The sequence below is a fragment of the Bradyrhizobium diazoefficiens genome, assembly GCF_016616235.1.
GTDB lineage: Bacteria > Pseudomonadota > Alphaproteobacteria > Rhizobiales > Xanthobacteraceae > Bradyrhizobium > Bradyrhizobium diazoefficiens_H.
This window is the reverse complement of sequence record NZ_CP067100.1, coordinates 57,672-114,488: the sequence shown is the minus strand read 5'-3', so window position 1 is coordinate 114,488 and position 56,817 is coordinate 57,672. Positions and strand designations below refer to the sequence as shown.

At 65.0% G+C, this 56,817-nt stretch carries 52 protein-coding genes, 1 tRNA gene and 1 pseudogene (2 of these 54 running past the window's edge); 22 read left to right on the top strand and 32 right to left on the bottom strand.

Annotated features, from left to right (window positions below; all coding sequences use genetic code 11):
* From rpoN to ptsN, 3 genes are all read left to right on the top strand, one after another.
* On the top strand, positions 1-1,312 hold the 3' portion of the coding sequence (gene rpoN / locus JJB99_RS00500; protein ID WP_200496894.1) for an RNA polymerase factor sigma-54. It extends 353 nt beyond the left edge of the window; the window shows 1,312 of its 1,665 coding nt (coding positions 354-1,665); its start codon lies beyond the left edge, outside the window; the stop codon is at positions 1,310-1,312.
* Positions 1,313-1,486: 174 nt separating this feature from the next.
* Positions 1,487-2,098, top strand: coding sequence for a ribosome hibernation-promoting factor, HPF/YfiA family (gene hpf, locus JJB99_RS00495; protein WP_200496893.1), 612 nt, complete (start codon positions 1,487-1,489; stop codon positions 2,096-2,098).
* 210 nt (positions 2,099-2,308) lie between these two features.
* A complete protein-coding gene (gene ptsN, locus JJB99_RS00490; protein ID WP_014438750.1) occupies positions 2,309-2,770 on the top strand; it encodes a PTS IIA-like nitrogen regulatory protein PtsN in 462 nt (153 codons plus the stop codon).
* Positions 2,771-2,799: 29 nt separating this feature from the next.
* Here the strand turns inward: ptsN and JJB99_RS00485 are convergent, their stop codons facing one another.
* From JJB99_RS00485 to JJB99_RS00445, 9 genes are all read right to left on the bottom strand, one after another.
* On the bottom strand, positions 2,800-3,267 hold the full coding sequence (locus tag JJB99_RS00485; protein ID WP_433995805.1) for a GNAT family N-acetyltransferase: 468 nt from the start codon (positions 3,265-3,267) through the stop codon (positions 2,800-2,802).
* A 137-nt stretch (positions 3,268-3,404) separates the two neighbouring features.
* Entirely contained in the window at positions 3,405-3,677 is a 273-nt protein-coding gene (locus JJB99_RS00480) for a DUF1150 family protein (protein WP_200496891.1), read from the bottom strand.
* 50 nt (positions 3,678-3,727) lie between these two features.
* On the bottom strand, positions 3,728-4,153 hold the full coding sequence (locus JJB99_RS00475) for an Hsp20 family protein (RefSeq protein WP_024338612.1): 426 nt from the start codon (positions 4,151-4,153) through the stop codon (positions 3,728-3,730).
* A 273-nt stretch (positions 4,154-4,426) separates the two neighbouring features.
* Positions 4,427-5,512: a sn-glycerol-3-phosphate import ATP-binding protein UgpC gene (locus JJB99_RS00470; RefSeq protein WP_200496890.1), complete on the bottom strand. Its 1,086-nt coding sequence runs from the start codon at positions 5,510-5,512 to the stop codon at positions 4,427-4,429.
* A gap of 6 nt (positions 5,513-5,518) precedes the next feature.
* Entirely contained in the window at positions 5,519-6,367 is an 849-nt protein-coding gene (gene ugpE, locus JJB99_RS00465) for a sn-glycerol-3-phosphate ABC transporter permease UgpE (protein ID WP_200496889.1), read from the bottom strand.
* Positions 6,367-7,248: a sn-glycerol-3-phosphate ABC transporter permease UgpA gene (ugpA, locus tag JJB99_RS00460; protein WP_200499999.1), complete on the bottom strand. Its 882-nt coding sequence runs from the start codon at positions 7,246-7,248 to the stop codon at positions 6,367-6,369. Before ugpA ends, ugpE begins: the two co-directional genes overlap by 1 nt.
* Before the next feature lie 46 nt (positions 7,249-7,294).
* The gene (gene ugpB, locus JJB99_RS00455) at positions 7,295-8,611 is read right to left on the bottom strand and encodes a sn-glycerol-3-phosphate ABC transporter substrate-binding protein UgpB (RefSeq protein ID WP_200496888.1); all 1,317 of its coding nucleotides are present in this window, start codon (positions 8,609-8,611) and stop codon (positions 7,295-7,297) included.
* A gap of 378 nt (positions 8,612-8,989) precedes the next feature.
* Entirely contained in the window at positions 8,990-10,207 is a 1,218-nt protein-coding gene (locus JJB99_RS00450) for a CaiB/BaiF CoA transferase family protein (RefSeq protein WP_200496887.1), read from the bottom strand.
* A 191-nt stretch (positions 10,208-10,398) separates the two neighbouring features.
* Complete coding sequence (locus tag JJB99_RS00445) at positions 10,399-10,824, bottom strand: organic hydroperoxide resistance protein (RefSeq protein ID WP_200496886.1); 426 nt, start codon at positions 10,822-10,824, stop codon at positions 10,399-10,401.
* 156 nt (positions 10,825-10,980) lie between these two features.
* Between JJB99_RS00445 and JJB99_RS00440 the strand changes: the two genes are divergently transcribed.
* Complete coding sequence (locus tag JJB99_RS00440) at positions 10,981-11,439, top strand: MarR family winged helix-turn-helix transcriptional regulator (RefSeq protein ID WP_200496885.1); 459 nt, start codon at positions 10,981-10,983, stop codon at positions 11,437-11,439.
* Between the two features lie 6 nt (positions 11,440-11,445).
* Here the strand turns inward: JJB99_RS00440 and JJB99_RS00435 are convergent.
* From JJB99_RS00435 to JJB99_RS00425, 3 genes and pseudogenes are all read right to left on the bottom strand, one after another.
* Positions 11,446-11,687: pseudogene (locus tag JJB99_RS00435) on the bottom strand (GIY-YIG nuclease family protein).
* Positions 11,688-11,824: 137 nt separating this feature from the next.
* Positions 11,825-11,900, bottom strand: a tRNA-Ala gene (locus tag JJB99_RS00430).
* A gap of 66 nt (positions 11,901-11,966) precedes the next feature.
* Positions 11,967-12,377 (bottom strand): TIGR02300 family protein, encoded by a 411-nt coding sequence (locus tag JJB99_RS00425; RefSeq protein ID WP_200496884.1) that lies wholly within the window; start codon positions 12,375-12,377, stop codon positions 11,967-11,969.
* Between the two features lie 157 nt (positions 12,378-12,534).
* Between JJB99_RS00425 and aroA the strand changes: the two genes are divergently transcribed.
* The 11 genes from aroA to JJB99_RS00370 all read left to right on the top strand — a co-directional run bounded on the left by aroA (position 12,535) and on the right by JJB99_RS00370 (position 23,928).
* Positions 12,535-13,872, top strand: a complete 1,338-nt coding sequence (aroA, locus tag JJB99_RS00420; protein WP_200496883.1) for a 3-phosphoshikimate 1-carboxyvinyltransferase — start codon at positions 12,535-12,537, stop codon at positions 13,870-13,872.
* A complete protein-coding gene (cmk, locus tag JJB99_RS00415; RefSeq protein ID WP_200496882.1) occupies positions 13,869-14,507 on the top strand; it encodes a (d)CMP kinase in 639 nt (212 codons plus the stop codon). Before aroA ends, cmk begins: the two co-directional genes overlap by 4 nt.
* A gap of 266 nt (positions 14,508-14,773) precedes the next feature.
* Positions 14,774-16,483 carry a 30S ribosomal protein S1 gene (gene rpsA / locus JJB99_RS00410; RefSeq protein ID WP_200496881.1) on the top strand — a complete coding sequence of 570 codons (1,710 nt, stop codon included), beginning with the start codon at positions 14,774-14,776 and terminating at the stop codon, positions 16,481-16,483.
* A gap of 362 nt (positions 16,484-16,845) precedes the next feature.
* Entirely contained in the window at positions 16,846-17,826 is a 981-nt protein-coding gene (sppA, locus tag JJB99_RS00405; RefSeq protein ID WP_200496880.1) for a signal peptide peptidase SppA, read from the top strand.
* A gap of 171 nt (positions 17,827-17,997) precedes the next feature.
* The gene (locus tag JJB99_RS00400) at positions 17,998-18,303 is read left to right on the top strand and encodes an integration host factor subunit beta (protein WP_007598410.1); all 306 of its coding nucleotides are present in this window, start codon (positions 17,998-18,000) and stop codon (positions 18,301-18,303) included.
* A 71-nt stretch (positions 18,304-18,374) separates the two neighbouring features.
* On the top strand, positions 18,375-18,767 hold the full coding sequence (locus JJB99_RS00395) for a lipopolysaccharide assembly protein LapA domain-containing protein (RefSeq protein ID WP_200496879.1): 393 nt from the start codon (positions 18,375-18,377) through the stop codon (positions 18,765-18,767).
* Positions 18,768-18,831: 64 nt separating this feature from the next.
* Positions 18,832-19,491 carry a phosphoribosylanthranilate isomerase gene (locus JJB99_RS00390; protein ID WP_200496878.1) on the top strand — a complete coding sequence of 220 codons (660 nt, stop codon included), beginning with the start codon at positions 18,832-18,834 and terminating at the stop codon, positions 19,489-19,491.
* Positions 19,488-20,705 (top strand): tryptophan synthase subunit beta, encoded by a 1,218-nt coding sequence (gene trpB, locus JJB99_RS00385; RefSeq protein ID WP_200496877.1) that lies wholly within the window; start codon positions 19,488-19,490, stop codon positions 20,703-20,705. The genes JJB99_RS00390 and trpB overlap by 4 nt, the downstream gene beginning before the upstream one ends.
* Entirely contained in the window at positions 20,702-21,538 is an 837-nt protein-coding gene (gene trpA / locus JJB99_RS00380; RefSeq protein ID WP_200496876.1) for a tryptophan synthase subunit alpha, read from the top strand. Before trpB ends, trpA begins: the two co-directional genes overlap by 4 nt.
* Positions 21,539-21,646: 108 nt before the next feature.
* The gene (gene accD, locus JJB99_RS00375) at positions 21,647-22,588 is read left to right on the top strand and encodes an acetyl-CoA carboxylase, carboxyltransferase subunit beta (protein WP_200496875.1); all 942 of its coding nucleotides are present in this window, start codon (positions 21,647-21,649) and stop codon (positions 22,586-22,588) included.
* Positions 22,585-23,928 carry a bifunctional folylpolyglutamate synthase/dihydrofolate synthase gene (locus JJB99_RS00370; protein WP_200496874.1) on the top strand — a complete coding sequence of 448 codons (1,344 nt, stop codon included), beginning with the start codon at positions 22,585-22,587 and terminating at the stop codon, positions 23,926-23,928. The genes accD and JJB99_RS00370 overlap by 4 nt, the downstream gene beginning before the upstream one ends.
* A gap of 131 nt (positions 23,929-24,059) precedes the next feature.
* Here the strand turns inward: JJB99_RS00370 and JJB99_RS00365 are convergent, their stop codons facing one another.
* The 12 genes from JJB99_RS00365 to ubiE form a co-directional block, all read right to left on the bottom strand.
* Positions 24,060-25,067 (bottom strand): ATP-dependent DNA ligase, encoded by a 1,008-nt coding sequence (locus tag JJB99_RS00365; RefSeq protein WP_200499998.1) that lies wholly within the window; start codon positions 25,065-25,067, stop codon positions 24,060-24,062.
* 144 nt (positions 25,068-25,211) lie between these two features.
* A complete protein-coding gene (gene trxA, locus JJB99_RS00360; protein WP_008540017.1) occupies positions 25,212-25,532 on the bottom strand; it encodes a thioredoxin in 321 nt (106 codons plus the stop codon).
* 67 nt (positions 25,533-25,599) lie between these two features.
* Positions 25,600-29,109 carry a double-strand break repair helicase AddA gene (addA, locus tag JJB99_RS00355; RefSeq protein WP_200496873.1) on the bottom strand — a complete coding sequence of 1,170 codons (3,510 nt, stop codon included), beginning with the start codon at positions 29,107-29,109 and terminating at the stop codon, positions 25,600-25,602.
* A complete protein-coding gene (gene addB, locus JJB99_RS00350) occupies positions 29,103-32,249 on the bottom strand; it encodes a double-strand break repair protein AddB (protein ID WP_200496872.1) in 3,147 nt (1,048 codons plus the stop codon). Before addB ends, addA begins: the two co-directional genes overlap by 7 nt.
* Before the next feature lie 244 nt (positions 32,250-32,493).
* A complete protein-coding gene (locus tag JJB99_RS00345) occupies positions 32,494-33,216 on the bottom strand; it encodes a nucleotidyltransferase family protein (RefSeq protein ID WP_200496871.1) in 723 nt (240 codons plus the stop codon).
* 168 nt (positions 33,217-33,384) lie between these two features.
* Entirely contained in the window at positions 33,385-33,702 is a 318-nt protein-coding gene (locus JJB99_RS00340) for a PilZ domain-containing protein (protein WP_200496870.1), read from the bottom strand.
* 88 nt (positions 33,703-33,790) lie between these two features.
* Positions 33,791-35,311: a tRNA (adenosine(37)-N6)-threonylcarbamoyltransferase complex ATPase subunit type 1 TsaE gene (gene tsaE, locus JJB99_RS00335; protein ID WP_200496869.1), complete on the bottom strand. Its 1,521-nt coding sequence runs from the start codon at positions 35,309-35,311 to the stop codon at positions 33,791-33,793.
* Complete coding sequence (locus JJB99_RS00330) at positions 35,308-37,812, bottom strand: sensor histidine kinase (protein ID WP_200496868.1); 2,505 nt, start codon at positions 37,810-37,812, stop codon at positions 35,308-35,310. Before JJB99_RS00330 ends, tsaE begins: the two co-directional genes overlap by 4 nt.
* 366 nt (positions 37,813-38,178) lie before the next feature.
* Positions 38,179-38,637, bottom strand: a complete 459-nt coding sequence (gene dut, locus JJB99_RS00325) for a dUTP diphosphatase (protein WP_200496867.1) — start codon at positions 38,635-38,637, stop codon at positions 38,179-38,181.
* Positions 38,634-40,085 (bottom strand): bifunctional phosphopantothenoylcysteine decarboxylase/phosphopantothenate--cysteine ligase CoaBC, encoded by a 1,452-nt coding sequence (gene coaBC, locus JJB99_RS00320; protein WP_200496866.1) that lies wholly within the window; start codon positions 40,083-40,085, stop codon positions 38,634-38,636. Before coaBC ends, dut begins: the two co-directional genes overlap by 4 nt.
* Before the next feature lie 56 nt (positions 40,086-40,141).
* Complete coding sequence (gene ubiB, locus JJB99_RS00315; protein WP_200496865.1) at positions 40,142-41,716, bottom strand: 2-polyprenylphenol 6-hydroxylase; 1,575 nt, start codon at positions 41,714-41,716, stop codon at positions 40,142-40,144.
* On the bottom strand, positions 41,713-42,474 hold the full coding sequence (ubiE, locus tag JJB99_RS00310; RefSeq protein WP_200496864.1) for a bifunctional demethylmenaquinone methyltransferase/2-methoxy-6-polyprenyl-1,4-benzoquinol methylase UbiE: 762 nt from the start codon (positions 42,472-42,474) through the stop codon (positions 41,713-41,715). Before ubiE ends, ubiB begins: the two co-directional genes overlap by 4 nt.
* Positions 42,475-42,555: 81 nt before the next feature.
* Here ubiE and mutM point away from each other — a divergent pair, with 81 nt between their 5' ends.
* The gene (mutM, locus tag JJB99_RS00305) at positions 42,556-43,455 is read left to right on the top strand and encodes a bifunctional DNA-formamidopyrimidine glycosylase/DNA-(apurinic or apyrimidinic site) lyase (RefSeq protein WP_200496863.1); all 900 of its coding nucleotides are present in this window, start codon (positions 42,556-42,558) and stop codon (positions 43,453-43,455) included.
* Between the two features lie 217 nt (positions 43,456-43,672).
* On the opposite strand, the gene JJB99_RS00300 is transcribed toward mutM, so the two are convergent.
* Complete coding sequence (locus JJB99_RS00300; protein WP_200496862.1) at positions 43,673-44,416, bottom strand: ParA family protein; 744 nt, start codon at positions 44,414-44,416, stop codon at positions 43,673-43,675.
* A gap of 245 nt (positions 44,417-44,661) precedes the next feature.
* Between JJB99_RS00300 and ggt the strand changes: the two genes are divergently transcribed.
* Positions 44,662-46,341 carry a gamma-glutamyltransferase gene (gene ggt, locus JJB99_RS00295; protein ID WP_200496861.1) on the top strand — a complete coding sequence of 560 codons (1,680 nt, stop codon included), beginning with the start codon at positions 44,662-44,664 and terminating at the stop codon, positions 46,339-46,341.
* Between the two features lie 141 nt (positions 46,342-46,482).
* On the opposite strand, the gene JJB99_RS00290 is transcribed toward ggt, so the two are convergent.
* Entirely contained in the window at positions 46,483-47,841 is a 1,359-nt protein-coding gene (locus JJB99_RS00290; RefSeq protein ID WP_200496860.1) for a serine protease, read from the bottom strand.
* A gap of 91 nt (positions 47,842-47,932) precedes the next feature.
* On the opposite strand from JJB99_RS00290, the gene JJB99_RS00285 reads away from it, so the two are divergent.
* Complete coding sequence (locus JJB99_RS00285; protein ID WP_200496859.1) at positions 47,933-48,736, top strand: HesA/MoeB/ThiF family protein; 804 nt, start codon at positions 47,933-47,935, stop codon at positions 48,734-48,736.
* 14 nt (positions 48,737-48,750) lie between these two features.
* On the opposite strand, the gene JJB99_RS00280 is transcribed toward JJB99_RS00285, so the two are convergent.
* Positions 48,751-49,752 (bottom strand): 2-hydroxyacid dehydrogenase, encoded by a 1,002-nt coding sequence (locus tag JJB99_RS00280; RefSeq protein ID WP_200496858.1) that lies wholly within the window; start codon positions 49,750-49,752, stop codon positions 48,751-48,753.
* 318 nt (positions 49,753-50,070) lie between these two features.
* On the opposite strand from JJB99_RS00280, the gene JJB99_RS00275 reads away from it, so the two are divergent.
* Entirely contained in the window at positions 50,071-50,601 is a 531-nt protein-coding gene (locus tag JJB99_RS00275) for an SH3 domain-containing protein (protein WP_200496857.1), read from the top strand.
* 67 nt (positions 50,602-50,668) lie between these two features.
* Here JJB99_RS00275 and irrA read toward each other — a convergent pair whose 3' ends face one another.
* Positions 50,669-51,160, bottom strand: coding sequence for an iron response transcriptional regulator IrrA (gene irrA / locus JJB99_RS00270; RefSeq protein WP_283816012.1), 492 nt, complete (start codon positions 51,158-51,160; stop codon positions 50,669-50,671).
* A gap of 368 nt (positions 51,161-51,528) precedes the next feature.
* Here irrA and fabA point away from each other — a divergent pair, with 368 nt between their 5' ends.
* The 3 genes from fabA (at position 51,529) to fabI (ending at position 54,249) form a co-directional block, all read left to right on the top strand.
* On the top strand, positions 51,529-52,050 hold the full coding sequence (fabA, locus tag JJB99_RS00265) for a 3-hydroxyacyl-[acyl-carrier-protein] dehydratase FabA (protein WP_200496856.1): 522 nt from the start codon (positions 51,529-51,531) through the stop codon (positions 52,048-52,050).
* A 39-nt stretch (positions 52,051-52,089) separates the two neighbouring features.
* Complete coding sequence (gene fabB / locus JJB99_RS00260) at positions 52,090-53,313, top strand: beta-ketoacyl-ACP synthase I (RefSeq protein ID WP_200496855.1); 1,224 nt, start codon at positions 52,090-52,092, stop codon at positions 53,311-53,313.
* A 135-nt stretch (positions 53,314-53,448) separates the two neighbouring features.
* Positions 53,449-54,249: an enoyl-ACP reductase FabI gene (gene fabI, locus JJB99_RS00255; protein ID WP_200496854.1), complete on the top strand. Its 801-nt coding sequence runs from the start codon at positions 53,449-53,451 to the stop codon at positions 54,247-54,249.
* Here fabI and JJB99_RS00250 read toward each other — a convergent pair.
* The 4 genes from JJB99_RS00250 to JJB99_RS00235 form a co-directional block, all read right to left on the bottom strand.
* The gene (locus tag JJB99_RS00250; RefSeq protein WP_200496853.1) at positions 54,246-54,842 is read right to left on the bottom strand and encodes a glutathione S-transferase family protein; all 597 of its coding nucleotides are present in this window, start codon (positions 54,840-54,842) and stop codon (positions 54,246-54,248) included. The genes fabI and JJB99_RS00250 overlap by 4 nt on opposite strands.
* A gap of 9 nt (positions 54,843-54,851) precedes the next feature.
* Positions 54,852-55,664, bottom strand: coding sequence for a hypothetical protein (locus JJB99_RS00245; RefSeq protein ID WP_200496852.1), 813 nt, complete (start codon positions 55,662-55,664; stop codon positions 54,852-54,854).
* Between the two features lie 111 nt (positions 55,665-55,775).
* The gene (locus tag JJB99_RS00240; RefSeq protein ID WP_200496851.1) at positions 55,776-56,240 is read right to left on the bottom strand and encodes a GNAT family N-acetyltransferase; all 465 of its coding nucleotides are present in this window, start codon (positions 56,238-56,240) and stop codon (positions 55,776-55,778) included.
* A gap of 1 nt (position 56,241) precedes the next feature.
* Positions 56,242-56,817, bottom strand: the 3' portion of a protein-coding gene (locus JJB99_RS00235; RefSeq protein ID WP_200496850.1) for a hydrogen peroxide-inducible genes activator. The gene runs 351 nt beyond the window's last position; 576 of the gene's 927 nt are visible here — the last part of the coding sequence; its start codon lies beyond the right edge, outside the window — the gene reads right to left on this strand; the stop codon is at positions 56,242-56,244.

The following is a 56,817-nucleotide window of genomic DNA, read 5'->3' as shown; positions in this document are numbered from 1 at the left end:
CCGCGCCGAGATCGAGCAGACCCTCGACACGGGCCTCGACAACGTCTTCTCCGAGGAGCCGGCCGAGACCGCCGCGCGCAACGCCCAGGACGTCGCGCCGACCACCTACACCGAATGGGGCGGCGGTGCTTCCTCCGACGAGGACTACAATCTCGAGGCTTTCGTCGCCGCGGAGATGACGCTCGGCGATCATCTCGCCGAGCAGCTCTCGGTGGCCTTCACCGGCGCGGCGCAGCGCATGATCGGGCAATACCTGATCGACCTCGTCGACGAAGCCGGCTATCTGCCGCCCGATCTCGGCCAGGCCGCCGAGCGGCTTGGCGCAACGCAAGAGGATGTCGAGGACGTCCTTGCCGTGCTGCAAAAATTCGATCCGCCCGGCGTCTGCGCGCGCAATTTGAGCGAATGCCTGGCGATCCAGCTGCGCGAGCTCGACCGCTACGATCCCGCGATGCAGGCCCTGGTCGAGCATCTCGATCTCCTCGCCAAGCGCGACATCGTGAGCCTGCGCAAGCTCTGCGGCGTCGACGACGAGGACATCGCCGACATGATCGGCGAGATCCGCCGGCTCAATCCCAAGCCCGGCATGAAGTTCGGCTCGGCCCGTTTGCAGACCATGGTGCCCGACGTCTATGTCCGCCCGGGTCCGGACGGCGGCTGGCATGTCGAGCTCAACAGCGACACCTTGCCGCGCGTGCTGGTGAACCAGACCTATTACTCCGAGCTGTCGAAAAAGATCGGCAAGGACGGCGACAAGTCCTATTTCACGGATGCATTGCAGAACGCGACCTGGCTGGTGCGCGCGCTCGACCAGCGCGCCCGCACCATCCTGAAAGTTGCGACCGAGATCGTGCGCCAGCAGGACGGCTTCTTCACCCATGGCGTGGCCCATCTGCGGCCGCTGAATCTGAAGGCGGTTGCCGACGCCATCCAGATGCATGAATCCACGGTGTCGCGCGTCACCGCCAACAAATACATGGCGACAAATCGCGGCACATTCGAGTTGAAATATTTCTTCACGGCGTCGATCGCCTCGGCCGACGGCGGCGAGGCGCACTCCGCCGAAGCCGTGCGTCACCACATCAAGCAGCTGATCGATTCGGAAGAACCCGCGGCGATCCTGTCGGATGATACCATCGTGGAACGCTTGCGCGCCTCGGGAATTGATATTGCCCGCCGCACGGTCGCGAAGTACCGCGAAGCCATGCGCATTCCGTCCTCGGTGCAACGCCGCCGCGACAAGCAGAGCGCTCTTGGTAACGTCCTTTCCACCGCACTGTCCGATCGCTCCCGCAACACCGAGCCGGCCTGATTGCGCTGGTGCGAAATCGCGCTACTCTCACCTCCCCTGTCGCGACCGATCCAAGCACGCGCATGATCCGGAAAAATGTTCGGCGGTTTTCCGGCAAGATCATGCGCAGGGAATGACCTAAGATGCGATGACGCGTCATCGCATCTTGGGCAATCAAACCAAGCGAGGCATCACATGACTCTTCGGATTTCGGGCAAGAGCGTCAGTGTCGGCGAGGCCCTGCGCGGCCGCGTTGCCGACCGGACTGAAGAGGTCCTGCGCAAATATTTCGACGGCAATTATTCCGGCCACATCACGCTGTCCAAGGACGGCTTCGGCTTTCGCACCGACTGTGCGCTGCATCTCGATTCCGGCATTACGCTGGAGGCCGATTCGAACGCGCCGGACGCCTATGCCAGCGCCGACCAGGCGCTCCTGATGATCGAGAAGCGGCTCAAGCGCTACAAGAGCCGGCTCAAGGATCGTTCCGCCCGCAAGGCCCATGTCGCCTCTGCGGCGCTGGCCGCCCTCGATGCCACGGCTTACGTGCTGGAGGCCCCTGGCGAGGGCGAGGACGACGATGAAGTCACCGGCTACAACCCCGTGATCATCGCCGAGGCCACCACCTCGCTGAAGCAGCTTTCGGTCAGCGAAGCCGTCATGGAACTCGACCTCACGGGGGCGCCCTGTCTGGTGTTCCAGCATGGCTCCAGCGGCCGGGTGAACATCATCTACCGCCGCGCCGACGGCAATGTCGGCTGGATCGACCCGCCGAGCGGCAAGGCCGACGGCAAGGCGGGAGGCTAGCCGCGGCCCCGTACAAACCGCGGCCCTTAACAATGACCGGGGCATAGCCGCACGCAGGAGTTGGCACCGGGATTGCGTTGGAGTAGAAGCGCCCCACATCAGGAACGGGCTAAGTGCGCCTCCTGCTTCATGTTATTGACGCCGGCTAGCTTGGTCTATCAAGCTGGCCAATTCGGAACCTGACGGTTTAATTCACCTCGGAAACCTTCCATGCCGATTACCGATCTGGTCGCACCCGAGGCGATTCTCCCGGCATTGAAGGTCAACAGCAAGAAGCAGGCCTTGCAGGAGCTCGCGGCCAGGGCCGCCGAGCTGACCGGGCAGAACGAACGCTCCGTATTCGAGGTGCTGCTCCAGCGCGAGAAGCTCGGCACCACCGCAGTCGGCTATGGCGTCGCCATCCCCCACGGCAAGCTGCCCAAGCTGGAAAAGATCTTCGGCCTGTTCGCACGCCTCGATCGTCCGATCGATTTCGAGGCGATGGACGGCCAGCCGGTCGATCTCGTCTTCCTGCTGCTCGCCCCCGAAGGCGCCGGCGCCGATCACCTCAAGGCGCTCGCCCGCATCGCCCGCCTCCTGCGCGACCAGGACATCGCCAAGAAGCTCCGCGCCTCGCGCGATGCCCAGGCGATCTATTCGGTGCTGGCCCTGCCGCCGGCGACGGCGGCGTAAGCGACCGATCTGCTTTCTCTGAGCGCGTCTTAGAGGGTGCGCGAAAGATAGCGCACCGTCTTGCTGCCATTGTGGATGGTTGCGCTGCCGATTTCAATGAACCCCAGCATCTCGTGAAAAGCGTCCGAGGCCGGGTTCGGCGGCTCCCGATTGACCTCGCAGACAATGCGGTCGTGGCCTGCCTGCGCGGCGCGATCGAGCAGGTCGGAGTAGAGACGTCGAGCGCATCCTCTCCCGCGCGCAGAATGCGCGACGGCAATCCGGTCGATGTAGACGAAGCGGGCATAGCGCGACCGGAACCACAGGAAGTTCGGGCTGTCGTATTGTCCGTCCTGATCGAGCGCGATCAGGAATGCATCGAGATTTCCGATCCTTCTGGCGTAGAAGGCCTGTTCGACGAGATTCCGCAGCCGCTCAAGTTCAAGCCATGAAAGCTCCTGCGCGTGGCTGTTGTTAAGTGCGAGCACAGCTTCCATGAGAGGCTCGCCGCGCGACATGTCTGAGTGGGAAAGCAGGATGGGATCAAGCTTGTTCATCGCGATCGTCTAGCAACGATGAGTTGCGAAAGCAAAACGGGCACGCCTTCACGAAGGCATGCCCGCTTGAATCTCTGTTCGTCGCGCGACGCGCGCGCTTAGTGCACGCTCACCGCTTGCAGCTCGTTGCTCCAGGCGTTGGCGATCGCGGCTTCGCGGCTGTCGGTCAGCATGATCGGCGTGCCGTCGGCAGAGTGGAGCGCGAACAGCTTGAGGCCCGGCGCGATTTTCGGGGCTTCGGGAAACAGGCCCGGCACGTCCTCGGAGCGGATCTGCTTCACATACGCGATGTGACCTTCGCCGAGGGTTGCCAGCGTCTCGGGCGAGACGTTCTTGGCTTCGTATTCGAACGCAACGTGACCTTCACTCATGGTCTCGACTCCTCTCTCGAACTAAGCGGTCGAGTCCGCTACTCGTTCCATTATTCGTGCTCATTGATAGCGATTGTCTTAACGATCCTCTCCGGTTCCGGCCGGGCCAGATCAATCGATAACAACCCGTTTTTCAGATCCGCACCCAGCACCAGCATCCCTTCCGCCAGCACGAAGGTGCGCTGGAAGTGGCGCGCGGCGATGCCGCGATGGATGTATTGCCGGGTCTTGTCGTCCTGCTGCCGCCCGCGAATGACGAGCTGGTTTTCCTCAATGGTTACATCGAGTTGGTCGCGGGTGAATCCGGCGACCGCCAGCGTGATGCGCAACCGCTCGGGCTGGCCATCCGTGCGGTCACACCTCTCGATATTGTAGGGAGGATAACCGTCGGCGCCTTTGACGACGCGATCGAGCACGCGCTCGATCTCATCGAAGCCCAGCAGGAACGGACTGGAAAGGGTGGGAACACGAGACATAGTTTACAAAGTCCTCGCAGAAAGCGACTTTGACATTTCAGGGCCCGAACGGCGCCCCTTGGTCAGCAATATGGTCATATCCCCCTGTCGGTTCAAGGACGTAGCGGGGAGCTGTGGATGGGCCATGCTGGCCCCAGATGCTGCCGGATCGTCGTGGCGGGACAAGTCAGGGCATGCCGAATTGCGGCGTCATTTCTTCAACGAAAACAAGCGCAGTTCTACTGTGCATGGGGTTGTTTTCGGACTTCTTGTCGGTCGGCCCCTCGGAACCGCTCAGGCCTCGATCCGCGCCCGGCCGTCACCACTGAAAAGGTGCAGCTTCGCTCGCACCGCCGCGACCCGGATAGTCTCGCCGATAGCGGGAGCTTCAGTGCCGGGAATCCGCACAATGACCTCGCCGGGCGGCAGCTCGCCCGGCGTGGCGGCGATGCGCTGCTCGTCCTGCGCGCGCGAGCCGTAGACAAAGGTTTCCGCGCCGACGCGCTCTATGGCTTCGACCGTCAGGGGCAGCGCGACGCCGCCGGCCGGCGTCTCGTCGGTGATGACAAAATCTTCCGGGCGGATGCCGAGGATGCCGGCCTCAACAGCGCTGCCGCCGAGCTGCGACTTGATCTCGTCGGGACGTGTCGACATCAGGTTCATCGGCGGAGCGCCGATGAAGGAGGCGACGAAGGTGGTTGCCGGCTTCTCGTAGATCGCAAGCGGATTGCCGACTTGCTCGACCTGGCCGCCATTCATCACGACGAGAATGTCGGCGAGCGTCATTGCTTCCAGCTGGTCGTGGGTGACGTAGATCGAGGTCGTATTGAGCCGGCGCTGCAATTTGCGGATCTCGACCCGCATCGCGATGCGCAGCTTGGCATCCAGGTTCGACAGCGGCTCGTCGAACAGGAACACTTTGGGCTGGCGCACGATGGCGCGGCCCATGGCGACGCGCTGGCGCTGACCGCCCGAGAGCTGGCGCGGCTTGCGCTCCAGCATCGGCGAGAGCTCGAGCACGCGGGCGGCCTCCTCGACGCGGGTCTTGACCTCGGCCTCTTTCATGCCGCGGTTGCGCAGGCCGTAGGCCATGTTGTTGTAGACGCTCATATGTGGATAGAGCGCGTAGTTCTGGAACACCATCGCGATGTCGCGGTCGGCAGGCTCGACCTGGTTGACGACCTTGCCGCCGATGTCGATCTCGCCGCCGGTGACGGTCTCGAGCCCTGCGACCATGCGCAGCAGCGTGGACTTGCCGCAACCGGAGGGGCCGACCAGCACGCAGAACTGGCCGTCGCCGACATCGACGTCGACGCCCTTGATGGCCTCGAAGCCGCCGGTATAGGTCTTGCGGACGTTGCGCAGGGTGACGTTAGCCATAACTCTCTACTTCTCTGTCTCGACCAGGCCGCGCACGAACAATTTCTGCATCGCGACGACGACGAACACCGGCGGCAGCATCGCCAGCACGGCCGTGGCCATCACGATCGGCCATTCGGTCAGCGCATCGGTGGTGGTGATCATCTTGCGGATGCCGACCTGGATGGTCTGCATGTCGTCGCGCGTGGTGATCAGCAGCGGCCAGAGATATTGATTCCAGCCGAGGATGAACAGGATCACGAACAGCGCCGCCATGTTGGTGCGCGACAGCGGCAGCAACGTATCCCAGAAGAAGCGCAAGGGGCCGGCGCCATCGATGCGCGAGGCCTCCAGCAATTCATCCGGCACCGTCATGAAGAACTGGCGGAATAACAGCGTCGCGGTGGCCGACGCGATCAGCGGCAGCGACAGGCCGGCATAGCTGTCGAGCATGTGCAGATCGGCGACGATCTTGTAGGTCGGATAGATGCGCACCTCGACCGGCAGCATCAGCGTGATGAAGATGATCCAGAAGATCGGCATCCGGAATGGAAAGCGGAAATACACGATCGCATAGGCCGAGATGATCGAGATCGCGATCTTGCCGATCGCGATCGCCAGCGCCATCACCAGCGAGTTCAGCATCATGTTGCCGACCGGCTCGCGGGTCGAGCCGCTCGTGCCGACGAAGATGGTCTGGTAGTAGACCTCGAAGAAATGACCGCCCGGCAGCAGCGACATCTGGCCGTTGGCGATCAGCGCGTTGTCCTGGGTCGAGGCGACGATGGCGATGTAGACCGGGAACGCGACGATCGCGATCCCGATCCAGAGGATGGCGTGAGCGATGTAGCGCCTGATACCCTCTTCCTCGACCATCAGTAGGTCACCTTGCGTTCGACGAAGCGGAACTGGATGCCCGTGAGCACGATGACCATGATCATCAGGATCACCGATTGCGCCGCCGAACTGCCGAGATTGCCGCCGAGCAGGCCGTCCGAATAGACCTTGTAGACCAGCGTCACGGTCGATGTGCCGGGCCCGCCGCGGGTCATGGTGTCGATGATGCCGAAGGTGTCGAAGAAGGCGTAGACGATGTTGACCACCAGCAGGAAGAAGATGGTCGGCGACAGCAGCGGGAAGATCACGGTCCAGAACCGCCGCATCGGACGCGCGCCGTCGATCGCGGCGGCCTCGATCACGCTTTTCGGGATGCTCTGGAGGCCGGCGAGGAAGAACAGGAAATTATAGGAGATCTGCTTCCACGCGGCGGCGAGGATGATCAGCGCGGCCGCCTGATTGCCGTCGAGCAGCGGATTCCAGTCGATGCCGAGGCCGCGCAGATAGCGCGAGAGCACGCCGAGCGAGGGATGCAGCATGAAGATCCAGAGCACGCCGACCACCGGCGGCGCGACCGCATAGGGCCAGATCAGCAGTGTGCGGTAAAGCGTCGAGCCGCGCAGCGGCTTGTCCGCCATCACCGCGAGCAGCAGCGCGAAGGACAGCGACGACACGGCGATGGCAAACGAGAAGAAGAAGGTGCGGACGATCGCCTCGAAATAGGCGCGGTCCCTAAGAAGCTCGACGTAATTGTCGAACCAGACGAAGCTGGTTGACAGGCCAAAGGCGTCCTGGAGCAGGAAGGACTGGATCACCGCCTGCAGGGCGGGCCAGTAGAAGAAAATCAAGACGATCGCGAGTTGCGGGGCAACCAGCGCGTAGGGCAACAGCTTTGACCGGAAAATCGCCTGCTTTTGCATGATGAGGCGGCGCCGGCGGATCATGCGACCCGCCGACGCCTTGGCCTTATTTTACGGCGGTCTTTTCGAACTGACGCAGCATTGTGTTGCCGCGCTCGACGGCGGCATCGAGCGCCTGCTTGGCGGTCTTCTTGCCGGCGAGCGCCTGCTCGATCTCTTCCGACCAGACGTCACGCAGCTGAACCATGTTGCCGAGGCGCAGGCCGCGGGAATTCTCGGTCGGCTCCTTGTTGGTCAGCTCGAGCAGCGGGGTCTCGAGATAGGGCTGATCCTTGTAGAAGCCTTCCGCCTTGGCCTTGTCATAGGCTGCCTTGGTGATCGGCAGATAGCCCGAGGCCTTGTGGATGTAGACCTGACGGTCAGTGTCGGAGAGGAAGGTCAGGAATTTCGCGACGCCCTTGTATTCGTCGGCCGACTTGCCGCCCATGACCCAGAGCGAGGCGCCGCCGATGATCGAGTTCTGCGGTGCGCCCTTGACGTCCGGATAGTAGGGCATCGGCACGGCGTTGAAGGCGAACTTGGCCTGCGCCTTGACGTTGCCGAAGAAGGCCGACGAGGTCAGATAGATCGGGCATTCGCCGGAGGTGAAGCGGCCTTCGCCGGTGTTGGTGCGGCCGGCATAGTCGTAGGTCTTGTCCTTTTGGAGCTCGACGAGGTTCTCGAGGTGCTTGACCTGGAGCGGGCCGTTGAACTCGAGCACGGTATCGAAACCGTCGAGGCCGTTGGCCTTGCTGGCGAGCGGCACGTTGTGCCAGGCGGAGAGCTGCTCGAGATTGACCCAGGTCACCCAGGAGCCGGAGAAGCCGCAGGTCGGATGGCCGTTGGCGTGCAGCTTCTTGGCGGCCTCGAACACTTCGGGCCAGGTCTTCGGGATCTCGACATTGGCCTTCTTGAGCTCGTCGAGATTGACCCACATCACCGTCGATGACGAGTTGAACGGGAAGGACAGCATCTCGCCTTTCGAGGTGGAGTAGTAGCCGGTGATCGCGGGCAAATAGGCCTTGGGATCGAACTTCTCGCCGGTCTCGGCCATCAGCTTGTAGACCGGCTTCACGGCGCCGGTCGCAGCCATCATGGTCGCGGTGCCGACTTCGAACACCTGCATGATGTGCGGCGCGTTGCCGGCGCGGAAGGCCGCGATGCCGGCGTTCATGGTGTCGGCGTAGTTACCCTTGTAGGTCGGGATGACCTTGTAGTCGCTCTGCGCGGCGTTGAAGTCGTTGGCGAGCTTGACGATGACGTCGTTGTTGGCGCCGGTCATCGCGTGCCACCACTGGATTTCTGTCACGGCGAGGGCCGGCGAGGCGGTCATGCCAACCGTGACTGCGAGAGCGGCAGCCGCGCCAAAGTGTCGAAGAGCCATCAAGAAACCTCCCTTGGGCCGTCAAAAAGATCGCTTGCGCTAGCAGCGCCATATGACGTTCACGTGACTGTGTAAGCGGGAGATACGAAAGCGGCAAGCGCTGCCGAAAGGAAGCCGTCAAATAGGCGAACGCGCCTCCTCCGTTCGCGCTGCACATGCGCAGGTCGCGCCGCAGTGCGGCATCATTTGTTGTTAGGCTGACGGTCGGGCGGCGAGCTCGAAAACCTCTCCCGCAAGCCTGCGGGAGAGGTCGCGCCGAAGGCGCGGGTGAGGGCTCTCTCCTCTGGGGGATTGTCCCATTGCGGAGACACCCTCTCCCCGGCCCTCCCCGCAAGCGGGGGAGGGAGCGCACCTGCGCTGCCGCTCGATTTGTTCTGACTAACGCTTGCGCTCGGGGCCGCAGACCGTGCCTTTCGCGACCAGCGCGTCGATCTCGGTCTTGGAGTACCCGAACTCGCCCAGCACCTCCTGGGCGTGCTGGCTGAATTTCGGCGGCAGGCGGCGCAGGCTCGGCTTGCTGCGATCGAGCCGGATCGGCGAGGCCACGCCTTTGTACCAGTCCTTCTCGATGACATCGCCGCGCGCGATCGTGTGCGGGTTGGTCAAGGCCTGGTCGATCTTCTGCACGGGGCCCGCAGGGAGCCCAGCCGCGAGCAGGCGATTGCACAGCGGCTCGGCCTCGTGCTGGCTGAACACCGCGGCAAGCTCGGCGCGCAGCGCCTCGCGATTGGCGATGCGGTCCTTGTTGCGGGCAAAGCGCGGGTCGGTGCCGAGCTCGGGCTTGCCGATCTCCTTGGCGAGCTTGCGGAAGGTGCCGTCATTGCCGACACCAATGAAGATGTTGTCGGTTTTCGTCGGGAAGATCGCGTACGGCACGAGGTTCGGATGCTCGTTGCCGGTGAGCGACGGCGGCTTGCCATGCATGAAATAGTTCGCGGTGTGCGGATGCATGATGGCAAGGCCGGTCTCGTACAGCGTCGTCTCCAGGAACTGGCCCTTGCCGGAGCGCTGCCGCTCCGACAGCGCCATCAAAATGCCGATCGCCGCGTAGAGGCCGGTGGTGATGTCCACCAGCGGCACGCCGATCCGCATCGGGCCGCTCTCCGGCGAGCCGGTCGCCGCGATCATGCCGGTCATGGCCTGGATGATGGCGTCATAGCCGGGATTGCCGCCGCGCGGGCCGTCGGCGCCGAAGCCGCAGATCCGGCAATGCACCAGGCGCGGGAATTTCTCGCTGAGAACGTCGTTGCCGATGCCCCATTTCTCCAGCGTGCCCGGCTTGAAATTCTCGATCAGGACGTCGGCCGTCTCCAGCATCTTGAGCAGCACGATTCGGCCGCCCTCAGAGGCGAGGTCGAGGCCGATCGAGCGCTTGTTGCGGTTGATGCCGATGAAATAGGCCGCGTCCTCCTCGTGGAAGGGAGGGCCCCAGTCGCGCACCTCGTCGCCGGCGGGCGGCTCGACCTTGATCACGTCGGCGCCATGGTCGGCGAGGATCTGGGTGCAGTAGGGACCGCCGAGCACGCGCGTGAGATCGATGACGCGCAGCCCGCTCATTGCGCCGGTTGCTGCTCCAGAACTGGCGGTTTCAGTCATGCCTTCGCTTTCCTGTGTCGATGTTTGAACACAGGCCTAGCGAGGTTCGCGGGCGCCAGCAATGGCGCCGAACGTGGGGCCGCATGCACTGGAGCGCGCCAATCCCGGGAGGTGGCAAATCAAGATTTGGCAAATCAGACGGAAGCGGCCGGCCCGAGGAGGATCCCGGGCCAGCCGATCCGTAGCTTCGATCAGACGACCGTCAGGCGAACGTCGACATTGCCGCGCGTGGCATTGGAGTAGGGGCACACCTGGTGCGCCTTCTCGACCAGCGCCTCGGCTTCGGCACGGGCAAGGCCCGGCAGCGAGACGGCGAGGTCGATGTCGAGACCGAAGCCGCCCTCGGAGCGCGGGCCGATGCCGACGGTGGAGGTGACGGAGGCGTCGGCCGGAACCTTCGGCCCGCCCTGCGAAGCCACGAACTTCATCGCGCCGATGAAGCAGGCGGCATAGCCGGCCGCAAACAGCTGCTCGGGATTGTTGCCGGCGCCGCCGCCACCGCCGAGCTCCTTCGGCGTGGTGAGCTTGACGTCGAGCGCGCCGTCGAGGGTGGCAGCATGGCCGTTGCGGCCGCCGGTGGCTTTGGCGCTGGTCTTGTAGAGCACGTTCACGGACATTTTCGTCTCCTCAGGTCTTCGGGTTGGGGTGGAATCTCTATCGCAAACAATTAGATTGTACACAATTGAAATTTGCACGCCTCACATTTAATTGTTCGCGATTGAATGTCCGGCCGCCCGGTCCCACAATGCAGGCAAAATCCCGTGAGATTCGCCATGGCCCGGAAATCATCGACCCTGGATCCGCTTCGTCTCGACAACCAGATCTGCTTCGCGGTCTATTCGGCCGCGCACGCCTTCAATCGCGTCTACAAGCCGCTGCTCGAGCGCCTCAACCTGACCTATCCGCAATATCTGGTCATGCTGGTGCTGTGGGAGCGCGATGATGTCCCGGTCAAGGACATCGGCGAAAGACTGTTCCTGGATTCGGGCACGCTGACGCCGCTGCTGAAGCGGCTAGAGGCCGCCCATCTGGTCCGGCGCACCCGTTCGCGCGAGGACGAACGTCAGGTCCTGATCGCGCTGACGCCGCAGGGTCACGCGCTGAAGGAGAAAGCGCGCAGCGTGCCGCAGTCGATCCTGGCGGCGTCGGATTGCTCGGTGTCGGAACTGGTGGCGATGAAGGATGAGATCGTCGCGCTGCGCGACCGGCTGAATGCGGTGATCGGGGAGTAGGGGAAATTAGCAGAGCCGCTTTTTCGAGAAGGCGCGGCCGGAGTGTGACTTGAGGTATTTCTCGAACGCTAGGCTCTGAGCTTGTCAGGGAAAGCGCAGTACCAGATTAGTTTCCATGGCTTGAACTTGGCGGTGTGGGTGGATTTGCCGGCGTTGTGCTCCGGGAGCCGTCGCTTCAAATCCTCGGTCGCGCCAACGTATTCCTGATCAGGAAACTCGATGCTGCGGATGATGTAGACGTACCACATCGACGGTTCGCACGGAGAGAGGCGAAGGATAGGCGGCGTCCAACAGTCCGTCTTCGCCCTGCGGGCTTCGCCGGACACCACGCTTCGCCCTTCAGGCTCCCCGTGGCTGCGCCACGCGTAGCCCGAAGGGCGAAGCGTGGTGGAGCCAGGCGGGATCGAACCGCCGACCTCTTGCATGCCATGCAAGCGCTCTCCCAGCTGAGCTATGGCCCCTTAACCGACCGACGCACCTTGGGCAGCGCGTCGGGAAAGACCCAGAACCACAGTTCTGGAATTATCTCAAGTCTCTTCATCACCCCCGACATCACCAATGATGTCGGTGACATCCTCATCGCCCTCTTCTTCGTCGGGGATGAAGGTCGAATCATCGTCATCGTCGTCGTCGAGGGTCTCGTCGACCTCGATGTCGTCTTCCGATTCGGGCACCACGGCCTTGACCTTGCCGGTGTTCTCCTCGGCATCGGCCTCCTCGAGGGAGACCAGCTCTTCGGCCTCGGCCGGCTCCGGCGTGGTATCGGCTGCCGCAGCGTGCCGTGCTTCGGCGCCGCGGGGCGCGCGGGCCGGAGCCACGGGCGCGATCGGCACGACTTCGCCGGTATAGGGCGAGATCACCGGATTCTTGTTGAGGTCATAGAACTTCTTGCCCGTGGTCGGGCAAATACGTTTGGTTCCGAGTTCGGACTTGGCCACGGCAACAATCCTGGGAATGTCTGAAAAGCGGTGCTTCACTTGGCTAGTTGGCGGCCCGCTGTCAATAGCGCATTACGGGAGAACGACATGCCCGTGACGGCTGGGAGACCATGTGGTACCTGCCCCCAGCCTCAAGGGCGCATCCAAGGACACAATCTTGACCCATTCCGATAAACCGACGCCGCTTCAGTCGCGCGCCAGTGGTCCCCTGACCGGAAAAGTACGGGTGCCCGGGGACAAGTCGATCTCCCACCGCGCGCTCATTCTGGGCGCGCTCGCGGTCGGCGAGACCAGAGTTTCGGGCCTGCTTGAGGGCGAGGACGTCCTCAACACCGCCAGATCCATGCAGGCGCTCGGCGCCAAGGTCGAGCGCACCGGCGATTTTGCCTGGAAGGTGAACGGCGTCGGCGTCGCCGGCTTTGCCCAGCCCAAGGCGGCGCTGGATTTCGGCAATTCCGGCACCGGCTGCCGGCTGGTCATGGGTGCCGTTGCCGGCTGCCCGATCTCGGCGGTGTTCGACGGCGATGCCTCGCTGCGCAGCCGCCCGATGCGCCGGATCCTCGATCCGCTGGAAAAGATGGGCGCGAGGGTCGTATCCGGCGGCGAGGGCGGCCGTCTGCCGCTGACCGTCCAGGGCGCGCGCGATCCGCTGCCGATCACCTACAAGACCCCGGTCGCCTCCGCCCAGATCAAATCGGCCGTGCTGCTGGCGGGCCTCGCCGCGCCGGGCACCACCACCGTGATCGAGAGCGAGGCCAGCCGCGACCACACCGAGCTGATGCTGAAGCATTTTGGCGCGGAGATCAGCTCGGTGCAGGAAGGCCAGCATGGCCGCCGCATCACGCTCGTAGGCCAGCCCGAGCTGCATGGCGCCACTGTGGTGGTGCCCGCCGATCCCTCCTCGGCGGCGTTCCCCATCGTTGCGGCACTGATCGTCGAAGGCTCCGATGTCATTCTGTCCGACGTCATGACCAATCCGCTGCGCACGGGCCTGTTCACGACGCTGCGCGAAATGGGCGCCTCGATCGAGGAAAGCGAAGTCCGCGGCGATGCCGGCGAGCCGATGGCAGGCCTGCGCGTGCGCGCCTCAAAGCTGCGCGGCGTTGTGGTCCCGCCGCAGCGGGCGCCGTCGATGATCGACGAATATCTGGTGCTCGCGGTCGCGGCCTCCTTCGCCGAGGGCACGACGATCATGCGCGGCCTGCAGGAGCTGCGCGTCAAGGAATCCGACCGTCTCGAGGCCACCGCCGCCATGCTGCGCGTCAACGGCGTCAAGGTGGAGATCTCCGGCGACGATCTCATCGTCGACGGCCGCGGCCATGTCCCCGGCGGCGGCACTGTCGCCACCCATATGGACCACCGCATCGCGATGTCCGCGCTGGTGATGGGCTGCGCCTCCGACCAGCCGGTGACCGTCGACGACACCGCCTTCATCGCCACTAGTTTCCCGGACTTCATTCCGATGATGCGTTCACTTGGGGCCGAGTTTTCATGATCATCGCCATCGACGGTCCCGCCGCCTCGGGCAAGGGGACACTCGGCAAGCGTCTCGCCCATCATTACGGTTACCGTCACCTCGATACCGGCGTAATCTACCGCGCGGTGGCCTACGCCCTGATGCAGTCCGGCCACGAACTGACGGACGAGGCGGCCGCGGTGCAGGCTGCATTGGAACTCGATCCCGAAAAGTTCGGCAATCCCGCCCTGAAGACCCAGGAGGCCGGCGAGGGCGCCTCCATCGTCTCCGCCATCCCCAGGGTTCGCGAAGTCCTGGTCAATTTCCAGCGGCAATTCGCCGCCGATCCGCCCGGCGCCGTGCTCGACGGCCGGGATATTGGAACCGTGATCTGCCCCCACGCCGACGTGAAGATTTTCGTCATCGCCGACCCCAGGGTCCGCGCCCGCCGCCGCACCATGGAGGCGAGGGCGAGGGGCGAGGAGGTAGACGAGGCGGCGGTGCTGGCCGACATCATCCGGCGCGACGAGCGCGACAAGAACCGGCCGATTGCGCCTTTAAAGCCGGCCGCGGATGCTTACTTGCTAGATAACTCCCAACTGGATATAGAAGGCGGCGTCCGGGCCGCCATCGACATTATCGAGGCTGTCCGAGCGGGCCGGTCGCGGGGTTAAGCCGCAGCCGTCATTGGAGGAAGCGCCCGCTCCCGCTCTTTGAGGTCGATACTCTCGGTCCCTGTTTGGGACTGACGCGATCCCGGCTCCGGACATAAGATTTCCACGTATCGAACGCGCGGGCCTCAGCCGGCCCGCTGCCGCTGTTCCGGTCCTTCGGCCGGGGCAACGAGCGGTCGCTCGAAGGTTTTGTGGACCTTCCGACACTGCGCGCCCGATACGCCCATGAACCCAACGGCCGGCATACTTCCGCAACTGGAGAACAAATGGCTTCGACTTCTGCTGATACCTATAGCCCGTCGCGTGACGATTTCGCCGCGATGCTCGACGAGTCCTTCGCAGGTGGCAACCTGCAGGAGAGCTCCGTCGTCAAGGGCAAGGTGGTTGCAATTGAAAAGGACATGGCCGTCATCGACGTCGGCCTGAAGACCGAGGGCCGCGTCGCCCTGCGCGAATTTTCCGGCCCCGGCCGTGACAGCGAGATCAAGGTCGGCGACGAGGTGGAAGTGTTCCTCGATCGCATCGAGAACGCCCTCGGCGAAGCCGTGTTGTCGCGCGACAAGGCGCGCCGCGAAGAGAGCTGGGGCAAGCTCGAGAAGGCCTTCCAGAACAACGAGAAGGTCAACGGCGTCATCTTCAACCAGGTCAAGGGCGGCTTCACCGTCGACCTCGACGGTGCCGTGGCCTTCCTGCCGCGCTCGCAGGTCGACATCCGTCCGATCCGCGACGTTGCGCCGCTGATGAACAACTCGCAGCCGTTCCAGATCCTCAAGATGGACCGCCGCCGCGGCAACATCGTCGTCTCCCGCCGCACGGTGTTGGAAGAGACCCGCGCCGAGCAGCGCCAGGAGCTGGTGCAGAACCTCGAAGAGGGTCAGGTCATCGACGGCGTGGTCAAGAACATCACCGATTACGGTGCGTTCGTTGATCTCGGCGGCATCGACGGCCTGCTGCACGTCACCGACATCGCGTGGCGCCGCGTCAACCACCCGACCGAGGTGCTCTCGATCGGCCAGACCGTGAAGGTCAAGATCATCAAGATCAACCACGAGACGCACCGCATCTCGCTGGGCATGAAGCAGCTGCTGGACGACCCATGGCAGGGCATCGAAGCCAAGTACCCGCTGGGTGCCCGCTTCACCGGCCGCGTCACCAACATCACCGACTACGGCGCGTTCGTCGAGCTCGAGCCGGGCATCGAAGGCCTGATCCACGTCTCCGAGATGTCGTGGACCAAGAAGAACATGCACCCCGGCAAGATCGTGTCGACCTCGCAGGAAGTCGACGTGCAGGTGCTGGAAGTCGATTCCGTCAAGCGCCGCATCTCGCTCGGTCTCAAGCAGACCATGCGCAACCCGTGGGAGGTCTTCGTCGAAGGTCACCCGACCGGTTCGGTGGTCGAGGGCGAGGTCAAGAACAAGACCGAGTTCGGTCTGTTCCTGGGTCTCGAGGGCGACGTCGACGGCATGGTCCATCTCTCCGACCTCGACTGGAAGCTTCCGGGCGAGCAGGTGATCGACAACTACAAGAAGGGCGACATGGTCAAGGCCGTGGTGCTCGATGTGGACGTCGAGAAGGAGCGCATTTCTCTCGGAATCAAACAACTTGAAGGCGACCCCTTCGCCGAGCCGGGCGATGTCAAGAAGGGCGCGGTCGTGACCTGCGAAGTGCTCGAAGTGAAGGAGAGCGGCATCGAGGTGAAGATCGCCGGTACCGACTTCACCACCTTCGTCAAGCGCTCGGAGCTTGCGCGTGACCGCAACGACCAGCGCGCCGAACGGTTCGCCGTCGGCGAGAAGGTCGATGCCCGCGTGATCCAGTTCGACAAGAAGGCCCGCAAGGTTCAGGTGTCGATCAAGGCGCTCGAAGTCGCCGAAGAGAAGGAAGCCATCGCGCAGTACGGCTCCTCCGATTCGGGGGCGACGCTCGGCGACATCCTCGGCACCGCGCTCAAGAACCGCGGCGAGAACAAGTAAGCGAAGCTTTCGTTTCGCGAACATCAAAGCCCCGGCGCGAGCCGGGGCTTTTTTGTTGCGGCTCAAGCACCGCCGTCGTCCCAGACAAGCGCGCCTTAAGCGCGCGCAGATCAGGACCCATAACCACAGGAACCCGGTTTGGCAAAGACTCGGAGTTACCAGTCTCGCGCCGCAACTGCACCCTGTGGTTATGGGTCCCCGCCTTCGCGGGGACGACACCCTGAGTGCTTGGCGACCCCCTGCCCTAAGCAGCAGGCGGCCTTGTTTTCTTCTAATTGCGCCGCAATTGATGTATCCAGATAAGCCAATGGTCACGCTGTGACGGCACAACGCGTCTGGACTTTGTATTTGGAGATATTCCGATGTCGCTCGATTCGGACATCATCGTCGATCGCCGCAGGATTCGCCGCAAGCTGACGTTCTGGCGTGTGATGGCCGCGCTGATCGCGATCGCCGCGATTGCGGGCTTTGCCCTGGTCGCGACGCCCGGTGCGCGCGGCACCTTCGCCGCCGCCGGCTCGATCGCGCGGGTGCAGATCGAGGGCCTGATCCGCAGCGATTCCGAACGCACGCAGGCGCTGGAACGGCTGGAGAATTCGCAGGCCGCGGCCGTCATCGTTCACATCAACTCGCCGGGCGGCACCACCGCCGGCTCCGAGCAGCTTTACGATTCGCTTGCACGGCTGAAGGCAAAAAAGCCGCTCGTCGTCGTGGTCGAAGGGCTCGCCGCTTCCGGCGGTTACATCACGGCGATTGCCAGCGACCACATCATCGCGCAGCAGAGTTCGCTGGTGGGTTCGATCGGCGTGCTGTTCCAGTTTCCCAACGTCTCGGAGCTGCTGAAGACGGTCGGCGTCAAAGTCGAGGAGATCAAATCCTCGCCGCTGAAGGCCGCGCCCAACGGCTACGAGCCGACCAGCCCCGAAGCGCGCGCAGCGCTGGACGCACTGGTCAAGGATTCCTATGCCTGGTTCAAGGAACTGGTGAAGCAGCGGCGTGGCATGGATGACACGCAGCTCGAAAAAGTCGCCGATGGCCGCGTCTTCACCGGACGCCAGGCGATCGATCTCAAGCTGATCGATCAGCTCGGTGACGAGAAGGACGCCGTGACCTGGCTGGTCGAACAGAAGGGCGTCAAGAAGGGCCTTTCGGTGCGCGACTACAAGCTTGAGCCCCGCTTCGGCGATCTGCCGTTCCTCAAGACGGCGGCTGCCGTGACGCTGGAAGCGCTGGGTTTGGGCTCGATCGCGCATCAGATCGCGCAAACCGGCGTCGTGCAGGCCGTCGATCGGCTCGGAATGGATGGAATGCTGGCTCTGTGGCAGCCGGCTGCGTCGAACTGACGGAACCGCGCGAGCGCTGCAGGTTTTTCCCGTCTGACGGGTGGCAGGGCAGCTCGCTTTTTCGGCATTTGTCACGTATTTTCACGACGCTCAACCTTGATTTAGCGTCTTGACAGATCACGGTATTTTCACGGAAATGGTCATCCGCACGCTCCCGGGTCCTATCTCTCGATGATCAAATCCGAACTTGTTCAGCGTATCGCCGAGCACAACCCGCATCTGTACCAGCGGGATGTCGAGAACATTGTGAATGCGATTCTCGAAGAGATCGTAGCGGCCCTCGCGCGCGGTGACCGCGTCGAGCTGCGCGGCTTCGGTGCCTTCTCGGTCAAGCATCGCCCTGCACGCGCCGGGCGCAATCCGCGCACCGGAGCCCATGTGCCGGTCGATCAGAAGAGCGTTCCGTTCTTCAAGACCGGCAAGGAAATGCGCGAACGGCTGAACCGCGACCATCCGGATCCCGGCGCGCCAGATTAAGTCTGTCGTCCGGGCTTTACCGAACGGCCGCATGGTGCGGCAGCAAGCTTGATTCAAGACGGGCGATCGCGATGCGAAAGTTCCTGACCGCGCTGATCGTGATTCCAGTGTTCCTGCTGCTGGTGGCTTTCGCTGTCGCCAACCGGCATTTCGTGACGGTCTCGCTCGATCCCTTCATTTCGGACGATCCGTCGTTCGCGGTGACGCTGCCGCTGTTCCTGCTGCTGATCCTGGTGGCCGCCCTCGGGGTTCTCGCGGGCGGTCTGGCCGTCTGGTTTGGCCAGCGGCAGTGGCGGCGCGCGGCGCGGCGGAACGATGCGGATGCGCGGGCTGCGAGGAGCGAACTGGCCAATCTGCGGGCCCAAATGGCCGCGGCAAAGCCCGAATCCCAGCGCCTTCCCGTCCCATCCGGGACAGGCCTTTACGGGCCCGTCGGGCGAGACAAGCAGCGCGCGACGTTGTAGAAGCGGCCCCGACCGAAAACCCGTTTTCCGGCCGCCGCTTGCGGCCGCTACCCGCTTTGAGGCCATGTCCCTGCTCGTCAAAATCTGCGGCCTGTCCACGCCCGAGACACTTGACGTCGCGCTCGATGCCGGCGCCGACATGGTCGGGTTCGTGTTCTTTCCGCCGTCGCCGCGGCATCTGTCGCTGGAGACGGGGCGCGACCTCGACCGCCAGGTGAAGCGGCGCGCGCTTAAAGTGGCGCTCACCGTCGATGCCGACGATGCGACGCTCGACAACATCATGGACGCGCTGTCGCCGGATATCTTCCAGCTCCACGGCAATGAGAGCGTGGCGCGGCTGCGCGATATCAAGCAGAAATTCGGCCGCCCCGTGATGAAGGCCGTTCCGGTCGCAACCGCGGCCGATCTTGCCGTGTTGCCGGGCTATGCCGCAGTCGCCGATCGCATCCTGTTCGATGCGCGCGCGCCAAAGGACGCGACCCGCCCCGGCGGGCTGGGTGCGCCGTTCGATTGGCACCTGCTCGAAAATCTCGATCTGAACGTGCCCTACATGGTCTCGGGCGGGCTGCATGCCGACAATGTCGCCGAAGCGCTTCGCCTCACCCGCGCCGGCGGCGTCGACGTGTCCTCCGGTGTCGAGAGCGCCCCCGGCGTCAAGGATCCCGAGATGATCGAGGCCTTCATTCGCGCCGCGCGCGCCACTCAAGAGTTGAGCGTTCGATGACCATCGCCAAACCAAACTCATACCGCAGCGGCCCCGACGAGCGCGGCCATTTCGGCATTTTCGGCGGACGTTTCGTCGCCGAGACTCTGATGCCGCTGATCCTCGACCTGGAGCAGGCCTATACCGCGGCCAAGGCCGATCCGGCCTTCCAAGCCGAGATGAACGGTTATCTCAAGAACTACGTCGGCCGGCCCTCGCCGCTCTATTTCGCCGAGCGCCTCACTGAACATCTCGGCGGCGCGAAAATCTATCTGAAGCGCGAGGAGCTCAACCATACCGGCTCGCACAAGGTGAACAATGTGCTCGGCCAGATCATGCTGGCGCGGCGCATGGGCAAGAAGCGCATCATCGCCGAGACCGGCGCCGGCCAGCACGGCGTTGCCACCGCGACGCTGTGCGCGCGCTTTGGCCTGGAATGCGTGGTCTATATGGGCGCCGTCGACGTCGAGCGGCAGCAGCCCAACGTCATCCGCATGGAGATGCTGGGCGCCAAGGTGGTCCCGGTGCAGTCGGGCACGCGCACCCTGAAGGACGCCATGAACGAGGCGCTGCGCGACTGGGTCACCAACGTGCACAACACCTTCTACTGCATCGGCACGGTGGCAGGCCCGCATCCGTATCCGACGCTGGTGCGCGACTTCCAGTCGATCATCGGCAACGAGACCAAGGCGCAGATGCAGGAGGTCGAGGGCCGCCTGCCGGATTCGCTGGTCGCCTGCATCGGCGGCGGCTCCAACGCGATGGGCCTGTTTCATCCCTTCCTCGACGATCCCACCGTCGAAATCTTCGGTGTCGAAGCCGCGGGGCACGGGCTCACGCAATTGCATGCGGCGTCGATCGCGGGCGGCCGCCCCGGCGTGCTGCACGGCAACCGCACTTATCTGCTGATGGATGCCGACGGCCAGATCCAGGACGCGCATTCGATCTCGGCCGGCCTCGACTATCCGGGCATCGGCCCCGAGCATTCCTGGCTGCACGAGATCGGCCGCGTGAACTACCTCTCCGCGACCGATGACGAGGCGCTCGCCGCGTTCCAGCTGCTCTCCAAGCTCGAAGGTATCATCCCCGCGCTCGAACCCGCGCATGCCATTGCCAAGGTGATGGAGCTCGCGCCGAAGCGCTCAAAAGATCACCTGATGGTCGTCAATCTCTCCGGCCGCGGCGACAAGGACGTCCCGCAGGTCGGCGACATCCTGAGGGGCAACAGCAAGTGACCACGCGTATCGACACCCGTTTCGCCGAGCTGAAGAAGCAAGGCCGCTCGGCCTTTGTCACCTATGTGATGGCCGGCGATCCCGATCTCAGGACGTCGCTCGATATCGTCAAGGCGCTGCCCAAGGCAGGCGCCGACGTCATCGAACTCGGCATTCCCTTCACCGATCCGATGGCGGATGGTCCCTCGATTCAGGCTGCAGGTCTGCGCGCGCTCAAGGGCGGCATGACCTTGAAGAAGACGCTGGAACTCGTGCGCGCCTTCCGCAAGGACGACGACGTCACGCCGCTGGTGCTGATGGGCTATTACAATCCGATCTACATTTACGGCGTCGACAAGTTCTTGGCTGATGCCAAGACGGCCGGGGTCGACGGCCTGATCATCGTCGATTTGCCGCCGGAAGAAGACGACGAACTCTGCATTCCCGCGCTGAAGGCGGGCTTGAACTTCATTCGTCTCGCGACCCCGACCACCGACGACAAGCGCCTGCCTGCGGTGCTCGCGAACACATCAGGCTTTGTCTATTACGTCTCCATCGCCGGCATCACCGGTGCAGCAGCGGCGGACGCCAATGCCGTCGGTGAAGCTGTCGCGCGCATCAAGCGGCATACCAGTTTGCCGATCTGCGTTGGTTTTGGCATTCGCACACCGGAGGCGGCGCGCGCCATTGCGCAGAAGGCCGATGGTTCGGTGGTCGGCACCGCGCTGGTCGATGCGCTCAAGAACAGCCTCGATGCCGAGGGGCGGGCGACCGCCAAAACCGTTAACGCCGTGGCTGAGCTGACGGCGGCCTTGGCCCAGGGCGTCAAGGGCGCGAAACAGGCAGCCGAATAGGCCACAATTCCGCTGCCAAGGCGGACGACACGGCGGCTTGCCGCGCGCGGGCCCGGCAGCCATATATCCTTCAGGCGATCCCCAGGGGCTCGCACATCGGAGCAAACCATGAACTGGCTTACCAATGTGGTCCGGCCGAAGATCCGCAACATGCTGCGGCGGGAGACGCCGGAGAATCTGTGGATTAAGTGCCCGGATTCTGGACAGCTCGTGTTCTACAAGGACGTCGAAGCCAACCAGTTCGTCATTCCCGGCTCGAACTACCACATGCGCATGAACGCGGTGGCGCGCCTGAAGTCGATCTTCGACAACGAGACCTGGTATGACGTCGCGCTGCCTGACGTGATGCCCGACCCGCTCAAGTTCCGCGACGAGAAGAAATACGCCGACCGCATCAAGGATGCCCGCGCGCGGACCAATCTGAACGACGCGATCAAGGTCGGCTACGGCAAGCTCGAAGGCGCGGCCGTCGTCGTTGCCGTGCAGGATTTCGATTTCATGGGCGGCTCGCTCGGCATGGCCGCGGGCGAGGCGATTGTGCGCGGCATGGAGCTTGCGGTCGAGAAGAAGTCGCCGTTCATCGTGTTCGCCGCCTCGGGCGGCGCGCGCATGCAGGAAGGCATCTTGTCACTGATGCAGATGCCGCGCACCACCGTCGCGGTCCAGATGCTGCGCGAAGCAAAGTTGCCTTACATCGTCGTGCTGACCAACCCGACCACCGGCGGCGTCACCGCCTCCTATGCGATGCTGGGCGACGTACAGATCGCCGAGCCTGGTGCGTTGATCGGCTTTGCCGGCGCGCGCGTGATCGAGCAGACCATCCGCGAGAAGTTGCCCGAGGGATTCCAGCGCGCCGAATATCTCAAAGAGCACGGCATGGTCGACATGGTCGTGCATCGCCACGAGCTGCGTCCGACCCTGGCGCGGCTCTGCCGTCTGCTGACCAAGGCGCCGGCGCAGGATGGTGCATCGAAAACGGTGCAGCCGGTCGTCAGCCCGGCGCAGATCGTATCGGCCGCTGAGACGGCGCCGGCCGCGCCGCACGCGTGAGCGCCTCCGCCGATAGCGCAAAGTCCTCGCTCGATGCGTTGATCGGGCGGCTGTCGGCCCTGCATCAGAAGCGCATCGATCTCGGGCTGGAGCGGATGCACCGTCTGCTGGAGCGGCTCGGTCATCCCGAAAACAAGCTGCCGCCGGTGATCCACATCGCCGGCACCAACGGCAAGGGCTCGACCCTCGCTTATCTGCGCGCGACGCTCGAAGCCGCCGGCCTGCGTGTCCACGCCTACACCTCGCCCTATCTGGTCCGCATCAACGAATGTTTCCGGCTCGGCCGCATCGGCGGCGGCGTGCTGGTCGGCGACGACGAATTGCGCGCGGCACTGGAAGAGGTCGAGCGCGTCAATGCCGGCGAGGCCGCGACAGTTTTCGAGTTGAAGACCGCGGCCGCGTTTCATCTATTCGCGAAGCACCCGGCCGATGTGGTGCTGCTCGAAGTCGGCCTCGGCGGCCGACTGGATTCGACCAATGTGGTCGATACGCCGGCGGCCTGCGTGATCACGCCGATCAGCATGGACCACATGGATTTCCTTGGCGACACCCTAACGTCGATCGCCGGCGAGAAGGCCGCGATCATCAAGCGCGGCGTGCCCGTGATCTGTGCCGAGCAGGCGGGCGAGGCGATGGCCGTGATCGAGGCGCAGGCGGGGCGCATGCGCGCGCCGCTGTTTGCCGCGAACGAGGCTTGGCACGTCAATGTCGAGCATGGACGTCTGGTCTATTCCGACGATCGCGGCCTGATGGATCTCACAGCGCCGCGCCTGTTCGGCCGCCATCAGTTCGACAATGCAGGTCTTGCGATCGCGACGCTGCGCGCGATCCCGAACTTCAAGATCAACCACGCCGCATTCGAGGCCGGCATCCTCAGTGCGGACTGGCTGGCGCGGATGCAGCGCATCACGGCGGGCGAGTTGCTGTCCTGGGGACCGCAGGGCTCGGAGATCTGGCTCGACGGCGGCCACAATGCCGAAGGCGGGCGCGTCGCGGCAGCAGCCCTCGGCGATCTCGAAGAGCGGGTGTCGCGGCCGCTGGTCGTGATCGCGGGCATGATGGCCAACAAGGACGCAGCTGGCTTTCTCGCCAATTTCGCCGGCCTCACCCGCCACATCATCGCGGTGCCGATTCCCGACACCGAGAATGCGATGCCGGTCGACCGCCTTGCTGACGCCGCGCGGAGCCTCGGCATGCGCGTCGAGCCCGCCCCCGGCATCGAGGCCGCGCTGCGCGCCCTGGCGAAGCTCGCCTACGAGGTGCCGCCGCGCATCCTGATCACCGGCTCACTCTATCTCGCCGGCCATGTGCTGGCGATCAACGGCACGCCGCCCGCGTAAGCCGGTCTCGTGTCCCGGACGCGGTGCAGCGTGCAATGCTGCTCCGCAGAGCCGGGACCCAGATGCCGCGCTATGGGCCCCGGCTCAGCAGCGCATCAGTGCGTGCTGCGCTGCGGCCGGGGCACGAGAACTCACTTCAGCAGCTTCATCGGATCGGCCGTCTTCTGCTTCAACTGCTCGAAGCTGCATTGCCGCGGCGCCTTGTCGGGGCGCCAGCGCAGGATCGAGGTGCCGTGGCGAAAGCGCTCGCCGCTGAAATGGTCGTAGCAGACCTCGATCACGAGCTTCGGCTTGAGCGGGCACCACTTCGCCGAGCGCTCGGTGGACCAGCGGCTCGGCCCACCGGGCGCGTTACCGGTGAAGCCAGGCTCACCGATCAGAGCTTCCAGCCGGTCGGTGAGATCAGGCTTGTCCTCCGCCTTGATCGCCGAGGTGAAGCCGACATGGTGCAGCAGGCCTTTGTCGTCGTAAAGTCCGAGCAGCAGTGAGCCAACCACCTTGCGGCCAGCGATCCTGTTGGTCGCATAGCGGAAGCCACCGACCACGCAATCGGCGCTGCGAAATTTCTTGATCTTCTGCATGCCCTCGCGGTTTCCCGCCTGGTAGGGCAGGTCGACGCGTTTGGCGATCACGCCGTCCGAGCCGCCGCCCGATTGCGCCAGCCATTTTTTCGCGGTGGCGTAACTTGTCGTCGCCGGCGACACGCGGAACGTGCTGCCTCTCAGATTCGTTTTCGCAAACGCTTCCAGTGCCGGCCGTCTCTGGCTCAGCGGCTCCCCGGCAAGTTGCTTGTCCCGGGCCGTCGCGAGCAGGTCGAAGACGAGATAGAGCGCCGGCGTCTCCTCCGAGAGCTTCGTCACGCGGCTTGCGGCGGGATGGATCCGCTGCAGCAGCGCGTCGAAGGAAAAACCCTTGCCATGCGGCACGACGATCTCGCCGTCGAGGGCGAAACGATCCGCCTTCAGCTTCAGAGCCGCCGCGACGATTTCAGGGAAATAGCGCGCGAGGTCTTCGCCGGATTTCGAACGCAGGTCAACGCGACTGCCGTCACGCGAGAGCAGGCAGCGAAAGCCATCCCATTTCGGCTCGTACTGCCACTCCTTGCCGCGCGGGATCGCGTCGACCGACTTCGCCTCCATCGCGACGAGGGAGGTGGATTTTCGCGCAGTTTTTTTGGATGGGGCACGCAAGGATGGGACTCGTCAAACGCAGGACATGTCCCATCAACGCAAACGGCCGGCATTTCGCCGGCCGTTGTCGAAAATAATCGTAGGCGAGGTGGATCAGACCGCCGAGGTGATCCACTGCTGCAGCTTCGCCTTCGGCGCGGCGCCGACCTGGCGGGAGGCCATCTCGCCGCCCTTGAAGATCATCAGGGTCGGGATCGACATCACGCCGTACTTGGACGCGGTCTTCGGGCTCTCATCGACGTTGAGCTTGACGATCTTGACCTTGTCGCCCATCGCGCCGGCAATCTCGTCGAGGGCGGGCGCGATCATACGGCAAGGGCCGCACCATTCCGCCCAGAAATCGACGACCACGGGGCCGTTCGCCTTGAGCACTTCGGCTTCGAAATCGGCGTCGGAAACCTTGCTAACGGCCATTGGAGTACCTCACTCGGTTGAACGAATCGGCGCGGATGGGAATCGCGCCCGGGATCATGCCGTCAACCTATGAACGGCCCCTTGCCGGGTCAAGGACGCTCACACCGAGATGAAGGGATGCCAGCGCCGCGTCCAGCGCGGGGGCTGAAATCTCCATATATTCAAGGGCCTCGGTCCAGAGCAGGACGGCTCGAACAGGCTTTTGGGGATAAAGCCGCGCCAGCACCGCCCGGTACAGCGCGAGCTGCCGGACATAGGCCGCGGGCGCCTCGGCCGCGCTCTTGGGCGCCATCTGGTTGGTCTTGAAATCGACGATCAAAACCTCATCCGGACGCACGACCAGCCGGTCGATCTGGCCTGACACCAGCGCCGGGGCGCGGCCCGGCCGGTCGAGCTTGCCGACGATCGCGACCTCCGCCCGGCTGCCGGCGGCAAAGACGGCTGCGAAGCGCGGCTCGGCGATCAAAGCGAGCACCTTGTCGGCGAGCGCAGTGCGGTCGGCCTCGGTCCAGTCCGCGGCGTTGCGCGCCATGAAGCCGAGCGCGGCCTCGCGCCGGCGCTCGGTGGCGATCTCGGGCAGCGATTGCAGCAACCGGTGCACCAGCGTGCCGCGTTGCAGCGCAAGCGCGCGGGATTGCACTGATTCGCCAGTCCGCACAGCGCGGCCTTCCTCGGCAGACTGGCCCGAGGGACGCACCGGATCGTCCTCGATGGTCTCGCGCGGTGCCGGCGTCCGCAGCCAGTCCGGCAGCGCGATTGTCTGGTTTGTGACTGTCGCCGGGGTGCCCAGCGCCGCCATATCCTCCGGCCGCGCAAACCGGGTCACCTTGCCGAGCGGGGTGTCGATTGTCTCTTTGTCGAGCCCCGAGCCGGCGAGCCCGGTGTCGACGAGGTCGTACCAGCTCAGCTTGCGGACCGTCTTCATGTTGCCGGGCATGCAGCCGCCGACGATCAGCCGGTCGGCCGCACGCGTCATCGCGACGTAGAGCAGGCGACGATATTCGTCCTCGGTCTCCTCGAGCATCGCCTTGCGCGCGTCTGCGACGAGCTTGGGATCGTCGGCCTTGCGGCCGGCCCAGACCACCACCTCACCGCCATTGCCGCGCGGCACGTGGATCAGCCGCAGCCGCTGCGAATCCGCGGGCGACGAGGTGGTGTCGACCATGAACACCACGGAAGCCTCGAGGCCCTTGGCGCCGTGCACGGTCATGACTCGTACCTCGTCGCGCGAGATCTCCATGTCGCGCTTCACCTCGGTGTCCGCCGAGCGCAGCCACGCCATGAAGCCCTGCAGCGAAGCCGGGGCCTTGCGCTCGTAGTTCAGCGCCAGCTCCAGAAATTCGTCGAGCGCGTCATTGGCCTCATGGCCGAGCCGGCGCAGGATGCGCGCGCGGCCGCCGTCGCCCCCTAACAGCCAGGCGTAGAAGGCGAACGGCGTCTCCTCGCGTGCGCGAACCTCGCAGGCTTCCAGACGCCGCAGCACGGATGCGAACTTTTCGCTTCCTGCCGCATGCTCGCCGAGCGCGCGCCGCAGCGATCCCTTGCGGTCATGGGCAAGCGTGAACAGGTCGTCGTCATCGAGCCCGAACAGCGGGCTCTTCAGCGCCACCGCAAGCGCGAGGTCGTCCTGCGGCAGCAGCAGCGCGTCCGCAAGGTTCATCAGGTCGATGATGGCGATGTGCTCGGTGAGCTTGAGCCGGTCGGCGCCGGCGACGGGCACGCCAGCGTGTTTCAGCGCCTGGATCACCGCGTCGAACGCGTTGCCGCGCCGTCGCACCAGGATCAGCATGTCACCATAGCGCAGCGGCCGCCGCTCGCCCTCGTGCCCGGTCAGCGTGCCGCTCTCGACCAGCCGCTTGATCTCGGTCTGGATGCGGCGGGCGAGCTTGACCTCGGGGCTGGTTGAAGCAACGCCGTCGAACGGCGCGCGCCAGCCTTCGATCTCCTGCCGGTCGTCAGCCTCGGCCAGGTCCCACAACTCGATCACGCTGGGGCCGGCATCGGCGAGCGCATTGTGCAGGGGGTGGCCGGTCTCGATCGAATGGATGCTCTTGTAGATCGTGGGATCACGGAAGACGTGATCGACCGAGTGCAGGATCGCGGCGCCCGAGCGGAACGAATAGGTGAAGGCGACCGGATCGAATTTCAGTCCGGCAGCTCTGAACTTGCGGTCTAACTCCCGCTTGCGCTTGTCGAACTCGTGCGGGTCGGCACCCTGGAACGAGAAGATCGACTGCTTCTCGTCGCCGACCGCGAAGACAGTGCGGTTCAGCCCCTCGCGCGCGCCTTCGCCGGCCGTGAACTCGGAGATGATGTGCGCGACGATGTCCCATTGCCGCGGGCTGGTGTCCTGGGCCTCGTCGATCAGGACATGATCGACGCCGCGGTCGAGCTTGTAATGCACCCAGCCCGAGGCGATGCGGTCGAGCATCGCCAGAGTCTTGTCGATCAGGTCGTCGTAATCGAGCAAGCCGCGCTCCTGCTTCTCGCGGCGGTAGTTCGCAGCGGCCGCAGTCGCGATATGCAGCAGCGCCGCGGTGCGGTCGCGCATGGTCACGGCGCGGCGCTTCTCGATCAGTCCACCGAGGCGCTGCGCCTCGTTCTCGAACAGCCGCGCGACCGACGGATTGTGCTCGCCAAACTTCTTGGTCAGCACCGCCTTGCGCGGCAGCTTCTCGTCGGTGAGGAAGACGCAGAGATAGGCATCGACCTGTGCTGCGCCGGAGAACACTTTTGCCTCGCGAAGGCGGCTCGCCTGCTCGTTGTCGGACTTGCTGCCGTCCTCCAGCGCAAAGGCGATGTCGTCCCAGCGCGCGCGCGGCAGGAACGGCCCGTCGAGAATCTCCGTCTCGACGTCTTCGATCCGGTCGGTGGCCCCAACGCCCAGCACGGCCCCCATCTGCGCGACGGCAGCTTCCGCGTTGCCGGCCTCATCTGTCCAGGCCATGAAATGGTCGCGGCTCAGGCAAGCCTCGCGCACCACCTCCTTGAAGGTGACATCGGCGGCGCTTGCCATCGCCGTCAGCAGCGCGCGGCCGGTGACGCTCTCGGGGTCGCGCGCGGCCTCGAGCAGCACCTTCAGATTGGCGCGCTCCATCATGTCGGTCTGGTCGCGCTCGTCGATCACGGCAAAGCGCGCCGGCACGTTGGCCTCGAACGGAAATTGCTGGAGCAGACGCGTGCACAGCGCGTGGATGGTCTGCACCTTCAGCCCGCCCGGCGTCTCCAGCGCGCAGGCGAACAACTTCCGTGCCTTGCGCCGTAATTCGCGATCAGGATGGAGAATGCCAACCGACTTGATCGCTCCGTTGAGCGCCTCATCGTCAAGCGTCACCCAATGTCCGAGCGTGGTGAACACGCGCTCGGCCATATTGGCGGCCGCCGCCTTGGTGAAGGTGATGCAGAGGATCTTTTCCGGCGGCACGCCCGCGAGCAGCAGACGGATCACGCGCTGCACCAGCACATGCGTCTTGCCCGAGCCGGCATTGGCCGACACGAACGCCGACGCGGTCGGATCGGATGCGCGCGCTTGCCTTGCGCGCACTTCGTCGGGAATGGGGCGGGGTAGCTTCACCATTCCTCGATCCCCAGGCCGCCGGCCGCGGACCATTCCTTGATCCGAGCGAGATCGTCATACGTGCCGTAGCGGTTGGTCCACATCGGCAGGTTCAGTGAGGTGTAGGCCTGGTTCTCGTCCTCGAAGGCGCGGATCAGTGCCTCCAGCTTGGCCCGCGCCTCGGCGGCCGCAATATCCGGCGGCTGCGGCTCGTCGCCCTGCTTGTATTTGAGCTCGAGGATGCGCTCTTCGCCCGGCGGATTGTTGCCGCTCAGGCGGACATAGACGAGCTGGCTGACGGACGAACCGGCGTCGATGGCAGGGAAACCGCCCTCGCGCAGGATCGCGGCCTCCAGCGTGAGCTGCGGCGACAGGCCCATGCGAACCTGCTTGCCGGTCGGCGGCTGGCCGGTCTTGTAGTCGAGGATGGCGTAGCCGCCGCCCTGGCGCCGCTCGATGCGGTCGGCACGTGCGGAGAGGCGGAAGCTCCGACCGTGGTCGAGCGGGATCGAGATCTCGCCGCGCGTCTCCGCGGTGATGGCCTCGATCGCGTCGCGCCGCGCCGTCTCCCATTCGCCGAACCAGCGCGCAATGCGCTGGAAGCGCGGCCACCAGAGCGCCCGCGCTTCGGGCCGCTCCATCAAGGGCGCAAAATGCTTTTCGCCGATCGCGCGCAGCACGCGGGCGGGATCGTCGGGCAGATGCGCAGCATAGGTCTCGGTGAACTCGCCGAGTGCCTCATGGATCGCCGAGCCGCGGTCGGCGGCCGAGAGCGGCATGTCGACGGGATCGAGCGCATCCAGCCGCAGGACGTATTTTGCGTAGATCGTGTAGGGGTCGCGTAGCCAGTCTTCGATCGCGGTGACCGAGATGCTCAGCGGCCGCGTTGCGCGCGGCGGCCGCGGCTCGGGTTGCTTGACCGGCTTGACTTCGGCGGGCTGGTCCAGCGCACCCGCAAACTGCACGTATTTTTCGCCCGCGCGAACGGCCGCCTTCCAGAGCTCGTCGCCCGCGACGGCCTCCAAGCGGTGCAGGAAGCGCGAGGCGACCGTCGGCGCGCCGCCGGCCTTGGCGGAATGGGTGAGGATCACCTCATCGCCGCCGAGCAGCTGCGCGAAGTCATGCGCGGAAAGGCCGATGCGGCGTTCTGGCAGATCGAGACCGAGTTCGTGGCGCATCGGCCGGCTCAGCCAGGGGTCGATGCGCGGCGCCGGGGGCCAGACGCCCTCGATCAGCCCGCCGATGATGATACGGTCGGCCTGCATCAGGCGCGATTCCAGCGGGCCGTAAATCTGAAGCCGCGCGCCCGGCTTGTCACGCCGCCGCACGGCGCGATCGCTGAACGCGGTCTGGAAGACGTCGGCGTAGTCGGGCAGCGTCACCATCAACCCACTGATCCTGCCGCCGCGCAGGAGATCGTCGAAGGCGCTCGCAAGCGCAAGGCCTTCGCGTTCCTCGAAAGCCAGCGGGATGCCCTGCTCGTCGCGCGACAGCTCGATCATGATCTCCCGATGGCGGTGCGCGAGCTCGGCGAAATCGAATGGCTGCGATGACGCGAGGCTCTCGATCGGCGCCAGGGCCTTCTGCAAGGCATCGATCAGCGCCTGGATGCGATCGAGATCCTCGGCCTTGAGACGCGCGCGCCGCTCAGCCTTGTGAAGCGCGGAGACCTCGCTGCGCCACAGCTTGGTCAGCTCCTCTCGGAAGCGGTTGAACTCGCGCAACAGGCCGCCGGTGCCCGCGGGCGGACGCGTGCCGCGCAACACCGCGAGCTCGAGGGCCTCGATTGCAGCTTTCCAGGCGCCCGCCGTGCGGCCGAGCCGGCACAGCGGATGTTTTAGCATCGTCAGCAGCGTCGGCGGCTCCAGGCCCCTGGTTGCCGCCTCGGCGGTAAGCCGCGCGAAAACGCCGGCTGAGGTTTCCATCAGCACGTCGCCGCCGGAATCGTCGAAGGCGAGATCCCAGCGGGTGAGCGCAGCCATCACCCGCCGCGCCAATGCGCGGTCCGGCGTCACCAGCGCTGCGGACTTGTCGAGATGCCGCGCCTCGCGCATCGCAATGGCGATCGCAAGTGCTTCCATTTCAGGGTTGGGCGCTTCGACCACCGCGAGATTTTTCAGGCCGCCGGCGATCTTCGCTGCGACATCCGGCTGCTTCAGCCGGTCGTGCCAGACTTCCGTCTTGGCCGATGGCCGCATCGATTCCGAGGCGAGCAGATCGCGGCCGCCTTCAGTAGGCGGCTGCAGAATCTCGACGTCGCTGCGCTTGATGCCGAAGCGATCCAGCAGCGCGTGCATGGCATATTGCGGATGGTTCGAGGCCGGATGCTCCGCGAGTTTGCCGAGCGAGTCGCGCACCCCGCCGATGCTGCGCCAGGCATCGTCGTCGAGATCGGTGTCGAGGCCCGGCAGCACGACGGCGCCGTGCGGCAGCGAGGCGACTGCATGGAGGAATTTGGCGGTCGCCGGCATCGAGCCGGTCGAGCCTGCCGCGATCACGGGACCATTGGGATGCGCGGTCAGGCGCCTCGCTTCCGCGGCGATCAGCAGATCGCGCCGTGCCGCCGGCTCGATCCGGTTGATCTCGGCGAGATGACCGGGCCAGGCGATGCGGGCGATACGCAGGAATTCGAGGGAGTGCTGCCAGTAGCGGTCGAGCTGATCAGGCACGAGGCCGTCGAGCGCGCTCCAGTCGACGCCCCGCGTCACCATGTCGTCGATCAGGCGCGCGAGATCGGAAGCCAATGCAAGGGTCGAGGCGGGGCCGCCGACCACCAGCGGCGACAACACCGGGCCCTTGGCCCAGGCCGCGACGAGCTGCGCCAGCGTCAGCCGCCGTTCGAGCTCGCCGAGCCGCGGCGGAATGTCGAGCGGTGTTGCGCCGGAAAACTGTTCGCCTTCGTCGGCGAAAGCGAGCTCGTCCTCGTCGATGTCGCCGAGCGCGACGATGCGCGGCAACACCACGGCATCGGCCTTCATCTCGTCGAGAAAAATCTCGCGGACGACGCGCATGGCGCGTCTCGTTGGCAGGTACAGCGTGGCGTCGGCCAGCCGCGCCGGTTCCTTGCGCGCCGCGAATCCATCGACCAGCCGGCCGTCGAGCAGGCTCGATACGACCGTGCGCAGGAACGGAACTGAGAGGGGAACGCTGAAAACGCGCATGGGCTGCCTGATTCGGATCAGGCGCCAATATAGGGAGGTGGACTCAAATGAATATGGGCCAAGGCGAAATCGTCCCCGCTGTTCGCTTTACGCCGCTCTCGTGCCCCGGACGCAGCGCAGCACGTAGGGATGCGATGCTGAGCCGGGGCCCAGGTTGCTTCGTTCCACGAGTGACGATGGAGTGGGTCCCGGTTCTGCGGAGCGGCACTTCGCGCCGCACCGCGTCCGGGACAAGAGAGCAGCCCTACGCCACGCTCTCCAGAAACGCCTCTTCCGCGGCGTGCACCGCGTCGGGCGTGCCGACATGCATCCAGACGCCGTCGAGGCGGAGGCCGAACAGCCGCTCCTGCTCGTTGGCGCGGTCGAACATTTTTGTCAGCGAGAACTCGCCCTGCGGCGCATGGGCGAAGATCGCTGGCGACAGGATCGCGGCGCCGGCATAGACGAACGGAACGATCTCTTTTTCCTTGCGCTTGCGCAAGCTCCCGTCGGGCGTCATGCCGTAATCGCCGCGGCCGCTATAGCCGATGCTGGTCGCGGTCGGCGCCATCAGCAGCAGGATGTCCATCCGCGCGGGATCGAAGTTTTCGGCAAGCCGCGCCAGGTTCGAACGCACGCCGTCGATCCACAGCGTGTCCGAATTGACGTGGAAGAACGGCGCGTCACCGAGCAGCGGCAACGCCTTGACCACGGCGCCGCCGGTGCCGAGAACCTGGTCGCGCTCGTCCGAGATGGTCACGCGCGGATGCTGGCGGGTGGCGACGTGATCGATGATCTGGTCGGGCAGATAGTGCACGTTGACCACGGCTTCGCTCACGCCGGCATGGCCGAGCTTATCGAGCACATGGTCGAGCAGCGGCTGGCCGGCCACCCGCACCAGGGGTTTCGGCATCTTGTCCGTCAACGGACGCATGCGCAGGCCGAACCCCGCGGCGAGCACCATGGCTTTGGTCGGTTTGACGGACATCGTTTGCTTTCTTGTACCTGTCTTTCTCGGAATCTTGAATCCAGACTCCTGGACTCGGAACTTCAGGATTTCGCGTTCGCAACAATCCTAGCACGAACCGCAATCAGCCGCACCGCATCCTAACCGCCTTAACCACCCGCCGTGACGGTTGTGCGACGAATGTTGCCGTCACGCCCCGACGGGTGTGGAACGCGCCTTTTTCTTCTTCTCGCCAAGCTTGAGGAAATTGACACCGATCTGGTCGCCATTGACCCAAGCCAGCTCGCAGCGCCGGTACGCAAGGCCGGTGGACGACAGCAGCAGGAAGAATTCCTTTAGGTGGAGCCCTTCGACCGAACCGTCGATGGTCAGCTTGGCGCCACTCTCGGAGACATCCTCCATGGTGCAGTCGCGCCGCCAGGTGCCGTCGATGCCCATCATCTGGGCCGCAATTCCGCGTTCGAAAACAACCCGGCTGTTGCCGCGCTGGTCCGTCTTCACCGCCATATGACCTTGCTCCAGCCCGTATTTTGTCCGGCTGCCTGCGGCCGATGATACCGATGGGATGGCTAACAGGCGGTAAATCGGTTCCGGATCAGGTTTGGGGCGGCGGCACGTTGGCGAGATACCACTCGCGCAAAGAGCTGAGCGCTGGATGCGCGAGGGAGCGCTGGAGATAGGTCCAGATCCGCGGCTGATGGCGAAGGTAATGCGGCTTACCGTCGCGGCGGTTGAGCCGGGCGAAGGTGCCGAGCAGGCGCGTGTTCCGCTGCGCCGACATGATGGCGTAGAGCTCGGCGAAGCCGGCCGCCTCGAAGCTCGCATCGTCCGCGCGGCGCGCCTTGATGTAGCGCGACAGCAGCGCCAACTCGATGTTCTCGGGCACGTCGATGCGCGCATCCTGGAGCAGCGAAACGACGTCATAGGATTGCGGGCCCAGCACCGCATCCTGGAAATCGATCACGCCGACGCGCGCGATGCCGCTGCGGTCACCGAGCCAGATCAGATTGGGCGAGTGGTAGTCGCGGATGATCCAGGTTCTCGGCGCGGCCAGCGGCTTCTTCAGCAACTCGCGCCACATCGCGAAAAACTCCGCGCGTGCCGCCGCGCTCAGTGCGGCGTTGCGGTCCGGCAGATACCATTCCGGCATCAAGCCGATCTCGATCAGCAGCGCCTCGGTGTCGAAGACGGGAATGGCATAGGTCTGGTCCGCCAGCGGCAACGTCTCCGGCAGCGTCCTGCCGTGCAGCATGGCGAGCGCGTCGATCGCGGCCTCGTAGCGCTCGGCAATCGGTCGCGGCGGATCGCCTTCGATCATGCCTTCGCTGCCGAAATCCTCCGTGATCAGGAAGCCATGGTCCAGATCGGCATGATGGATCACGGGTGCCGAAAGGCCCTGTGCGCGCAGGCCTTCGTCGATGGCGACGAACGGCCTGACGTTCTCGGCGAGATGCACGGCGGCGCTGTAGGACTTTCCGTTGTAGAGCGCCGCGCCGTCAGGCCGCTGCGGAAAGTTCATGAGAATGACGATCTCCTCGCCGCGCACGAGCCGTGCATAGGAGCGGGTCGAGGCGTCGCCCGGCATGCGCTTACGCGTTGCATCCGTGTAACCTGATACGTCGAGGAATTCCCGCAGCGCCTTCAGCCGCGCAATAGTCGCGGCGGCCTTGCCGTAACCGGTGATGTCGGCCGCGCGCGCGTTTGATCCCAGTGCGGGCCGATGCGTCAGCGCGATGTCGATGCGGTCTTCGGGCATGGCCGACGGTGCGCGCTCGGGCCATTCGATCACGACGAGCGTCGCATCGGGGAGCGGCGACAGTCCGATCTCCTCGAGCTCGCTCGCGTCCTCGATGCGATAGAGATCGGCATGCATCACCGGAAAGGGTGGCAGCTCGTAGCCCTGCACCAGCGTGAAGGTCGGGCTCGGTACTTCCAGCTCGTCGTCGCCGGCGAGGTAGCGGATCAGGCTGCGCGCGGCCGCGGTCTTGCCGGCGCCGAGATCGCCGGTGAGCGTGATGACGTCGCCGGCGCCGACCAGCAGCGCGAGGTCGGCCATCAATTGCGCGGTGGCCGTCTCGTTGTGCAGCGCGACGGAGAATGTGGTGGGCGCGATCATTCGGCGGCGTCGCGATGCGCCGCCTGGTCGGTCGGGAAGTCGCAGATCACGACCGTGCCGCGGCCGACGCTCGAATCCACCCGCACCTTGCCGCCATGCAGCTCGACGAAGGAGCGCACCAGCGACAGGCCGAGCCCGGCGCCGCGGTGACGCGAGCCCTGCGAGCGGCTTTCGAACCAGTTGAACACCTTGTCCTTCATGTCGGCGGGTATTCCGGGCCCGGAATCTGTCACGGTGAAGACCACGCTGCGCTCGGTGCGGCGCGCGCTGATGCCGACGGTGGAATCCTGTGGAGAAAACCCGACCGCGTTGGCGAGGAGGTTATAGAGCACCTGCACCACGCGCTTCTCGTCGCCGACGAAGCTGCCGACATCGGGCGCGATCTCGACCTTGAGGCGGATGCGGTCGGTGGCGAGCCGGTCCTGGATGCCCTCGGCGGCGAGCTCGATGGCCTTGCTGACGTCGACCGGGCCGAGTTCCAGCTTCATCGCGCCGGCGTCGATGGTGGCGAGATCGAGGATGTTGTTGGTCAGCGCGAGCAGCGCGTTGGTCGATTTGGTGACGTAGTCGAGATATTCGGCCTGCTTCGGCGTCAGCGGCCCGGTCGAGGGATCGCTGAGGAAATGCGCGAAGCCGATGATGGTGGTGAGCGGCGAACGCAGCTCGTAGGAGACGTGGTGGACGAAGTCCACCTTCATCTGGTCGGCGGCCTCCAGCGCCTCATTGCGCTCGCGCAGCGCGCGCTCGACATTCTCGGTGTCGGTGATGTCCTGGAACGTCAGCATGGTGGCGCCATCGTGCAGCGGGCGGATCATGCCGTCGAGCACGCTGCCGTCCTTGCGCTCCAGCTTGAGCGGCACGTCGCCGCGGTTCTCGATCGAGGTGATGGCCTCGCGGATCTGCCGCCACACCGCGGGATCGTCGAACAGCTGATGGCACCAGCCTTCGACGGTCTGGATGTGCGGCTCGTCGCGCATGGCGTCGCTGGAGAGCTTCCACATCCGGACAAAGGCCGGGTTGAACAGCTGGGCCTTGCCATTGCTGCCGAACACCGCGACGCCTTCGGCGAGGCTGTCCAGCGTCTCGCGCTGGACCCGGATCAGGCCGTCAAAGCGGCGGGCGAGGTCGAGACTCTCGGTGACGTCGTCGAACAGATAGGTGACGCCGCCTTCCGGATTCGGCGTGGTGACGACCGAGAGCGCGCGGCCATCGGGCAGGTACCAGGTGTCTTTCGCAGTCTCGACCGCGCGATAGGCCTCGTGCAATTTTGCCTTCCAGGCACGGAAATCCGGCTGCTCCGGCAATTTGCGCGCGGCGCGGAGCTGGTCGAGCACGCTGGAATCATCGGGATTGGCGTCGAGGAAGGCCCGGTCGAGATCCCACAGCCGGCGGTAGGAATCATTGTAGAAGGCGAGCCGGCGCTGGCCGTCGAACACGGCGACGCCGGAGGAGAGCTGGTCGAGCGTGCGCCGATGTGCCTCAGCCATCCGCACCAGCGCCGAGCTCAGCGCATCGGCTTCGCTGGCATCGATGGCGACGCCGACATTGCCGCTGCCGACATTGACGGCGCGCACGTCATAGATGCGCCGCTCGCCGCCGACCACGATCGGCAGCCGCGAGGCGAAATTGTCGGCGTCCTTCAGGCCCCGCTCCATCGCGGTGCGGTCGGCACTGTCGAGCAGCTCGAGCTTGCGCTCCTGCGCATCAAAGACGCTGTTTGCCTCGGTCGCGCGGACATAGGCCGGATTGGCATAAGTCAGCGCACCGTTCTCGGCCTTGGCCCAGATCGGCCAGGGCGCGGCGGCGGCAAAGCCGCGCAACATCTCGGTCTCGTCGGAGAGCGCCTTGTAGCGCAGATGGGTCTCGGCCAGATCGCGCCGCAGGCCCGAAAGTTCGCGAATCCTGACAATGGCCTGGCCGCCGATGGCGCGGCCGATAGCCTCCAGCGTGTGACCGTTGGCGGTGGTCAGCGTCAGCTGGAATCCGTCGCCACGGTCGCGCAACGCATCGACCGCGTGGTCCATCTGGAGCGCGGGTTCCGGCGGCAGCCAGGTTCCGAACGCTAGCACCCGCTGTGGCGAGGAGTCGCGCGGCAGCACCATCGAGATGTCGCCAGCAATCTGGGCGCGGTTGTCGCCGGCGGGCCAGGAGATCATGATCTGCGGCTCGGCAAACAGCAGCGCGCCGTAGCGGTCGGCCTGGAGCTGGAGTTCCCCGATCCGCGCGCGCAGCCGCGCCTCGCTCTTTGCCGTGCGCACGCGCGTGCGCATCAACAGGATCGCGGCCATGACCGAGAAGCCGAGCAGAGCCAGCGCGGTGGCGAGCACCGCGAGTTCCTGCCGGTTGAAGTCCAGCATGATGGAGAGAGTGTCGACGAGGTCGGCGGCCTCAGCCGGCGCAGCCGGCAGCAACGCTGCGAGAGCGCCTGCCAACAAGCTGTTGCGCGCCAACGATGTGCACGACAACAGCGTCCGACGCATCGACACGATCACGCCTGACATAGTTGCCCCAAGACCGCACGAATTTGCGCGCGGCGACCCCCGCCGCACGCGAATCAAACGACAATACCCTCACCGCGACTCCACCGGTAAGAGTCCAGATCGTGAACGCAAAGCCGGCCCCACAAAAATGCCGGGCGCGGAGTTCCCGCCTCACGTAGTTCTGCGGGTGATCCGGTTGGGATTCTCGCGTGTTAGCGGGTGGTGCGTGTGGCTTGCCACATGATGGTGCGCTCCCTCCCCCGCTTGCGGGGGATGGTTGGGGAGAGGGTGCCTCCGCAACGGGACACTCGCCCGGAGGAAAGAACCCTCACCCGCCGCGCTCTGCGAGCGCGACGGCCTCTCCCGCAAGCGGGAGAGGCAAGAAAACTACCGCCCCGTCGATCCAAAACCGCCGGCGCCGCGATCGGTCTCCGACAACGTCGCGACCGGAACCAGCGCGGCCTGCACCACGGGGGCGATCACCATCTGCGCGATGCGCTCGCCGCGCTTGATCACAAACGGCGCCGCACCGTGGTTGATCAGGATCACCTTGATCTCGCCGCGATAGTCCGCGTCGATCGTTCCCGGCGCGTTCAGCACGGTGACGCCGTGCTTGGCCGCAAGGCCCGAGCGCGGCCGCACCTGGGCCTCAAAGCCCGGTGGCAGGGCGATCGCAAGTCCGGTCGGCACCAACGCATATTGGCCTGGTGCGAGCGTCAGCGGCTCGCTGTCCGGCACCGCCGCCATCAAATCGAGGCCAGCGGCTTCTGCGGTCTGATAGCCCGGCAGTGGCAGGCCTTCGGCGTGGGGCAGGCGTTGCAGTTCGACCGTGATTGTCGTGCTCAAGATGCGGACTCCAGGGATTTGCCGGTCACGCTTTTGGCGACATGCGCGACCAGCTCGATGGCGACCTGTTCCTTGGTCATCACCGGCCAGGAATCAACTGCAATCTCGCCGTCCTTCGCACCCGTCTTGCGGCTGATCAGATGGACCGTGTTGCGATCGCCGCCCATCACGCCGGTGGCGGGTGAGACGTCGTTGGCGACGATCCAGTCGCAGCCCTTGCGGGCGAGTTTTGCCTTGGCGTTGTCGATCAGATGCTCGGTCTCGGCGGCAAAGCCGATCACCAGCGGCGGGCGCTTCTCGGTCAGCTTCGAAATCGTGGCGAGGATGTCGGGGTTTTCGACCAAGTGAAGCGGCGGCATGCCGGCCGCGGTCTTCTTCAGCTTCTGCTCGCCCTCAGTGGCGACGCGCCAGTCCGCGACAGCGGCGGCGAAGATGGCGATGTCGGCGGGGAGCGCGGCTTGCACCTCGTCCAGCATCTGCCGCGCGGATTCGACGTGCCTCACCGTCACGCCATGGGGATCGTCGAGGTCGACCGGGCCGCTCACAAGGATCACCTCGGCGCCCGCGGCCTGTGCTGCGGCAGCAATCGCAAAGCCCTGCTTGCCGGAGGAGCGGTTGGCGATATAGCGCACCGGATCGATCGGCTCGTGGGTGGGACCTGCGGTGATCAGCACGCGCTTGCCGGCAAGTGGGCGCGGCACCGGCGGCCGGAGCAGCCGTTCCGCGGCATTGGCGATCTCGATCGCCTCGGACATGCGGCCGATGCCGGCTTCGCCCGCCTCCGCCATCTCGCCTGAATTCGGCCCGATCAGCACCACGCCGTCGCGCTGGAGTTGCGCGACGTTGCGGCGGGTCGCCGCGTTGGTCCACATCAGCGGATTCATCGCCGGCGCGAGCAGCACCTTGCGGTTGGTCGCAAGCAGGATGGCGCTGGCGAGATCGTCGGCATGGCCATTCGCCATCTTCGCCAGCAGGTCGGCGGTGGCCGGCGCGACCACGACCAGGTCGCAATCGCGCGCGAGGCGGATATGGCCGGCGTCGAACTCGCTCTGGGGATCGAACAGGTCGGTATAGACGCGCTCATGCGAGAGCGCGCTCACGGCCAGCGGCGTGACGAATTGCTGCGCCGCCTTGGTCAGCACGCAGCGGACCTCGATGCGGCGCTCCTTCAGCCTGCGGATCAGATCAAGCGATTTGTAGGCCGCGATCCCGCCGCCGATGATCAGGGTGACGCCGGCCTCGGGAAGGGCGCCGGTGCGCTGGGGCATAGTGGTCGTGGATGGAGCCGGCGGCACCGCAAACGGCGTCAGCGGCTCCTCGCGGCCCTCGATCAGCTCCCGCAGGATGACCCGGACCTCTTCTTCGACCGACCTGTGGTTCCTGGCCGAGCGCAGCCGCAGATAAGTTTTGACGTTCTCGTCAAGCTTGCGGATGGTCAGGCTTGCCATGACGCCCTCCAGCACGGAATGATAGCGATGCTATCACCCACGTGATTGCAGTGCAATCATAGATTCCGGACGGCGATCAGGATTCCGATGAAAGTCGCGGCGATGATCCACAGTGCCACGGTGCGCCAGCGGTTCTTGCGGCCTTCGCTGCGGCCCATTGCCGCGATGCTCTCCGGCGACAAGCGGATGCCCTCCCGCGTCATGGTCTCGAGCTGCTCGAGCACCGCCACCGAGCGCTGGGCGATGTCGGGCAGGCGCATCAGCACACGCGCGAGGTCGCCGCCGCCGGCGAGTGCGCCCTGCACCCGGCCGATGGGTCCGAGATTGCGCTCGATCCATTCGCGCACCACGGGGTCGGCGACCTTCCAGATGTCGAGCTTCGGATCGAAGGCCCGCGCCACGCCCTCGACCACGACCATCGTCTTCTGGAGCAGGATCAGCTCGGGCCGCGTCGTCATGTCGAACAGGCCGGTGACCTCGAGCAGCAGGGTCAACAGCCGCGCCATCGAAATTTCCTCGGCGGTACGGTTGTGGATCGGTTCGCCGATGGCGCGGATCGCTTGCGCAAAGTTCTCGACCGAGTGATGCGCTGGCACATAGCCCGCTTCGAAATGCACTTCGGCGACGCGGCGATAGTCGCGGGTGATGAAGCCGAGCAGGATCTCGGCGAGAAAGCGCCGCTCCTTCATCCCAAGCCGGCCCATAATGCCGAAATCGACCGCGACGAGGCGGCCGGCGTCGTCGAGGAACAGATTGCCCGGATGCATGTCGGCGTGAAAGAAGCCGTCGCGCAGCGCGTGGCGCAAGAAGCTCTGGATCACCTTGCGGCCGAGATCGGGCAGATTGACTTGCGCCTCTTCGAGGCGCCTGTGGTCGTTCAGCGCGATGCCGTCGATCCACTCCATCGTCAGCACATTGTGCGTGGTGCGGTCCCAGTCGACGGCAGGCACGCGGAAATCGGGATCGCCTTGCGTGTTCTCCGCCATCTCGGACAGCGCGGCGGCCTCGAGCCGCAGGTCCATCTCCATCGCGACCGAGCGCGACATGGTGTTGATGACTTCGATGAGGCGCAGCCGCCGCGCCTCGGCCGAATAGGCCTCGGCCTTGTGCGCAACGAAGAAGAAGTCGGAGAGGTCGCGGCGGAAGCGCGCGGCGACATTCGGCCTCAGCACCTTGACCGCAACCGCCTTGCGGATGCCGTCGCGCTCCACCTCGCCGCGATGGACCTGCGCGATCGAGGCCGCGGCCACCGCCGGGCCAAAGCTCGTGAACACATCTTTCAGCGGCCGTTCCAGCGAAATCGCGATCACGGCTTCCGCCTCGGCTTGCGGAAATGGCGGCAGGCGGTCCTGCAGGCTTTCGAGGTCGCGCGCCATGATGACGCCGACGACGTCGGGGCGCGTTGCCAGGAATTGACCGAGCTTGAGATAGGCCGGGCCCATCCGGGTCAGGGCGCGCGAGATCCGCGGCCCGTGCTTGACGCCGCGCCGCTCGACGATGCGCGCAAGCTTCAGCGCGAGCTGTCCGGGCGGCGGCACCAGGCTCGGATCGACCGAGCCGAACACGCCTTCGCGCGCAAACACGAACGCGGCGCGGATCAGGCGCGCAATGTGGGTGATGGCAGAGATCACAAACGCCAGCCCGAATGCAGTGCGACGATGCCGCCGGTCAGCGTCTGCCAGCTGACGCGGGAAAAGCCGGCGTCGCGGATCATGTCGGCGAAGACGGCAGGCTTCGGAAACTTGCGGATCGATTCGACCAGATACCGATAGGAGTCGGCATCGCCCGTGACCATGCGGCCGAGCGGTGGGATCACCTTGAACGAGAACAGATCATAGAGCTTATCGAGTCCGGGCACCTCGACGGTGGAGAATTCCAGGCACAGGAAGCGGCTGCCGGGCTTCAGCACGCGATAGGCCTCACGCAGCGCAAGGTCGATCTGCGGCACGTTGCGGATGCCGAAAGCGATCGTATATGCGTGAAAGCTGCGGTCGGCGAAGGTGAGCGCCTCGGCATTGCCCTCGACGAAATCGACCTGGGTGTCGAGATGGCGCTTGGCGGCACGCTCGCGGCCGACGGCCAGCATGTCGGTGTTGATGTCGCAGACGGTGGCATGGAAGCCGGCACCCGCCGCCTTGGCGGCGCGGAACGAGATGTCGCCGGTGCCGCCGGCCACGTCGAGCAGCGCGAACGGCCGGTCGGACCTCGGCGGATCGAGCGCGTCGATCATGATGTCCTTCCAGACCCGGTGCAGGCCACCGGACATCAGGTCGTTCATCAAATCGTAGCGTGACGCCACGCTGTGAAACACGTCGTTCACCAGCGTCTGCTTGTCCCCCAGGGGAACGTCTTTGAAGCCAAAATGCGTGGTTTCGCCCGGCCGATCCATTACTCTACTCCACTGGGCGGACCATAGCCTGCCCGCCGCAATGGCGCTATCACACCGCCCTCATAAGGTGAATGCCTGACCATGCCTGAATTACCCGAAGTCGAGACCGTCCGCCGCGGCCTTCAGCCCGTCATGGAGGGTGCGAAAATCCTCAATGCGGAGGCCCGCCGTCCGGACCTGCGTTTTCCCTTCCAGCCGGACTTCGTGGCCCGGCTCCAGGGACAAGTCGTCACCGGGCTTGGTCGCCGTGCAAAATATCTCATGGCCGATCTCGCCTCCGGCGACGTGCTGCTGATGCATCTGGGCATGTCGGGCTCGTTCCGTGTCATCAAGCCGAACAACCAGGCTCAGCCGGGCGAGTTTCACTATCCGAGGGGTAAGGACTCCACGCACGACCACGTGCTGTTTCGGATGTCCTCCGGCGCCGACATCGTCTTCAACGATCCGCGCCGCTTCGGCTACATGAAAGTGATTGCGCGCAGCGCGCTTGACGACGAGCCGCTGCTCCGTGGGCTTGGCCCCGAACCACTCGGCAACGAGTTCGACGCCGCGATGCTGGCGCGGTCCTGCGCAGGCAAGACCACGAGCCTGAAGGCCGCGCTGCTCGACCAGCGCGTGGTGGCGGGTCTCGGCAACATCTATGTCTGCGAAGCGCTGCATCGCGCGCATCTGTCGCCGCGCCGGATCGCGGCGACGCTCGCGACCAAGGGTCGCAAGGGCGTGGTCGGGGGCGAGCCGACCGATCATGCCAAGAGATTGGTCGCTGCGATTCACACCGTGCTGAACGACGCGATCAAAGCCGGCGGCTCGTCACTGCGCGACCACCGCCAGACCTCGGGCGAACTCGGCTATTTCCAGCATTCGTTCAGGGTCTATGACCGCGAGGGCGAGAAATGCACGACGCCCGGCTGCGGCGGCACAGTCAAGCGCTTCACCCAGAACGGCCGCTCGACCTTCTGGTGTCCGAAATGTCAGAAGTGAGGTAGCGCCGTAGCCCGGGTGGAGCGCAGCGCAATTCGGGTCCAGCCTCTCCGCGAAGAGACTTATCCGGATTTCGTTTCCCTTCATCCGGCCTACAATCACGGGAAGAAGCGCGAAGCGAAGCAATCCGGCCGGGCTGGTGGCCGGATTGCTTCGTCGCTTGGGCTCTTTCACCGGATAGCGAAGAGCCCGCCTGGCGCCGGAGCGATCGCCCCTCTCAGGACGCCAGTGTCGTGATCTCGTCTGCTCCAAGCTCGGCGGCGAGGTGCAACACGCCGTTTACGGCCGAGATGACCTGGTCGATCAGGACATTGGTGGTAGCCTCAAGCTCGAGCCGGGTCTCGATCCAGCGCCAGAGGCCGCGGATCTCGTCGGCTGACTTGCCGTTCGGCGCGAACTCGCTGACGGCGAGCCCGCTCGCGAGCGAGTCCTGATGATCGTTGCGCATCGCGATCAGCGGGCGTGCGAGCACCTCGGCGAGATCGAGCGCGGCTTCCTCGGCGAGCGCGCCCGCGGCATTGTCGATGCGCTGGCCGCGGATCGGGGTCTGGTTCAGCACGAAGCTGTAGGGCCGCTTCCAGGCGCGCGCGACGCTGAGGGTGGAGACGGTCGCCTCGATATCGGCGACGCTCGGGCGGGCCGGGATCAGGCAGAGGTCGGAATGGCGGATCGCGGCGGTGGTGGCGGCGGACAGGCCCGCCGCGGTGTCGACGATCGCGAGCTGTAGGCCGCTATCGGCCAGCATCTTCAGGCGCGGCGCGATATCGGCGGCGTGATAGATCGGCTCGACGACGACATCGTCGCGATTGCGGCGGCGCAGCCAGTTGGACAGGGTGCCCTGCGGGTCGGTCTCGATCAGGCGGACAGTGAAGCCGGCCTCCTTGGCGGCCAGCGCGAGGCCGATAGCGAGCGTGCTCTTGCCACTGCCGCCCTTTTGGGTGGCCAGTACGATCGTGTGCATGGAAAGTCGAATCCTTTGGAGTGCTGGGGTCTTTGGGGTAACGCCACGCGAACGTGCATCGCTTCTCGATGCTGAGCTCTTCTCGCTCAGGACGTGCCCTGCCCGATCCAAAGGGGACCGCGGATGTCCGAATCAACGGGTAAGATGATGGCAGAATCGGGAATGCCAGCTAATCCGTACCAATACTGGACCCATAATCCCGCGTATGATGTGCTCGCCCCCGGTGAATAAGAAGGGCAGACGGCATGGGCGGAAGCTGGCGCGACCGGACGGAAACGACGTTTGAGTGTCAGAAGATGCCGGCGGTCTCGAGCCGCGGCATGGTGGTGAGCAACCACCCGCTGGCCTCCTGTGCCGGCGCCGAGATGCTGGCGGCCGGCGGCAACGCCATCGATGCGGCGATCGCGACCCTGTTCACGCTGACCGTGGTCGAGCCGATGATGGTCGGCATCATCGGCGGCGGCATGGCGCATATCCGCCTTGCCGATGGCAGCCATCGCTTCATCGACGGCCAGAGCACCGTGCCGGCCGCGGTGCGTGACACCACCTACACCTCCAAGCCGGGCTCGGCGCATGACGTGTTCGACACCGTCGGCAACGAGAATCTCAACGGCCCGAAGGCTGTCGCGGTGCCGGGCTCGCTAAAGGCTTGGTGCGAGACGCAGCAAAGGTTCGGCACCATGAGCCTCGCCGATGTCATGCAGCCCGCAATCAAGCACGCCGCGCGCGGCTATGCGGCGACGCCTTACCTGCACGAATGCATCAGCGAGAGCGCAGGCGAGATGCGCAAGGACAAGCCGATTGCGGCGATCTACCTGCCCGATGGCGAACCGCTGAAGGTCGGCGAGCGCGTGATGCAATCGGAATATGCCGAGACCTTGCGATATATCGCCGACCACGGCGAGACTGCGCTCTACGAGGGGCCGCTCGGCGACATCCTCGTCGATTACATGGAAAAGACTGGCGGCTTTATCCGCCGTAACGACCTCACCAATTACAAGACGGTCGAGCGGCAGCCGATCCGCGCGGACTATCGCGGCTGGACCATCTTTGGCCCGCCGCCGCCCGCGGCCTCCGGCGTGCATATCGCGCAGATGCTGAACATTTTGGAGGGCTACGACATCGGCGGTCTTGGCTTCGGCACATCAGAGACCATCCATTATCTCGCCGAAGTGCTGAAGATTGCCTTCGCCGATCGCGCCGCTGCCAGCGGTGATCCTGATTGTGTCGGCGTGCCCGTCGAACGGCTGACGTCGAAGGCTTACGCAGAAGAGCGCCGCCGCGTCATCGATCCGGCGCGGGCGCAGGTCTGGGGCGCCGGCGTGTCGCAGCTCGAAGGTGCACACACCACGCATATGACGGCGGCAGACAGCTTCGGCAATGTGGTCGCGACCACGCAGACCATCAATAATCTGTTCGGCGCCAAGATCATGATCCCGGGCCTGGGCGCCATCGCCAACAATTACATGAACCTGTTCGACCCACGTCCGGGCCATGCGCTGTCGCTGGCGCCGGGCAAGCGGGTGACGACCTCGATGTCGCCGGTGATGGCGCTCTGTGACGGCAAGCTGCGCTATGCGCTCGGCCTGCCCGGCGGAAAGCGCATCTTCCCGAGCGCGATGCAGACGCTGGTCAACCTGATCGATCACGGCATGAGCCTGCAGGAGGCGGTCGAGGCGCCGCGGGTCTGGACCGAGGGCAATGCGCTGGAGGTCGAGCAGGCCGTGCCGGAGAGCGTGCGCGCAAAACTCGCGGCGCTTGGTCATGAGGTGCAGCCGGTCGCGACGGTCGCCGGCGGCATGAACGGCATCGCCTTTCACGAGGACGGCACCATGACCGGCGCCGCCTGCTGGCGCGCGGACGGCACGCCGGTGGGGATCTCGGGTGGGCTCGCGAAGAGCGGGATCAGGTTCAGGCTGAGCTAGCTCTCGTGCCCGGACGCAGCGCAGCGCGAAGCGATGCGCTGCAAGAGCCGGGGCCCAGTATTTCTTGCACGGAATGTGGATGCATGGGTCCCGGCTCTGCCGCAGCGTCACTGCGGCCGCAGCGCGTCCGGGACGCGAGAGTTACTTGCGCACGCAGATCACGCGCACGACGGCTGCTTTCGCGTCCGCCGACGTGCCGTTCGCCACGACACCGTTCGCCTTCAGGAACTCGCGTACCGTGTCCGCGGAGACCATCACGGCCTGCGACGCCGGCACCGCTGTTGCAGGTCCCGCGACCATCGCCGGTTTCAACAGCGCGACGCCGGCGAACTTGCCGTCGGCGTCGATCACCGGGCTGCCGGAGAAGCCGACTGGCGGCGGCGGCGACAGCGCGGAATCGCTTGATGTGACCGGCGCCAGCGCGGCCTTGACGCTCGATACAGCGGCGGCTCCGCCCTGATTCTGCGGATCGGCGATGCCGATGACATCGACGCTCGTTCTCGCCGCGCCGCCGGCAAGGCTGAGCGGCTTCAGGCCGCGCGCACCGTAGATGTGCAGCAGCGCCAGATCGTGCTCCTTGTCCTCGGCGAGGTGATCGGCGCTGCCATAACCGGCGATCGTAATCGCGAGACAGCCGTCGGTGACGAGACGATCCGCCAGAATCGCGCCGTCGTCGCTGACGATGATGCCGGTGCCGTATTCGACAGTCTTGCGCGGCGGCGGCCCGGCCTGCGGCCCAGTCGGGAACGCATTGAATGCGCTCGACATCGCGATCACGACCGGCTCGACCGTGTTCTCGGTCGCTTGGTCGTAAAGGATCGTCATGATGCGGACCTCGTCACCTTTGAAGGTGCCGCGAACGTAGAATTTCTTCAGGCCCTGCAATCCCGACAGCACGAAGAAATCGGGCTTCACCACGGTGTAGTCGACCTTGCGGTTCGGCTCCTTCTTCTCCACTTCGGCGAGCCTGGCGGCGGTCGGATTCGCCTCCTTGCGGCGGCTGAGCAGCACCTGCACAGTTCCGGTCGGCGAGCTCCATTTCGAGCCGTTGGCGTCGGTCACTTGCTGCGGCACGAGCTTGCCGGGGATGCCGAGCCGCGCGCCGCTGGTCGGCTCCGTCACGATTTTCCAGCCGACGCTGTCCTGCTTCCGCCGGGCCGTCTCGGCGAGCGCGGCGCGCTCCTGCGGATTGAGCACGCCGGTCGGCTTGCCGCCCTTGGCCTTCTGGTACTCCTTGATGGCATCGACCATGCGCGAGCTGACGTCGCCGGTGATGGCGCCGTTATATTCGCCGACCCAGGCGAGGTCGGACTGAAGCGACAGCCGCTCGGCTTGCGCCATTGCGTCCGCGGTTTCCGACGGCGTTTGCAGCGCGGGTGGCTTGATCGGTACGGTCTGGACCACCTTCGGCCTGGTGCCGGGGACCTGCGGCACCGTCATTTGGGCGCTGGCGCCTGTGGCCGATGCCAACATCAGTGTTGCCGCAAGCATCGATCTCATGACAAATCCAGCCGGCCCATTGAACGCCATGCCATTGAAGCACATCTCGTTGGTCGCGAACAATGTTGGGGCGGTTCAGGAGTAAGACAAGGTGCTGAGCCCGGACGAACTCGAACGCTATGCCCGCCATATCGTGCTGCGCGATGTCGGAGGTCCGGGCCAGGCTGCGCTGAAGCGGGCCTCGGTGCTGGTGATCGGGGCAGGTGGGTTGGGTGCACCCGCATTGATGTATCTCGCTGCCGCGGGCGTCGGCACGCTCGGCGTGGTCGATGACGACGTGGTGTCGCTGTCCAACCTCCAGCGCCAGGTGATCCACACGACGCCCGATATCGGACGGCACAAGGTCGAGAGCGCGGCCGAGCGGATCGCGGCGCTCAATCCGCATGTCCGCTTCGTCGGCCACGCTACCTGGCTCAACGCCGACAATGCGCTCAGCCTGATCGGCGACTACGACCTCGTGCTCGACGGCTCCGACAATTTCTCGACCCGCTATCTGGTCTCGGACGCCTGCTTCTTCTCGAAGCGGCCGCTGATCACGGCGGCGCTCGGCACCTTCGACGGCTCGCTCACCACCATTCGCGCGCATGAGACGAACGAGCAGGGCGAATTCAACCCGACCTATCGCTGCCTGTTTCCGGAGGCGCCGCCGCCCGGCACGGTGCCGGCCTGCGCCGAGGCCGGCGTCATGGGCGCGCTTGCGGGGGTGCTCGGCTCAATGATGGCGCTGGAGGCGATCCGCGAGATCGTCGGGTTCGGCGACGGCCTCGTCGGCCGCCTCCTGATGATCGATGCGCGTGCGATGCGCTTCGAGACGTTGCGCTATGCGCGCGATCCGGCCAATCCGCTCAACGGCGACGGGCCTGTGATCACCGACCTCAGTGCCCATCGCACCTGATTGCGGCGGCTACGTCAGAGCATGCTCGGCAGCACGCGATCCGGCGGCTTGTGGGCGTCGAGGAAGGTGCGGATGTTGATGATCACCTTCTCGCCCATCTCGACGCGGCCTTCGATGGTGGCCGAGCCCATATGCGGCAGCAGCGTCACCTTGCCGGCTTTCGCGAGCCGCACCAGCTTGGGATTGACCGCAGGCTCGTGCTCGTAGACGTCGAGCCCGGCGCCGCCGATCTCGCCGCCTTCGATCAGCTTGATCAGCGTGTCCTCGTCGGTGACTTCGCCGCGCGCGGTGTTGACGATGTAGGCGTCTTTCCGGATCAGCTTCAGCCGCCGCGCCGAGAGCAGGTGATAGGTCGCCGGCGTGTGCGGACAATTCACCGAGATGATGTCCATCCGCGCCAGCATCTGGTCGAGGCTTTCCCAATAGGTCGCGCCCAGCTCCTCGGCGATCTTCGGCGCCACGGGACGGCGGTTGTGATAGTGGATCTGAAGGCCGAAGGCGCGGGCGCGGCGCGCCACCGCCTGGCCGATCCGGCCCATGCCGATGATGCCGAGGCGCTTTCCCCCGATGCGGTGGCCGAGCATCCAGGTCGGTGACCAGCCCGCCCAGGGCTTTCCTTCGGTCAGGATCGAGGCGCCTTCGATCATCCGGCGCGGCACGGCCAGGATCAGCGCCATGGTCATGTCGGCGGTGTCTTCGGTCAGAACTTTCGGCGTGTTGGTGACGGTGATGCCGCGGGCATGCGCGGCCTCGACGTCGATATTGTCGACGCCGTTGCCGAAATTGGCGATCAGGCGGAGCTTGCAATCCGGCTGATTCACGACATCAGCGCTGATGTGGTCGGTGACGGTCGGAACCAGCACGTCGGCGGTGCGCGCGGCCTCGGCCAGTTGCTCGGCCGACATCGGCGTGTCCTCGAGATTGATCCGCGCGTCGAACAGCTCGCGCATCCGCGTCTCGATCGAATCCGGCAGCTTGCGCGTCACGACGACGAGGGGCTTTTTCTTCACCGACATGTCCTGCCCTCATGAGGCGCGAGCCGCCGCCTCTGTCACCAAAGGCCGGCCGTTGAGGCCTCATTAACTCGGTTGTTCGACACTGCGACTGCCGTGTCGTCCCCGGCGTTTCCTTCAAGCTCTCCCGACATTTCCGGCCGGAAAATCGGGACAAACTGGTTGTTCAAGTGCCCGTCCTCTCTAGCAGAAGGCCGGGCCAAGACAAGAACCACGGGCCAGCTTCGGGAACACCCGCGTGGGGCGGGCGGGGTGTACGGCAGAGTTCGAATTGGGGTGAGGATCCGGCTTAGGCTGGGGTCTTCGACAGGAGACGGGTTGATGGTGTTGGGGCGTTTCTGTTCGGTGATGGCGCTCGTTTGCGCCTGGTTGAGCGCCTCGGTCGGTCCCTCGCATTCGGCCAAGGACAACACCCCGCAGACCGCCAGCGGGCTGCCGGTGCCGCGCTATGTCAGTCTCAAGTCCGACCACGTCAACGTCCGCGCCGGCCCGACCAAGGACAACGACGTGGCCTGGGTCTATACCCGTGCCGGTCTGCCGGTCGAAATCACCGCGGAGTTCGAGAACTGGCGGCGGGTGCGCGATTCCGAGGGTGCCGAGGGCTGGGTTTATCACTCGCTGCTCTCAGGCCGCCGCACCGCGGTCGTCACCATGAAGCACAAGGACGATCTGGCGCCGATCTACGACCGCGCCGATCCCGACAGCGCCGTTGCCGCAAAGCTCCAGGCCGGCGTCGTCACGCAGGTGAAGAAGTGCAGTGCAAACTGGTGCCGAGTCACCGGCAATGGCTTTGACGGCTGGATCCAGCAGGAGCGCCTCTGGGGCGTCTACGCAGACGAGCAGGTCAACTGACGGCCTGAAACGACAATGGCCGGGAAGCCCCGGCCATGACGACCAAATCGGCGGTCTCGGATTGATCTCAGCGCTTCTTGCGCAGCCGCACGACCATGTCGATGCGGGCGATCTCGTAACCCTCCGGCACCTCCGGCATCTTGGACAGCGCCAGATGCGGATCCTCGATATCGACCAGCTCGTGGCTGTTCTCGAGGTAGTAATGGTGGTGGGTGGTGACGTTGGTGTCGAAATAAGTCTTGGTGCCGTCGACGCTGACCTGACGGAGCAGGCCGGCATCGGTGAGCTGGTTCAGCGTGTTATAGACGGTCGCCAGCGACACCGGAACCTTGGCGAGCGTTGCCTCCTCGTAGAGCATTTCAGCCGTGAGGTGGCGCGCACCCTTGCCGAACAGCAGCCAGCCGAGCGCCATGCGCTGGCGCGTTGGGCGCAGGCCGGCGGACTGAAGCATTTCGTTGACGTCATGCCACGGGCAGCCGGTCAGTGCCGGCTGGCGGCCGGACAAGAGGGCCGCCGTATCGGCGTCGTCGTCGCGATGATGCGGTGTATTCTCGCTCATTTCCAGATTTCGGCACGCGTGGACACTATCTATATGCAATATATGGACAGATAGATGCAGATGCAAGTTTCTCGCAACTAGAGAGGTTCTAATCAGGCCTTGGGGTTCCGTCAGCTTTGGAACGAGGCGAGGCCCTGTCATTTTACCTTCATGAGGGTGCTTTGCCACCGAAATGGCCTGTGTTAGAGAGCGCGCGGTTCCGCATAGCCGATTTTGGCGCAGCCAGGCATGCAGGCCCGGCTCGCAGTCCATCCGGGCCTTGCGGGAGCGGCGCCCGACGGTGGCAATTGGCGTTGCTCTCCGACCGAGACGGGGCCCATTTTCGCCAAGAAACGCCGCTCAATCGGGATTAGAACAAAGGCTCGTCTATGCTGAACAGGCGCAACGGTTACGAATACGAAGATTTGCTGGCGTGTGCCCGCGGCGAGATGTTCGGCCCGGGCAATGCCCAGCTGCCGCTGCCGCCGATGCTGATGTTCGACCGCATCACGGAAATTACCGACAATGGCGGCGAGTTCGGCAAGGGCGTCGTGCGCGCCGAGCTCGACGTGAAGCCCGACCTCTGGTTCTTCGGCTGCCACTTCAAGAACGATCCGGTGATGCCGGGTTGCCTTGGCCTCGATGCGCTGTGGCAAATGGTCGGCTTCTATCTGGGCTGGATCGGTGGCGAAGGTCGTGGCCGCGCGCTTGGCCTCAGCGAACTGAAGTTCGGCGGCCAGGTGCTGCCCGAGGCCTGCAAGGTTGTGTACAACGTCGATATCAAACGCGTGATGCGTTCAAAGCTGGTGCTCGGCATTGCCGACGGGTGGCTTTCGGTCGATGACCAGATTATTTATCGCGCCAAGGATCTGAAGGTCGGCCTGTTCAAGCAGGGCACGAGCCTGGGCTAAGCGCATTACCTGGAAGACAACGATTTAGGCGAGGCTGTCATGAGGCGGGTTGTGGTCACCGGGATGGGTATCGTCTCGTCGATCGGAAACAACACCCAGGAAGTGCTTGCAAGCCTTTACGAGGCGAAGTCGGGCATTTCGCGGGCGGAGAAATATGCCGAGCTCGGCTTCCGTTCGCAGGTAGCGGGTGCACCCACGCTCGATCCTTCGACGGTGGTCGACCGCCGCGCGATGCGCTTCCTCGGCCAGGGCGCGGCCTGGAATCACGTCGCGATGGAGCAGGCGATCCAGGACTCCGGCCTGGCGCCCGAAGAGGTCTCCAACATCCGCACCGGCATCATCATGGGCTCCGGCGGCCCCTCGGCGCGCACCATCGTCGAATCCGCCGACATCACCCGCACCAAGGGCCCGAAGCGCGTCGGTCCGTTTGCAGTGCCGAAGGCGATGTCGTCAACCGCTTCCGCGACGCTCGCGACCTGGTTCAAGATCAAGGGCGTGAACTATTCGATCTCCTCGGCTTGCGCGACCTCGAACCATTGCGTCGGCAACGCCTACGAGACGATCCAGATCGGCAAGCAGGACGTCATCTTCGCCGGCGGCTGCGAGGAATTGGACTGGTCGCTCTCGGTGCTGTTCGACGCCATGGGCGCGATGTCCTCGAAGTACAACGACACGCCCGCCACCGCCTCGCGTCCCTACGACCTCAATCGCGACGGCTTCGTCATTGCCGGCGGCGCCGGCGTGCTGGTGCTGGAAGAGCTCGAGCATGCCAAGGCGCGTGGCGCGCGCATTTACGGCGAGATCGTCGGCTACGGCGCAACCTCCGACGGCTACGACATGGTCGCGCCGTCAGGTGAAGGCGCCGAGCGCTGCATGCGCATGGCGATGTCGACGGTGAAGACCAAGGTCGACTACATCAATCCGCATGCGACCTCGACGCCAGCAGGCGATCCGCCGGAGATCGACGCGCTCCGCCGCGTGTTCGGCAGCGGGGAGAAGTGCCCGCCGATCTCGGCGACCAAGGCGCTGACCGGCCACTCGCTCGGCGCCACCGGCGTGCAGGAAGCGATCTATTCGCTGCTGATGATGAACAACGGCTTCATCTGCGAAAGCGCCCACATCCAGGAGCTCGATCCGGTGTTCGCCGACATGCCGATCGTGCGCAAGCGCATCGACAACGTCAAGATCGGCACCGTGCTGTCGAACTCCTTCGGCTTCGGCGGCACCAACGCCACGCTGGTGTTCAGCCGGCTGGATGCGTGAGGCCTTGCGTACGCATTGGTATTTTTTTCGTCATGGCCGGGCTCGTCCCGGCCATCCACGTCTTTGCTACCGGTTGGAAAACGTGGATGGCCGGGACAGGCCCGGGCATGACGGACAGCGGAGAGTAATCGCAAGATGGAAGGTTTGATGAAAGGCAAGCGCGGTCTGATCATGGGCATCGCCAATGATCATTCGATCGCCTGGGGCATGGCGAAGACGCTGCATGCCCACGGCGCCGAGCTTGCCTTCACCTTCCAGGGCGAGGCCCTCGGCAAGCGCGTCAAGCCGCTGGCGGAGCAGCTCGGCGTTGACCTGGTGCTGCCGTGCGACGTCGAGGACATCGCCAGCGTCGATGCGACCTTCGCGGCGCTCCGCGAGACATGGGGCAAGCTCGACTTCGTCATCCATGCGATCGGCTTTGCCGACAAGAACGAGCTGAAGGGCCGGTACGCCGACACCAGCCGCGAGAATTTTTCGCGCACCATGGTGATCTCCTGCTTCTCGTTCACGGAGGTCGCAAAGCGCGCGGCCGAGCTGATGACAGAGGGCGGCAGCATGATCACGCTGACCTTCGGCGCCTCCGAGCGCGCGATGCCGAACTACAACGTAATGGGCGTCGCCAAGGCGGCGCTGGAAGCCTCGGTGCGCTATCTCGCCTCCGATTTCGGCCCGCGCGGTATCCGCGTCAACGCGATCTCCGCCGGGCCCGTCCGCACGCTCGCCGGCTCCGGCATCGGCGAGGCGCGCGCGATGTTCGCCTTCATGCAGAAACATTCCCCGCTTCGCCGCGGCGTCACGCTCGACGAGCTCGGCGGCTCGGCGCTGTATCTGCTATCCGAGCTGTCAGGCGGCGTCACCGGCGAAATCCACTATGTCGATTCCGGCTACAACGTCGTCCTGATGCCCAGGCCGGACGACCTGAAGTCGCCGGACTAACCCGCCGCGATCTGCTCCGCGCGCTGGAACGCCGGCCGCGCCATGCAGCGCGCGAGATAGGCATCGAACACGGTGCGCGACGGCACCATCTTGAACAGGCGCACTGCGAAGTTCAGGCCCGAGCCGACCGTGATGTCGGCGGCCGAAAATTCCTCGCCGAGAATCCACGGTCCCTTGGCGAGCGCAGCTTCCAGCACGTCGAAGACCTGGGTCGCGCTGCCCCAGGCCGCGGTCGAGGTCGGCACCTCGATCTTCGTGAAGATCTGGATGATGGCGGGCTCGATACAGCCGGGCGAGAAGAACAGCCATTGCAGATAGCGCGCGCGGCGCGGATCGGTGATGGACGGCGCCAGCTTCGTCTCGGGATAGCGATCGGCGATGTAGGCGCAGATCGCCGCGGCTTCGCCCAGCGCGGCCTCGCCGTCGCTGAGTGCCGGCACCTTGCCCATCGGATTGACCTTCAAAAACTCCGGCGCTTTCTGCGCGCCGGTCGAGATGTCGGTCAGCACGCGCTCGTAGGCTAGGCCGCTCTCCTCCATCAGCCACAGCGTCGTGAACGAGCGTGAGCGGGGCGACCAATAGAGCTTGATCATGGCGAATCCCTATTGCTGGAGCAGTCGGGGCAACGTCCGGTCGAGACTTGTTGTCAGCAGCGTGCGGATGGCGTCGCGCAGTTTCTGGTTGGCCGGCACCTCGGCGGGAGCCGCCGGAAACGCCGCCTCATCCAATTCCTGGTTGGGGCCGCTGATCGGGTTGATCCCCATCAGGCGCGACATCATTGGCTCGTCATCCAGGGAAGCGGCGCCCTTCTTGATGACCTCGAATGACTGTCCATCGTACACGGTGATGTAGGTCAAGGCGAACAGGAACGTGCGTCGCTTGATGGGATTGCCCCACTTCACGATACCAAAGCCTTCGACGGACTGGTTGGTATTGCTGAAGCCGTTCTGGAATCGCTCGATCAGAACATAGCGCTGGCACTTGGATCCGGCCGCCGTCCGTTGGACGAAGTCGAGCCGCTCCGGGTTGCTTCTCAGCATCGGCGATGCTGATTCCGCAGCACGCGCCCAAGAGCTGGGCGAATACGCTATTAGTTTGACCGACTTGCGGGAAGCTGCGGCCTGAACGCGCGATACGATGACGCTCTGGAGTCCCCATTTATCGACATCGACGGGCGTGTATTCGTTTCCGAACATTGTGAAGCCGACCTGCTGAACGCCAAATCGACTGGCCACCGTGGAAATGAGACCGATCTCGCACGGTCTTGAGTCCGGACTGCTGAACGGCATCGCGTTCGGTGCGACTTTCGGAGAGCCGTCCTTGGCCGCCCGTATCGTTGGCGTGGTGGTCGCTAATGGCGATGTCGTTTGCGCATCGGCGCTGCCGATGAAACCGGACAGGAAGATCGTGATCAAACAGACGCGAAGCATGGATCGGCAGACATGGCTTTCGAGATGTCCCTATTGGGACTCGGAGTATTCCTTAGAGCGAGCCGATGACAACCGCAAGGCGAAGATCTTGGCGCGCTACGCGTCGATGGCGCTTCGCTTCCACCGGTAATACTTCATCGTAAAGCCATTCGACGGCTCGACCTCTTCCTTCTCGAACACAAAGCCTTCGCGCTCGTACCAGCGCCAGGCCTTTTCGTTCTCGCGGACGCAGCGCAGGTGGATTTCGTCAGGCATTTGCGTGCGCGTGAAGGCGAGCAATTGCCGTCCTAGCGATTGCCCCTGATAGTCGGGGCCGACGAACAGCATGTCGAGATAGAGCTTTGGCAGATGCAGCGCCAGCATTGCGGCGATGGTGCCGTTGTCGTCGGCGACGAACAGGCTCCAGCCGTCCGCGATCTCGCGCCGGATGCGCGCGCGCAGGTTCGCGAGCAGGAAGTCGCTGGCCTCGGCGAGCCCGGTCGAGACCCAGCTCTCCATCCAGACGCGACCGATCTCGTCATATTCGTCGGCGCGGGCGGGGCGGATCACCGGATGCGACATCTCAGGCCCGCTGGCTGCGCGCGGCCTGGCGTGGTCTTGCCTTGCCGGCGGACAGACACACCACTTCGGAGATTTGCAGGAGCTGCCGCGCCAGCGGGCTGGTCTTGCGCCAGACCATGCCGATGGTTCGGGACGGCTCCGGGTCGCGGAAGCGCGACAGCGAGACCGAGGCCGACCGCGTCTCCACCGGCACAGCCATCTCCGGGATCAAGGTGACGCCGATGCCGGCGCTGACCATCTGGACCAGCGTCGAGAGCGAATTGGCGTCCAGCATCTCGCGCGGCGGCGCCGATTGCATGTTGCAGAATGACAGCGCCTGGTCGCGGAAACAGTGTCCCTCCTCGAGCAGCAAGAGGCGCATCTCCCGCATCATCTCGCGCGACGGCACCGGCGTGCCTTCGTCGGAGCCCGGCCGCACCAGCAAAAACTTCTCGTCGAACAGCGCGACCTCGGCGAGCGAGGGCTCCGACACCGGCAGCGCAACGATGGCGGTGTCGAGCCGGCCTTCGACCAGCTCCTGGATCAGCCGCGGCGTCATCGTCTCGCGCACGCGGATGTCGAGCTCCGGATGCAGGCG

Excerpts from the sequence above, each read along its gene's own strand:
- hpf (WP_200496893.1), top strand. The coding sequence starts at position 1,487 with ATGACTCTTCGGATTTCGGGCAAGAGCGTCAGTGTCGGCGAGGCCCTG.
- ptsN (WP_014438750.1), top strand. The coding sequence starts at position 2,309 with ATGCCGATTACCGATCTGGTCGCACCCGAGGCGATTCTCCCGGCATTG.
- JJB99_RS00485 (WP_433995805.1), bottom strand. The coding sequence starts at position 3,267 with ATGTCGCGCGGCGAGCCTCTCATGGAAGCTGTGCTCGCACTTAACAAC.
- JJB99_RS00480 (WP_200496891.1), bottom strand. The coding sequence starts at position 3,677 with ATGAGTGAAGGTCACGTTGCGTTCGAATACGAAGCCAAGAACGTCTCG.
- JJB99_RS00475 (WP_024338612.1), bottom strand. The coding sequence starts at position 4,153 with ATGTCTCGTGTTCCCACCCTTTCCAGTCCGTTCCTGCTGGGCTTCGAT.
- JJB99_RS00470 (WP_200496890.1), bottom strand. The coding sequence starts at position 5,512 with ATGGCTAACGTCACCCTGCGCAACGTCCGCAAGACCTATACCGGCGGC.
- ugpE (WP_200496889.1), bottom strand. The coding sequence starts at position 6,367 with ATGGTCGAGGAAGAGGGTATCAGGCGCTACATCGCTCACGCCATCCTC.
- ugpA (WP_200499999.1), bottom strand. The coding sequence starts at position 7,248 with ATGCAAAAGCAGGCGATTTTCCGGTCAAAGCTGTTGCCCTACGCGCTG.
- ugpB (WP_200496888.1), bottom strand. The coding sequence starts at position 8,611 with ATGGCTCTTCGACACTTTGGCGCGGCTGCCGCTCTCGCAGTCACGGTT.
- JJB99_RS00450 (WP_200496887.1), bottom strand. The coding sequence starts at position 10,207 with ATGACTGAAACCGCCAGTTCTGGAGCAGCAACCGGCGCAATGAGCGGG.
- JJB99_RS00445 (WP_200496886.1), bottom strand. The coding sequence starts at position 10,824 with ATGTCCGTGAACGTGCTCTACAAGACCAGCGCCAAAGCCACCGGCGGC.
- JJB99_RS00440 (WP_200496885.1), top strand. The coding sequence starts at position 10,981 with ATGGCCCGGAAATCATCGACCCTGGATCCGCTTCGTCTCGACAACCAG.
- cmk (WP_200496882.1), top strand. The coding sequence starts at position 13,869 with ATGATCATCGCCATCGACGGTCCCGCCGCCTCGGGCAAGGGGACACTC.
- rpsA (WP_200496881.1), top strand. The coding sequence starts at position 14,774 with ATGGCTTCGACTTCTGCTGATACCTATAGCCCGTCGCGTGACGATTTC.
- sppA (WP_200496880.1), top strand. The coding sequence starts at position 16,846 with ATGTCGCTCGATTCGGACATCATCGTCGATCGCCGCAGGATTCGCCGC.
- JJB99_RS00400 (WP_007598410.1), top strand. The coding sequence starts at position 17,998 with ATGATCAAATCCGAACTTGTTCAGCGTATCGCCGAGCACAACCCGCAT.
- JJB99_RS00395 (WP_200496879.1), top strand. The coding sequence starts at position 18,375 with ATGCGAAAGTTCCTGACCGCGCTGATCGTGATTCCAGTGTTCCTGCTG.
- JJB99_RS00390 (WP_200496878.1), top strand. The coding sequence starts at position 18,832 with ATGTCCCTGCTCGTCAAAATCTGCGGCCTGTCCACGCCCGAGACACTT.
- trpB (WP_200496877.1), top strand. The coding sequence starts at position 19,488 with ATGACCATCGCCAAACCAAACTCATACCGCAGCGGCCCCGACGAGCGC.
- accD (WP_200496875.1), top strand. The coding sequence starts at position 21,647 with ATGAACTGGCTTACCAATGTGGTCCGGCCGAAGATCCGCAACATGCTG.
- JJB99_RS00365 (WP_200499998.1), bottom strand. The coding sequence starts at position 25,067 with ATGGAGGCGAAGTCGGTCGACGCGATCCCGCGCGGCAAGGAGTGGCAG.
- trxA (WP_008540017.1), bottom strand. The coding sequence starts at position 25,532 with ATGGCCGTTAGCAAGGTTTCCGACGCCGATTTCGAAGCCGAAGTGCTC.
- addA (WP_200496873.1), bottom strand. The coding sequence starts at position 29,109 with ATGGTGAAGCTACCCCGCCCCATTCCCGACGAAGTGCGCGCAAGGCAA.
- addB (WP_200496872.1), bottom strand. The coding sequence starts at position 32,249 with ATGCGCGTTTTCAGCGTTCCCCTCTCAGTTCCGTTCCTGCGCACGGTC.
- JJB99_RS00345 (WP_200496871.1), bottom strand. The coding sequence starts at position 33,216 with ATGTCCGTCAAACCGACCAAAGCCATGGTGCTCGCCGCGGGGTTCGGC.
- JJB99_RS00340 (WP_200496870.1), bottom strand. The coding sequence starts at position 33,702 with ATGGCGGTGAAGACGGACCAGCGCGGCAACAGCCGGGTTGTTTTCGAA.
- tsaE (WP_200496869.1), bottom strand. The coding sequence starts at position 35,311 with ATGATCGCGCCCACCACATTCTCCGTCGCGCTGCACAACGAGACGGCC.
- JJB99_RS00330 (WP_200496868.1), bottom strand. The coding sequence starts at position 37,812 with ATGTCAGGCGTGATCGTGTCGATGCGTCGGACGCTGTTGTCGTGCACA.
- coaBC (WP_200496866.1), bottom strand. The coding sequence starts at position 40,085 with ATGGCAAGCCTGACCATCCGCAAGCTTGACGAGAACGTCAAAACTTAT.
- ubiE (WP_200496864.1), bottom strand. The coding sequence starts at position 42,474 with ATGGATCGGCCGGGCGAAACCACGCATTTTGGCTTCAAAGACGTTCCC.
- mutM (WP_200496863.1), top strand. The coding sequence starts at position 42,556 with ATGCCTGAATTACCCGAAGTCGAGACCGTCCGCCGCGGCCTTCAGCCC.
- JJB99_RS00300 (WP_200496862.1), bottom strand. The coding sequence starts at position 44,416 with ATGCACACGATCGTACTGGCCACCCAAAAGGGCGGCAGTGGCAAGAGC.
- ggt (WP_200496861.1), top strand. The coding sequence starts at position 44,662 with ATGGGCGGAAGCTGGCGCGACCGGACGGAAACGACGTTTGAGTGTCAG.
- JJB99_RS00290 (WP_200496860.1), bottom strand. The coding sequence starts at position 47,841 with ATGAGATCGATGCTTGCGGCAACACTGATGTTGGCATCGGCCACAGGC.
- JJB99_RS00280 (WP_200496858.1), bottom strand. The coding sequence starts at position 49,752 with ATGTCGGTGAAGAAAAAGCCCCTCGTCGTCGTGACGCGCAAGCTGCCG.
- JJB99_RS00275 (WP_200496857.1), top strand. The coding sequence starts at position 50,071 with ATGGTGTTGGGGCGTTTCTGTTCGGTGATGGCGCTCGTTTGCGCCTGG.
- irrA (WP_283816012.1), bottom strand. The coding sequence starts at position 51,160 with ATGAGCGAGAATACACCGCATCATCGCGACGACGACGCCGATACGGCG.
- fabA (WP_200496856.1), top strand. The coding sequence starts at position 51,529 with ATGCTGAACAGGCGCAACGGTTACGAATACGAAGATTTGCTGGCGTGT.
- fabB (WP_200496855.1), top strand. The coding sequence starts at position 52,090 with ATGAGGCGGGTTGTGGTCACCGGGATGGGTATCGTCTCGTCGATCGGA.
- fabI (WP_200496854.1), top strand. The coding sequence starts at position 53,449 with ATGGAAGGTTTGATGAAAGGCAAGCGCGGTCTGATCATGGGCATCGCC.
- JJB99_RS00250 (WP_200496853.1), bottom strand. The coding sequence starts at position 54,842 with ATGATCAAGCTCTATTGGTCGCCCCGCTCACGCTCGTTCACGACGCTG.
- JJB99_RS00240 (WP_200496851.1), bottom strand. The coding sequence starts at position 56,240 with ATGTCGCATCCGGTGATCCGCCCCGCCCGCGCCGACGAATATGACGAG.